A 53,359-nucleotide genomic window follows, 5' to 3' on the forward strand; every position below is an offset into this window, starting at 1 on the left:
CGCGTCCTCGAGCACCTTGAGGTGTCGCGAGATCGCCGGCTGCGACACGGTGAATGGCGCCGCGATCTCGGCGACCGACGCTTCCCCCTGCGTGAGCCGCTCGAGGATCGCCCGTCGTGTGGGGTCCGCGAGGGCTCCGAACACCACATCTAGCTGATCCACCGGCATATATAACACTCACTTTATAGAATAAGACGGTTATAGAGCCTCGGGAGCGCTCCTGTCAAGCCTTAGGAAGGCGCCTCGAGCTCGGCGATGCGGGCAGCGACCAACGTTCGTACGAGCGTCTCGGGCAGCAGGGCGTCGGGCTGGAAGCGGATCGACCCCTTGCCGAGTTGGTAGCCCCGGAGCTCCTCGAGGTGTGCGTCCATGACGCCGGTGCTCATCAGGTAGAAGGCGCAGTGCGCCTTGCCGGCGCCGTAGCTCACGAGCGGACGGCCGCGCAGCTTGAACGCGGGTACGCCGTAGCTGATCGCCTCGGTCGCAGCCGGTGCGGCATTCGCGATCGTCCTTCGCAGGTGCTCGAGTGCGACCCGTTGATCCTCGGGGAGGTTCGCGAGGTACACGTCGATCGCCCGGTCGTCATCGTCGCTCATGATCATCTCCTCGAGTGGCAGCGGTGCGGGTCACTCTGTGATCGGCTGCAGCACAACGACGGGGATCCGTCGCTCGGTGCGGCGTTGGTACCGCTCGTACTCGGGCCAGATCCCGACCATCGTGGCCCACGATCGCGTGCGGGTCCGGCCGGTCGCGATCGACGCCATCGCCCGGAATCGTTCGGCGCCCACCTGCAGGTAGACCTCCGGTTCGTCGACGAGGTTCAAGAACCACCACGGACGGGTGGCCTTGCCGCCCGCCGACGCGACGACGACCAACCGGTCGTAAATCAGCGCGGTCCGGCGCAAAGTCCCGGTGCGACGGCCGCGCGGGTGGTGAGCAGCAGGGTGTCGACGCCGTGCCAGCGGTGACCCCGTTTTCCCGTCCGACTCGACGTAGCCGCCCACATGGCGCGCGACCCAGCCGGTCGGGCTGTCGTGGACGTCGTCCCGCTCGCGCGACGTCATCGTGGTGACCTCGACACGGAGAGCAGCTCGAACGCATCCGTGGGCTCCGACTTGCCCTTGAGGTCCGCGGCGCCCAGCGGCCGGACGTTGATCACGACGCCGGGCTCGTCGTTGACCTCGTCGAGGGTGCGCCCACCGATCGTGATGTGCCCCGGCATCGAGAGCGACTGCAGACGAGCGGCGACGTTCGTTGTGTCGCCGATCGCGGCGAACGAGCGTTGCGTTCCGGCTCCCACGTTGCCGATGGCCACGACGCCCGTGTTCACGCCCACGCGGAAGCGAGGCCAGTCGTGACCTGCCCTGACGCGATCGGATCGGTCGCGGACCGCGATCGCCGCCCGCACCGCTCTGGTGGCGTGGTCGGGCTGATCGCCGAGCGCGTTGAAGATCGTGAGGATCGCATCGCCGGCGAATCGCTCGATGTAGCCGCCCTCGTCGTCGACGACGCGGGGGACGACCGCTCCCCAGTAGGCGTTCAGCATCTCGATCACCTCACCTGCGGGTCTTCCTTCGGAGAAAGCGGTGAATCCTGCGAGGTCGGCGAAGAGAACGGTCACGTCACGCTCGTGACCTCCCAGGCGAGCCAGGCTCGGGTCGGTATCGAGACGCTCTGCAAGCTGCGGACCGACGTATCGACGCAGCAATCCGTCGACGCGCGCCAACTCATGGGCGGCGTCGATCATCACCGAGATCTCGTGAGCGGTGAACCCCTGCTCCCGGAGTGCCCGGGTTGTCTCGGTCGTCGTGCCGGTCGCCTCGGCGCGGACGAGGTCGATCATCGCGGCCGACTGCCGGCGATCGAGCCGCTCGAGGGTGCGATCGAGGTAGATGCCGCCGAACGTGCCCGCCGTCGAACGGCCCAGGCGGTACTCGCGCCGGACGGCCACCACGACCGTGGCGAACGCGACCGCCATCAGCACGTGCCATTCCCACCACGAGGCTCGCCATGCCCGGCCGAACGCCATCGCGACCAGGGCCTCGGCGAGCAATACGAAGGCCACGGCCACCGCGAGCGGCAGGGGCTGCCCGCGTCGACGGAAGATGCCGACGTACCGCCACGCCGCGAACGCGTACGCGGCCACGCCGAGCGGCAACAAGGCCAGCAGCCACGGAGCCCGCTCCGACTCAATCACCTGCGAGAGCGGAGGCACCTCGGCGATCGATGCACCCGCCCAGGCCAGGAGCACCGCAGCCAGCCCGACCCGCATCGGCGTCTGCCAACGGCGCAGGGCCGCCTCGGTACGGTCGTCCATCTCGATCGACGACGCGGCGGCGAACCCCGACGCCAGGAGCAACCCGACCGGCGTGGCGAGCACGAAGCCCCCGTTCGGCCCGGCAAGCACGACCCCCGGTGTGGCCACGGCGTGCAGCGCCAGGAACCCCGCGCTCGCCAGCAGCACCATCGACACGAGGAAGAGCCGCTCGTCGCCGCTGCGGCGGGCGACCTCGCTGACGATCAGGCCCAGCCCGACGTTCACCACCGCGATCCCGACGACGAGCCAGAAGTGCGACGGGTGGTGCTCCCAGTGGACGTCGAGCGCCGGGATGCCAAGCAGCAGCGCGAGCCCGACGAGAGGGATCGCGAGGGCTAGCGCGAGGAACCACCCCGGGGGCCCCACGGCGCGAGTTCGCTCGGCCATCCTCCGCATCATGCGTTCAGGGATCGGATCGGCTCAAGTCGCCAGAACGACCTCGTGCACAGGACCGTCGGTGCGATGGGGGCCCGGAACGCGTTGGGTACTCGACGCCCTCGAGATGCCTGGTTGGGAGACCAACGTTTATCTCCCTCGGCCGTGACGGTCGCCCTTCGCGGTCCCCCAACGTCAGCCCGGTGGGGCTCCGAAGGCCCGGAAGGGCTCCGGCTCGTACGTCGCGAGGGACTCGGTCCAATCGGGAAGCACCCCGGCGATCGCGGGATCGTCGACGACGAGCCAGGCCAGATGGCGGAACGCGTGTTCGATCACCTGCGTGACGCCGATATCGTCGGGAGGAGCGAGCGCGTCGCCCCGGGCGAGATCGCTTCGGGCGACCGGTTCCTCGATCAGGTATTCGCTCGGGTCGTCGGGAGCATGGACCACCGCGAGGTAGGTGAGTACGAGCCGGTCCTGCTCGTGGCGCCACGACGTGGAGTGCACCACGATCGGCTCGAGCCCGTACCGTCGCGCGGCCTCCAGCACGACCGCGCCGGGCTCGTTCCCGGGGCCCCATCCGAGCCGCAGGCTCGGGGCGTGCACCGGGCGGAGGTTCATGATCCGGACGCCGTGTCGGCAGACGAACAGCGCCTCGAGCGACTGCGCCACGATCGAGGGCGACCACACCACGTCGGTGAGCGGCGGCGCGAGCCCCACGAGCGGTTCGAGGTCGCGATCGCCGACCACCTACGTGACCTCCACGGCGATGGCCAGGATCTCCTCCCTGGTCGACTCGGTGCCGTGGGCCTCACGCCCGTGGGCCTGCACCTGCGCTACGACCTCGTCGTCGGTGCCCCGGCACTGCCATCCGCACATGCACGTGACTTCCTTCACGCTCATCTCCCCCTCGCGCCAAGCCTCGCACGGGCGGGGCGGCAGGGTCCACCGAGGGCGATCGAGCTCGAAGGAAGGTGGGTCAGACGTGCCACATCGAGGCGTCGTCGAGCTGGTCGTCGTCGGCGGGGGCGGTGCGACCCGATGACATGATCCACGCGCCGGTCCATCCGATGATCGCGCCGCCGGTCGCGAGTCCGATCGCTGCGACGACCGATGTCGTCCAACCGTCGGATCCTGTCCGGTGCACCATCACGGCGAACGCGAACCCGGCGGACATGACCAACATCAGGGCGCCGACCACCCAGAGCAGCACAGCCAGCGAGATGGTGAGGAGGCGGCGTCCCATGAGCGCAACGTTGCCTCACCGACGGTGCGCCGAAACTCGGCCGAACGGCGGTACTTCCTCGGCCGGAAGTCTCGTTCCCCCGCTCCCTAGCTGTCCGGGATCGTCAGCAGCGGAGTTGGCCGTCCTCTCGTCTGATCGTCAGGCCTTCCTCGGGAACGGGTCGTTCGGAGCCGCTCCGGGCGTTGGGGATGTCTGCGGCTCCACCCTGGAACACCGGCCAGGTTCGCGCAAACCTCATGTCGGACTCGCAGCCTGTCAGGCGGGGCCGGGCGGTCAGGCGGATGCCGCATGATCCGGAGAGCTGCATCGATCGAGTCTGTGAGGAGGGTGGACTAGGCTCGACCTTCAGTGTCAAGGTCCGAAGGTTCTCGTCGCCCCATCGCGGGTTCCGCCAAGGCCCAAGCCGCGATCGTCGTCTCCGGTTGCTTCGTTCTGCTGCTGACGGGACTGCTCGCGCGGGGCGGCGTGAGCGAGGCCGAACGGGTGGTCTTCCAAGCGGTGAACGAGTTGCCCGAGAGCCTCCACCCGTTCATCTGGCCGTTGATGCAGTACGGCACGTTCATCACGATCCCGGTGTTGGCGGTGGTGGCGTTCTGCTTCCGACGCTTCCGTCTGGGGATCGCGCTCTTGCTCGCCGGCGTCGGTGTGTACCTGATCGCTTTGCTCGTGAAGGCCACCGTCGAGCGGCAGCGCCCGGGCAGCCTGCTGGACGGGGTCGAGGCCCGCGAGTCGTTCGCTCCCGAGAGCCTGGGCTACCCCTCGGGCCATGCGTCGGTGGCGGCGGCGCTCACCGTGGTGGCTACGGCCTACCTCCCTCGGCGATGGGCGGTGGCGGCGGCGGGAGTGGCCGTCGTCGTGATGTTCGGCCGGATGTACATGGGCGCCCACCTGCCCCTGGACCTGATCGGCGGTGCGGCTCTGGGCGCGATCGCCGGCGGTGTCGTCAACCTCGTGATCTCGCCCGACCGGCCGTCGAAGGCCCCGCTCGAGCGAACAGCAAGGTGATCGATCCGTCGGTCGGACCCGTCTGCCGGGTGTATCCGAAGGCGGCATCCGATGCCTCGGCCGCAGCCTCCAGTTCGGAGGAGACGAACGGGCTCGGGGAGGCCCCGCGCCCACGGGCCCACGAGTCCGACCGCGATCATCTCGCCCAGCAACCGGAAGAACGTCTCGTCGTCGGCCTCGGGTTGCCACGCCTCGGGTGGCGCCTCCGTGCGCATGAACGCGTGGGCGCCCAGCCCGTGCTCGACGACGATCTTCACTGAGGGCAGCCTACGAGGGCGCCTCGACGCTGCATCTACAGCGCCATGCCTCGGGGGTCCGTCGTCTCGGGCCTGGTCTCGCGGGCACCGGAGAACGGATGGGGATCGTCCTGAGCGTACGTGACGGCGAAGTGGTCGGTCAGCCATCCGAGGATCGCGAAGAGTCCGCCGACGTGCAGGTTCCGGGGGTAGTCGAATCCGAGTGCCCGCGCCGAGATCGCCCCGAAGAAGAAGTAGATCAGGGGGAACGCGATGGCGTTGGGTACGAAGTGACGGATCGTATGCGTGAGCGGAGGGAGGCGGTCGTCCTTGCGCAGCAGACTGATGCCCTCGGGCAGGAAGAACAGAGGCAGCGTGGTGATCACCCAGTCGGGCCAGAACGGCAACAGGAACGCCAGCGCGAGGAGCGAGATGGAGGTCACCCCCCACATCAGGAGCCAGAGCCTGCTCCACGCCTCGGGGACTCGGGTGGTGAATCCGCCGGCCGACATGGCATCTCCCTTCGGGGTTCGGTCCTCGAAGCGAGGGTAAGGGAGGCCACCTACTCGCGCTCGACGTCCGTCATCAGCCGGTCGACGAACGTGACCTGACCTCGGAGCAGCTTGCGCCGAGCGGTGTCCGGGTCGAACCACTCCGCCCGGTCGACCTCGGGGAACTCGGCGGTCCGGCCCGAGCGGGGCGGCCACTCCATCGTGAAGGTGTTGCTCGCGACGCCGGCGACGTCGAGGTCACCCTCGAGCGCCCAGGCGCTCACCTGCTTCCCGCCGGGCTGGCGCAGCTCGCCGAGGAAGGTCGCCCCGCTCGTATCGGGCGGATCGGTCCCGAGCTCCTCGCCGAACTCGCGGAGCGCGTGCTCGAACGGATCGTCGCCCTCGTCGTACTCGCCCTTGGGAACCGACCAGGCGCCCTCGTCCTTCTTCGCCCAGTACGGGCCGCCGGGGTGCACGAGCAGGACCTCGACGGCACCGCCTTGGCGGCGATACAAGAGCAACCCAGCGCTGCGTTTCGGCATCCCACCCCCCCGTCGGCTGGCCCGACGTCTACCGTCCTACCACGGGGGCCGTCCACCGTGGAGGTTCGGGCGCGCCCGGTGCTGGGTAACCCACGCACGAGGGCCGCCGGCCCTGTGGGGGTGATGGTCCATGGCGAGTAGGAAGCAGGTCAGCGCAGCGAAGCGGAACATCGGGAAGGCCACTGCTGCGGCGAAGCGCAAGCGGACGATCTCCAAGCTCCCGAAGTCGGTGCGCAGGGACCTCGGTCGCAATGCGGCCGCCGCGCGTGGACGTGGCGGCGAGCCCGGGCACCGTCTCGAGGACCGGACCCGCGCCCAACTCTACGAACGAGCCAAGGAACGGAACATCGAGGGTCGTTCGAAGATGGGGAAGCGCGAGCTGATCGACGCCCTCCGCTCCTGACCGGGATCACGTCCCGGAACGGTCAGCCCATCGGGCTCATCAGCTGGAAGAAGTTGCCATCGGGGTCCGCGAACGTGCAGATCGAGCCCTCCATGTCCTCGCCGCCGGCGGTGTACGGCTCTGCCACCACCGTCGCCCCGGCGGCGACGAACCGATCGAACTCGGCCTTCACGTCGGGAGTCTCGATGTTCCAGATCATCCGGCCCGGTTCGGCGTTCGAGCCGTGCACCTGGTCGTGCGGCCCGACCGTCATCCAGCCCGCGCCGATCTGCCAACCTGTGTACCCGCCGTCGTCCCAGCCCGGGTCGCCGAAGAGCTTCGTGTAGTACTCCGCGAGGCGCTTCGGATCCTCCGACCCGATCAGGATGCTGTTCAGGTTCATGTCCTTCTCCTTCCGTCGTGCCGTCGGACTGTCGACGACGGCCGGGGTCGGAAACTCATCGCTGCTCGCGAGCTTCGGACTCCTTCACGTGTTGCCACCCTAGATCACATCGTGGATGAGGAGGTCGTGTCGAGGCGCCGTGTATCGTTCTCGGTGCTCGCCCTCGACGATCGCTATCGCGTTCGTGCGCGGCGTCGTCGCCATTGGCCTGGCGCCGCTCCTCACGCTCGACGGTTCCGGCCGTGTGGACGTCGCCTCGATCTGCGCGCGATGGAGTGACGCTTGACCGGGTCGGCCCCCGGGTGTAGGCAGGAGCGTTGCCCCCGTGGTGCTTCGTCGCGAGGAGGGGGTTCGGCGATGCCGGAGTTCATGGACGTCCATCGGGGTATGGAGGGCATCACGCCCGAGGGACTGGCGGAAGCCCACAGGGCGGATCTCGCGATCCAGGAAGACGAAGCGGTGGACTTCAAGCACGCGTGGGCCGATCCCCAGACCGGTCTCGTGTGGTGCCTCTCCGAGGCGCCCAGCAAGGAAGCGGTGATGAAGATCCACGAGCGGGCCGGTCACCCGACCGACGAGGTGTACCCCGTTCCGGTCCAGGCTTAGTCGCCGCTCGCTCGCCGTTTCCGCGAGCCTGGTTCCTGCTGAAGTGCGATCTCCTTCCGGGGAAGCGCCCGTACGATCGGTGCATGAGGAACGCGACTTCGTCGGACGACCGTGACGATGCCAACCGACGTCGACGCCGTCAGTATGCCGAGGAGGCGGCGACCTACGATCGCGACGCCGACCGAAGCGAGCGCTGGCTGCTCGGGACCGATCATCGTCCATGGGCATGCTCACGGACGACTGGCCGCACCCTCGAGGTCGCGATCGGCACCGGCCTGAACCTGCCCCATTACCCGCCCGGCGTGCGCGTCACCGGCATCGATCTCACGCCGGAGATGCTCGCGGTCGCCCGGCGCCGGTCGGCCGATCTCGGTCGGTCGGTCGACCTCACCGAGGGAGATGCGCAGGCACTCCCGTTCGCCGATTCCACGTTCGACACGGTGATCTGCACGTACGCGATGTGCAGCGTGCCCGACGAACGCGCGACGGTGCTGGAGATGCAGCGGGTGCTCAAGCCGGGAGGCCGGCTAATCCTCCTCGATCACATCCGGAGCAGCGTGGCGCCCCTGTACTGGCTGCAGCGCCTGATGGAGTTGGCGCCGTCTCGGAACCGGGACGAGCTCACCCGTCGCCCGCGTGAGCACGTCGAAGCCGCAGGCTTCACGATCGAGGAGAGCGACCGTCTCCGCGCGGGCGTGGTCGAACGGCTCGTCGCTCGCAAGCGGTGATCCTCGCGAACTCGGTGCGGCTCACGTGCCGAGGAGCTCGTCGAGGCGTATCAATACCGGCCACGCTCCGTCGGTCCAGTTCGCGATGACCGTGTGGGTGATCGACCGGGTCGGGTCGTGCGTGCTGCAGAACGACACGCCGGCGTCGTATCCCTCGAGCCACACGACGTCGGTCGACTCGTGCAGGTGGAAGCCGAGTCCGTAACGCCTCGACTCCTCCGGCCAATCGCTCCGAGGGCGCACCATCTCGGCCACGCGGTCGCTCGAGACGATCCGCCCGGCGAACAACGCAGCCCAGAAGGCGCTGAGATCGGCCGCGGTCGAGTAGATGCCGCCGTCGCCGGTACCGAGCACGGGCAGGTGGAAGATGTTCGTCCTCGGTCCGTCGGCCGTCAGGTACCCGAGCGCGGCGTCGCTCGGAAGCTCGTCGGATCGCAAGAACCCCGTGTCGGTCATCCCGGCCGGCTCGCAGACCCGACGCCGCACGAGCTCGTGGAACGGCACCCGGCTCGCACGTTCGGCGATCAGCGCGAGCACCACGTACCCACCGTTGTTGTAGGCGAACCGCTCGTTCGGCGCGGACACGGTCTCGTGCCCGTCGAGGACCACGAGGAACTGCTCGGTCATGGCGAGTTCATGTACCGAGACCGGCATCACGTAGTCCGTGACGTTCACGGTGCTCTCGTCGAAGTAGTCGCCGATGCCGGAGCGATGCGCGAGCAGGTGTTCCACGGTCACGGCATCGTCGATCAGCGGGAGGTCGTCGCCGAGCAGCGAACGTGCCGTCGTGTCGAGCGCGAGTGAACCCTCCTCGATCAGGCTCATAATCGTCAGCGCCGTGAAACCCTTCGTGCCGCTCGCGATCGCGAACCCAGTGTCAACCGTGTTGTCGATCGCGTGAGCTCGATCTGCGAACCCGTACGCCCTCACGAACTCGGTGGCGCCCGCCCGGTCCACACGTACGACGCCGGAGAACCCGGCATCCCGGACAACCGAGTCGATCGCGTCCTCGAGCGGTTGCATCGATCGAACCTATCAACCGCGACGAGACCGTCGGAGCGAACGCTCGTAGACGAGCTCGTCGGTGATCGGCGTCCCGTCGTCGCCCTCGAGCGGGATCGCCGGCTTGATCCGTCGGCTCCTCGTCACCGCGCCCTCGCGTACGCCGACGAGCTCGAAGCCGAGCGACGCGTAGAACGCCTGCGCCACGCGGTTCTCGTTCGTCGTCACGGCGCGACACCGTGCGCATCCGCGCGAGCGTGCCGCTCCTTCGAGGGCATCGACGAGCGCCGTCCCGATGCCTTCCCTCGGCCGGATCCCGTCGATCACCCCGATCTCCGCGATGTCGCCGACCACCCGGAGCGCTGCGTAGCCGACGCGCTCGTCGTCGATCGTCGCGATGAACCCGGGGAGTTCCGCCGGACGGTACGATTCGCCGTCCACGACCTGTTCTTGACCGCCCCATCGCTCATCGAGCAGGGCACGGATCCACGGCAGGTCCTCCGGACCGGCGTCACGCACCAGCATCCGAGCGTCACCTCGTGCCGGTCACGCGGTAGCGCAGGTAGACCATGTCGTTGCCGAACCGGCGTTCGTCCAGCAGCTCGAGACCCAGGTGCACGCCGTCGGGGAGCGATCGCGTGCCGCCTCCCACGACGACGGGTGCGAGGAAGAGGTGACACTCGTCGACCAATCCGGCCGTCAACGCCTGGGCGGCGAGCTCCGGACCGCCCACCGAGAGGTCACGCTCGGCCGATGCCTTCATCCGCCGAACACCGTCGGGGTCGAAGGCTCGCTCGATGTGCGTGTGGGCGGTGGAGATGTCGTCGAGGGTCGTCGAGTACACGACCTTGCCGGCGGCCCGCCAGATCGCCGCGAACTCACGGATGGACGGCGGCTGCCCAGCGAGATCCATCGTCTCCCAGGCGGTCATCACCTCGTACATGCGTCGCCCGTAGAGGTAGGTGCCGACCGACCGCTCGAGGTCGTTGATGAACCCGTGCACCTCCTCGTCGGGCACACCCCAGTCGAAGTTGCCGTGCTCGTCGGCGACGTAGCCGTCGAGCGACATGATCGTCAGGTAGGTCAGCGCGGCCATGGATCCCTCCGAGATACCTATCGACGTTCGAGCGTGATGACGAACTTGCCGAGGTCGACGTGCGCGGTCTGGACGATCGCCTGCATCGGTCGCTCCTGCCTGTGCGCGGCCTAGCGTTCGCGTCGATGATATGAGGTGCGCCCGGAGCGGGCGCGACCCTCCGCCATCGACGTCAGGCGGGCTCGTGATCGAGCATGACCACACCGCCCGAGAACATCGTCGATTCGGCCAGACGAAGCGAGACGGGTTCCCTCGTCGGGGCGAAGAGCGGGATGCCCTCGCCGAGCGCCACCGGCGCGACGAGTGTGCGGTAGTGGTCGATCACGCCGAGTTCCGCCAGACGCGAGCGCAGTGCGGGCCCGCAGATCAGGAGCAGATCGCTGCCGGGCCTGTTCTTCAGTCGGACGAGCGCCCCGGCGAGGTCGTCGGCGATCACGGTCGTGCGCCCGGACCCGCTCTCATCGAGCGTCGTCGAGACGACGATGCGCTCCATGCGCGCGAAGATCCCGGCGAACTCGCGCGTCGGCTCGGTCGCGGCCGGATCGACCTCGTCGAGCCGGTCCCAGTACGTCACGAACGCCTCGTACACGGTGCGACCGAAGACGATGCCGTCCATCGATCCGAAGTAGGTGTTGGCGAAGCGCATCAACTCGTCGTCCATGGGCACCCAGTCCAGCCCTCCGTCGCGGTCGGCGATGAACCCGTCGAGCGACGTGAACATGTGCGAGATCAACCTTCGCGTCACGCTTCCCTCCGTCGAGTCGTCCGTCACACCATCTGACGACCCTCGCGACCGGGACTCATCGGCGAGTCGACGACCCAACCCAGGATCGTCAGCCCACGACGCCCTCCGAGCCTCCTCTGGCTAGTCTGACGTCATGGGCATCACGCAGTTCTACACGGCCACGAGCATCGACGGGTTCATCGCCGACGAGGCGAACTCCCTCGAGTGGCTCTTCCAGGTGCCGGCGGGCGACGACGATGTGGGCCACGAGACGCGGTTCGCAGCGTTCTTCGAGCGGGTCGGCGCGATGGTGATGGGCTCGACGACCTACGAGTGGGTGTTGGCGAACGATCAGCTGCTCGAACAGCCCGAGAAGTGGCGCGGCTACTACGGCGCGACGCCCTGCTGGGTGTTCACGACCCGCGAGCTGCCTGCGATCGACGGGGCCGACCTGCGGTTCGTGCAGGGCGACGTAGGCCCGATCCACGCCGACATGGTCGAGGCCGCCGGCGGCGGAAACGTCTGGATCGTCGGCGGGGGCGACCTGGCCGGCCAGTTCGCCGACGCGGACCTGCTCGACGAGATCCAGCTCAGCATCGCGCCGGTCACGCTCGGTGGGGGCGCCCCGCTGCTGCCCAGGCGCCTGCTTGCCTCGGACCTCTCGCTCGTTAGCCTCGAGCGTCAGGGGCAGTTCGTGTCTGCCACGTACCGCGTCACCCGAGCCGAGGGCCAGGAGTCGGGCCAGCTCACCCCTTGACCGTTCCTCGACGGAGGCTGGAGGGTAGGACGTCGAGCAGCTGATGGACGGAAAGGGGAGACGTTATGCGCAAGGTCGTGCACTTCGAGATCCCGGTCGATGACGTCGAGCGCGCGAAATCGTTCTACGGGTCGGTCTTCGACTGGGACCTGAACACGATGCCGGTCGGAGAGGGTGAGTACACGATCGCGACGACCACCCCTGTCGACGACTCGATGATGCCGACCGAACGAGGGGCGATCAACGGCGGCTTGATGGAGCGTTCGGACCACACCCCGTCGCCGGTCATCACGATCGAGGTCGACGACATCGAGCAGTCGTTGAAGGAGGTCGAGGCGGAGGGCGGCAGCACGGTGACACCGAGGACCGCGATCCCCGGGATGGGCGCGTTCGGCTACTTCAAGGACCCGGAGGGCAACGTCATGGGTCTGTGGGAAACGAGCGCCTGACGCCGGCCCCGGTCAGATCGGCCGGATGCTCGACGCGCCCGACACCGTGGACCGTTCCACGGTCGGAGTGCCCGCGTATCGCACCGTCGATGCGCCTGACGCCCCAGCGGACAGCCGGCCGGAGACCGTCACGTCGGCGGTGGAGGCTCCCGACGCGTCGATCGTGAGGTCCCCGACCGAGAGTTCGTCGGCGTACAGGTGGCTCGCACCGCTCACGGTGACCTCGAGCGTGCCGGCGGCTCCCGAGAGCGTCGCCGTCGACGTTCCCGAGAGCTCGAGGTGCCCTCGTCCGACCTCCAGATCGGCGGTGAGCTCGCTCGAGCCGGACAGCGTGAGCTCGACGCGCTCGGCCTCGTCCCGGCCCTCCACACGGACCTGTGAGGCGCCGGACGCCGTCACGCGATCGAGGGTCGGTACGATGACGTCGACCTCGAGCGTCGCGTGGGTCACTGCGGTGCCGAACCGCAGCCCGACGCGCAGTGTGCCCTCGTGCACGCCCACATCGACGGCATCGAGCAGGTTGTCGTCGACGCGCAGCGTCGCCGACTCGGGCGACCCGATCACGACCCGTGCGGTGAAGTGGTCCGAGGCCTCGATCGCGCTGAACGGCGTGACCTCGATCGGTGCCGACGTGACGGCGCCGGATCCCTTCTTCCTCATCGTGCTCCCTCCTCGTCAGGCCTGCAGCGTCTGCTCGAGCATCGTGCAGGGGGACGCACGTCCACGTCCAGCCGACGAGGAACGCACGAGCCGGGATGAGATCAGGCCCCCATGGCGCCGGACTCAGGCGAACATCTGAGGGGCGTCGCTCGGCATGACGGTCTGCCCGAACGGCCAGAGGGCGAGCAGGCTCAGCTTGAACGACTGCACGCCGAACGGGATGCCGATGATCGTGATGCACAGCACGAGTCCGGCGATCGAGTAGCCGATCGCGAGCCAGATGCCTGCGAGCACGAACCACAGGATGTTCCCGATCATCTTCACGAGCGCATCGTGTCAGGAACGGCCGAGCGCCGCCTCGACGTCGTCGAGGTGCTCGCCGCGGTGCGACGCGCGCACGGCGTAGAGCGGACTGTCGGGGTCCTGCGGCCAGAGCCGGTCGAGCGGAAGCGTCGCCACCCGCGCGTCGGTGTCCTCGGCGATCTGCAGCGCCAGCCGCGCCAGCTCACCCGGCGGCACCGCGTGGATCAGCGCCCGGGAGGCATCGTTGATCCAGTCGACGTCCTCCGGGTCGGTGTCGGAGGCCGCGAACGGCACGCCGCGGTCGAGCTTGTCGCAGAGCGCGAGCATCCGGGCGTCCCAGAACGCGATGTGGCCGAGCACGCCGGCGACGGTCCAGTACTCGTTGACCGGCCGTCGCAGCTCGTCCTCACTCAGGTCGTCGACGAGCGAGCGCATGCGCTCGAGCTCGCGCGCGTTCTCTTCGATGTATGAGCGGTCCTGGGACATCGTTCGTGACGATACCCTCTCGGATCCCCGGAGAAGCGTCTGGCATCGCGTACGGCGTTCCATCTACGCTTCGCCGCGATGACCACGACGCCCGATGCAGCGGTCGGCACCCCCGAGGACCAACGACGTTTCTACGAGACGCTCGTCGAGGCGAGTCCGACGGCCATCGTCACGTGCGACCCGACGTTCAACGTCACCGAGTGGAACCCGGCCGCGGAGCGCTTGTTCGGGTGGACGCATGCGGAAGCGCTGGGTCGCCACATCGACGAGTTGGTGGGTCAGCACGATGCGATCAGCAACGAAGCCGCCTCGCTGAACGGCCGGGTCCTCGATGGTCGCGTCGAGCTCGTGACCCGCCGAAGCAAGAAGGACGGGACCCTCGTCGACGTTGCGATCCGCTCCGTGCCGATCACGATCGACGACCGGCTCGTCGGTGCGTTCGCCCTCTACGAGGACGTCGGCGAGCTCGTGCGTCCGCGGCGCTTCTGCGAAGAGCTCGTCGAGACGAGCCCTACAGCGATCATCAAGGTGGACAGGAACTTCGACGTGACCCTTTGGAATCCGGCCGCTGAGACGCTCTTCGGCGACTCGACCGACGAGGCGGTCGGCACGCAACTCGACGACATGGTCGCAACGACCCCCGAGCTTCATGCCGAGGCGACGTCATGGACCCATGAGGCATGGGGACGTACGTCGTTCCGCCGGATCGGTCGGCGAACCCGCAGGGACGGGTCGTTGGTCGACGTCGAGATCCTCGCGATCCGAGAGGAGCAGGAGGACGAACCGAGCGGCTTCTACATCCTGTATCACGACGTGACCGAGCTCGAGCAGACACGGCGTCGTGGTCGACCCTCCACCGGTCGCGTTGGAGCTCGCAACTTGGGCTGTGGCACGCTTCGAGGTCGCCGGTCTCGAGCTGCCGCCGACCGAGGTGCACTTCCACGAAGGGAACGAGGGGTGCCGAGGCTTCCTCGGCTACGCGCAGGCCGGCCGCGTCGACCTGTGCGTGGCGCCTCGAGATGGAAGCCGGCCCGCAGCGCCTCGTGCTGCACGAGTTCGCCCACGCGTGGGAGGAGGCCACCCTCGACGATCCGTGCCGCGAGCGGTTCCTGCGGATCCGGGGCCTCGAAGCGTGGGCCGATGACGACGTCGAGTGGAAGCAGCGTGGCATCGAGCAGATCGCCGAGATCGTGGCCTGGAGCCTCGCCGAGGGCGCGATGGCGCCGATGATCGGCGGCGACCGCGACCCTCGGGTCCTTACCGAGGCATTCGACCTCGTGCGGAGCGCCTGCGGACCGTGACGCCGTTCAGTCGCCAGCCGGAGCGTTCAACAGCAGCAGAGTTCCGGCGACCGCGATCGCCACGCACACGATCTGCGCCCAGAAACCGACCCCCATCGGGAACGCGTCGAAGCCGAAGATGTTCAGCGCGGAGCCGATCGTGATGGTCGCCCAGGTGGCGACTGCTGCGACGAGCCCATGCAGAGCGGCACCACGGCGTCGGTCCATGAGCAGCATGAGATCCAGGATCACGATGAGCAGCGGCGGACCGAAGGTCATCAGGATGCCGCCTGCGACGGTCAGACCTGACGCCGTTCCTTGTCCCGTCAGCAGGTCGAAGTACGTGAGGCCCAGCTCCGTCGGGCCGGTCTGCTCACCGTAGAAGTCGAGTGTGACCGTCGAGGCTGCATACCCGACCATCGCGCCGAGCACGAGCGCGTGTCCGAGCTTCCTCATGGAGGCATCCTTCCGCTGGGCATGCTGCCAGGCAAGAGCGTTAGCTCGGACCCTGACATCAGGTTCCGCTTGGCGCCTGGCGTGACTCGACGGCCGCGGGTCCCGGAGGTCCCGCGCCGACCGGGCCCGACGCTCCTGTCGACCGCTGCCCCGCCTTGGCAGGGTGGAGGTGGCTGCCGGGCACGCCGCCCTTGCGGTGCTCGGCGACGGAAGGGAGGGCATGATGGTCTCCTCACGTACCCGTACCACGATCGAACCTGCACGCTCCGAGGTCGTCGCTCTCGACCGGAGGATCGGGGAGATCCTCAACCGATGGCCGGCCGTCGGTCTGGCCGTCGGCGTGGTGAGCGACGGCTCGCTCACGTCGTTCTCCGCGAACGGCGTCGCCGACATCGCCGCTCGCACGCCGATCACCGAGGACACCGTCTTCCGGATCGCCTCGATCACCAAGACGGTGACGGCGGTCGCCGTGCTGCAGCTATGGGAGCAGGGCCTGGTCGACATCGACGCGCCCGCGAACGAGTACCTGCGCGCCTATCGACTCGTTCCCGCCGATCCTGCCTGGCGACCGGCGACCCTGCGGCATCTGCTCACGCACACCGCCGGCATCCCCGAGGTGGTGCCCGCTCGAAGGGCTTTCCGCCCCGACTTCGGTGAGAGCGTGAAGGTCGGCGACCGGCTGCCCTCGCTCGCGGAGCACTACCGCGGCCGACTGCGCCTCGTGGCCGAGCCCGGGACCAGGTTCCGCTACGGCAACCACGGGTTCGCCACCCTCGGACAGATCGTCGAGGACGTGAGCGGGGAACCGCTCGACCGCTACGTCCGCCGGCACGTTTTCGACCCACTCGGCATGGATCACACCGACCTGCTTCGGTCCGAGCGCGTCACGCCATGGCTCGCGACCGGGTACGAGATGGGTCGCGCCGGCCCGAAGGCCGTTTCTCCACGGGAGGCCGTGACCGCCGGCGCCGCGTCCGTCTACTCGACGCCGAGCGACATGGCTCGCTACCTGGCGGCGCTGCTCGGCGGTGGTGCCAATGACCACGGCTCGATGCTCGAGCCGGCGACGGTCGCGATGATGTTCGAGCCGCAGTACCGGCCCGACCCCCGCATCCCGGGCATCGGGCTCGCGTTCTGGCGTGTCGACCTGGGTGATGGCCACCCGGCCGTCGAGCACCAGGGCACCCTGCCGGGATTCCACTCGCAGGTCTTCCTCGCCCCCGACGACGGGGTGGCGGTGATGGCGTTCACGAACGGCTCGTGGCGCCCGGACTTCTGGCTGCCTTTCGAGACCTCGAGCGTGCTCAGGCAGATCGTGGGCGTGCCCGAGGACGCGATCCAAACCGACGTGCCGCGCCGACCCGAGACGTGGGGCGAGCTGTGCGGCTGGTACGCCCTCGAGGGACCGCTCAGCGACGTGCGCATGCGCGGCATGTTCGGGGCGGGCGCCGAGGTCTTCGTGCGGCGAGGCGAGCTGACGATCCGAACCCTGACCCCGATTCCGACGCTGTACCGGGGCTACCCGCTGTATCCGGACGACCCGGAGGACCCGCTCGTGTTCCGGCTCGATCTCGCACGGGTCGGGCTCGGGTCGATGCGGGTGGTGTTCGCTCGTGACGACGGGAAGGTCTCGCGCGTGCACCTCGAGGTCATGCCGCTGACGCTCATCAAGCGACCGTGGCCTCGGACCCTGCGATGGGCACGACGATGACGGGTGCAGGCGCGACGCGGCGGCTGAGCTCGTTCGACCTGATGTTCCTACGGCTCGAGACGCCCGAGTGGCCGTGCCACTTCGGCGGTCTCACCGTCATGGAGGGCCAAGCCCTGCTGGACGTCGAGGGCCGTCTGCGGATGTCGGAGATCACCGACCGGGTTGAGCGTCGTCTCCCGCTCGTGCCTCAGTTGCGTCGGCGCCTGCACGTTCCCGGGCTGCTCGGCGGACGGCCGCTGTGGGTCGACGATCCCGCGTTCGCGCTCGAACGGCATGTGCACCAGGCGTCCGTGCCCGCTCCCGGGGGCGACCGGGAAGTCCTCGAGACGGCGGCTCAGGTCTCCATGCGACGGCTGGACCGCCGCCGTCCGCTCTGGGAGTTGTGGTTCTTCACCGGCCTGCGGGAGGGTCGGGTCGCCGCGATGCTGAAGCTGCACCACTCGGTCGCCGACGGCATGGCGGCCGTCACGATCATGGGCTCGCTCTTCGACCTCGAGCCCGATGTGCCCGATCCCGCGCCGGCCACATGGGTCCCCGAACCGGTGCCGTCCGAGCGTGCCCTTCGCGCCGAAAACCTCGCCGCCAAGACCGATGCCGTCCGCAGGCTCGTCGCCGACGCGGCGCGGCCGGGCTCAGGGTCGCGGATGCTGGCATCGGCCGGAAGGGCCCTCCGCATCGCCCGCTCGTACGCCGGTGCGAACCCGAAGCTGCACGCGCCGTCCACCTCGCTCAACCGGGTCGTCGGCGCCGGTCGGAGGATCGGGGTCGTCAGGCTGGACCTGGCCGCCGTGAAGGACGCGGCGCACGCGCACGGCGCCAAGGTGAACGACGTGGTGCTCGATCTGTGGTCCGGCGGGCTCCGCCGTCTGTTGGCGACGCGCGGCGAGGCCACGGACGTCGAGTTGATCACCAGCATCCCGGTGTCGCTGCGTTCGGATGCCGAGCCGCGGACCGTCGACAACCGCTCCGGGTGGGTCGCGTTCGCGCTGCCGACGCCGGACGTGGACCCGAGCCGCCGGCTCGACGAGATCGCCAGAAGGACGCGGAGGGTGAAGGCGACCCAGCCACCGGCGGCGATCGCCGGCTTCATGGCCGCGTTGGCCGCCACCCCGCTCGCTCGTGCGTACACGACGCACCAGCGCACGGGCAACGTGGTCGTCACCAACGTGCCGGGGCCGCCGGTGCCGATGTACATGCTCGGCGCCCGTGTCGAGGAGATCCTGCCGATCGTCGAGCTCGTGGGCAACGTCGGCCTGGTCCTCTGCGCCTTCTCCTACGCGGGACAGCTCGGCCTGGTCGTCACCGCGGACGCCAGCGGCTTCCCTGACCTCGACGTGCTCGTCGACGGGATGGAACGTGACTGGGATGCCCTGGTGACCCGACGGGCCGCTGAGAGCGTGCGCTGATGCGGAAGGGTACCGCGATACCCTCGCAAGGCCGTGCCGTATGCCACCAACCCCGTGGACGACGTTCCGATCTACTTCGAGGACCGCGGAGGTTCCGGAGCTCCCGTCGTCGTCTACACCGGGTTCCTCGATCCCATCGAGGTCGCACAGACATCAGGTGTGGCGATGGCACTCGGCGACGAGTTCCGGCTGATCTTCGCCGATCACCGAGGGCACGGGCGTTCGGGTGCGCCGCACGAGCCGGAGGCGTACGCGCTGCCCACGCGGGTCGCCGACCACGTCGCCGTCCTCGACGAGCTCGGTCTCGATCGTGCCCACGTGCTCGGCTTCTCGTGGGGCGCTCGCCTCGGCTTCGCGATCGGCGAACTCACACCCGAGCGGGTGCGTGCGCTGGTGCTCTGCGGCAATCAGCCGTACGAGTGGGATCTGACGACTCCGATCGCCCAGGCGGTCGCCGCAGCTGCGGAAGCCGCCCGCAGCCGCGGCATGGAGGGCTTCGTCGAGACGTTCGAGGCAGGCGTCGGTGTTCGCTTCCCCGAGCCGGCACGCACGCTCGAACTGCAGAACGATCCGGACGCGATCCTCGCCGCATGGGAGTCGGTCTTCGCCGAAGGGTCCATCGCCGACCATCTCTCCCGATGGCGGGTGCCGTGCTTGATCTACGTCGGAGAAGCCGACGAGATGCGCGACGCGGCCCGTTGTGCAGCCGAGGAGATCCGGACTGCCACGTTCCTCTCGCTGCCCGGCCACACCCACCTCTCGTCCGAAGGCGAGATCGAGCCGGTGCTCGAACCGATCCGTCGGCTCCTGCGGTCCCATTGACCCGGATACGTTAGGTCGCGTGCCCGCCGACCGGTTCGAGAGGCTGCGCTCGTTGCTCGAGGGTCTTGTGGCCGAGTCAGCCTGTCGCGACGCCGCCGATGATGTCTGCGAGCTCCTTCGGGCGTGACCACATCGGCCAGTGGCTCGTCGGCAGGTCGACCCAGGTGAGGTTGCGCACCTCGTTCAGACCCGCGAGCCAGGCATAGCCTTCCTTGGCGGCGTCCATGTACTGCTCGGAGGTGTATCCCGTGCAGATCAGCGTGCTCTGCACGTCGAGGCGGGCGTCGTTCGTGAGCTCGACCGCTTCGCGGATCACCCCGCCCGGCTCGGGCACGGCGCGACGCCGGAACGTCTCGAGCTGCTCCTCGGTGAGGTCGTCGAGGTTCTCCTCCTCCGCGAGCTCCTCCCACTGCAGGGGCTTCTCCGGGGCTTCGAAGTCGGGGTCCAACGCGCCCTTGCCCGGCGCCGTGTCGACGTAGACCATCGTCGAGATCAGCTCCGGGACGCGGTCGCTCGCGGCGTAGCCGGAGAACCCCGTGCCGCTGTGCACGGCGAGCACGACCGGCTCTCCGGCCGCCCGCACCGCGTCGCAGATCGCCTCCACGTGGTCGGACAGCGTGATCGACGATCGGTCGTCGTCGGCCGACCCGAGGCCGGGCAGCGTCAGCGCGGTGACGTCGTGGCCGTCTGCCCGCAGCAGTCCGGCGACCTCGTCCCACGCCCACGCGCCGAGCCAGAAGCCGGGAACCAAGATGATCGGTGTGTTCGACATGCTTCGACCCTAGGGGCCGTCACCGACAACCGTCCAGCGGCCCTGAGCTCGTCAGACGAGCCGCCGACGGATCCACCAGACGGTCGCCGCCGCCAGCACCAGCGCGAGCCCGAGGAAGATCGCGGTCTCGATCGCCTGGAAGGTCCAGAAGCGGCTCGCGGGATGGAACAGCTCCAGGTTGTACGCGTCGCGACCGACGTCGGCGTAACAGGCGGGGTCCGGCACGGGGCAGATACGCTGCCCGCCCGCGGCCCGTTCGCCGTTCGCCCTGATCACGACCCCGACCCCGGGACCGCCGCCTCCGTACAGCCAGTCGCCGAGCAGGCGGTTGGGGACCCGCTCGGTCACCACGGGGTACGTGCGTCCGAGCCCTCCATGAAGCGTGGGCGCCAGAGGACGGCCACCCCGAAGCGCACGACGACGAAGACGACCGCGGAGAGCGCCATCGCCCGCACGGTCCGCCCCGAGACGGCTCCGACGAAGGCGGCGAGGAGCGTCGCGAACACCGCGTATCCGATCGGTACCAACCCCTGCTGGTCGTAGATCAACCATTGGAAGCGGTCGCCGGTGGCCGCGTTCAGCGGGCCGTACCACCACGTCGCGACCCACGTGAGCACGCACATCGACACCGCGGCGACGAGCGCGACGAACGCCAGTTGCGTCCACGCCCAGCGCCGCCGGCTCACGCCCTGGGTCCAGACCAGCGAGACCGTGTCGTCCTCGAGCTCGCGCGCGATCGCGGGCGCTCCCCAGAACATGCCGACGATCAACGGCACGAACGTGAACAGCGCGAGGCCCAGCAAGCGCATCGGGAAGAAGCGGGCCGCGAACGCCTGCGCCTCGTCCTGGCAGCCGCCGGCAGCCGGCACCCATCGAGCCCCGTCGAGGTCCGCGATGCACGCGGCCAGCCCGCCGTCGTGGAACGTGCCCCACATCGAGCGCCCCGTGAGGAACAGCAGCGCCGACGCCACGAGCAGCGCGACCCCCGTCGCGATCACCGCGCCACGTCGGCGCCGCCACGCGAGCCAGATCACGCCGGTCCTTCCGGCCCCGGGAGCGTCCCCGCCCCGGGTTCGCTGAGGTAGGCGAGCACCAGTTCCTCGAGCGAGATCGGTTCGGCCGACCATCCCGGCGCGTGCACCGGTCCGGCCGAGCGCACGACGAGCGTGCGCTGGCGGTCGGAGCGCCGTGAGGAGACGATCGTGGCGTCGGGCTGGGGGGCGTCGGCCGGTCCGACGATGACCGCGTGCGTCGCGAGCAGGTCGTCGACGTCGCCGAGCACCTGCACCCGCGAGTCGGACAAGATGACGAGGTAGTCGCAGCGGTTCTCCAGGTCGGCGATCAGGTGCGAGGAGAGCAGCACGGTGAGCTCGCGTGTGGCGACCTCGCCCATCAGCTCCGAAAGGAACGTCCGCCGCGCGAGCGGGTCGAGGCTCGCGACAGGCTCGTCGAGCACGAGCAGGTCCGGGCGTTTCGCGAGGGCGATCGTGAGCGCGACCTGGGCCTGCTGGCCACCCGACAGCTCGCCGACGCGGCGATCGAGTGGGATCGAGAGCTTGCCGAGTCGCGCCGTGGCCGACGGTTGATCCCAGGCGTCGCCGTTGAGGCGCCGGCCCATCTCGAGGTGGTCCGCGACAGAGAGGTCGCGATACAGAGGCGTCTCCTGCGCGACGAACCCGACGCGGGCCAGCGACGCGGAGTCGTCACGCGGTACGTGACCGAACACCGTGACGGAACCGCGGGTCGGCCGTCGCAGCCCGACGGCGAGGCGCATCAGCGTGGTCTTGCCGGCGCCGTTCGGTCCCACCACCGCGGCCACGCGCGCGCTCGGCACCGCGAGCGTGCAGTCGCGCAGCGCCCAGGTACGGCCGTAGCGCTTCGTGAGGCCGGTCGTCTCCAGGGCCGTCGTCACGCGGCACCCTCGGTCTCGAACGCGTGCAGCGTGGTGCCGAACAGGGCCTCGATGTCCTCGGGCTCCAGCCCCGCGGCCCGAGCCTTCTGCAGCCAGGCGCGCAGCTCACGGCGGAGCAGGGCGTGGCTGGCGAGCGAAGGCCCGGCGAGCGACCCCACCACGAACGTCCCCTGGCCGGGTCGTCCCTCCACGAGACCCTCGTGCTCGAGTTGTCGATAGGCCTTGAGCACCGTATTCGGGTTGATGGACACAGACTCGGCAACCTCGCGCACGGCGGGGAGCCGATCGCCCGGTTCCAGGAGCCCCGTACGGAGCGCCCGCCTGACCTGCTCCACGAGCTGCAGGTACGGGACGACGTTGGAACGACCGTCGAGCCTGAGATCGATCACGCGAACCCTCCGGTATCTCTATTGTCCTAGCATCATAAGACAACTAGGCCGGTCGGGCGGTGGGTGGTGAGTTTCAGGATCGCAGCTTGAGGCGCTCGATGCCGTCGAGCATCAGGTCGAGGGCGAACTCGAACTCGAACTGGTCGTCGCATCCCGCTCCCACGACCGACCTGTCGTCGTGGGAGATCGTCGTGAAGATCTCGTGGATGAAGGGGTACGTGCCTGCCACCGCCTCCCACATCGCCGCCTCGGCCTCGGGGTCGACGTCGGTGGTGTCGTTGAACAGCTCCTGGGTGAACCCGAAGGTCCGACTGCCCATCGCGTGCAGCACGTGGTGGGTGAGATCGAGCGAGAAACCCCCGGTGCGGAGCATCCCGATCATCGAGTCCATGTAGGCGAGCACGACCGGCGTGGGCTTCGTGCGCGACTCCATCACCTTCGACGCCCACGGGTGACGCATGAGCGCGCGGCGAGCCGAAAGGATCCGTACCCGCATCGCCGTCTTCCAGTCGGCTCCATCGAGCGGCGGATCGATCTCGCCGATCACGACGTCGACCAGACCACTCAACAGCTCGTCCTTGTTGGCAACGTGCCGGTACAGCGCCATCGGCACGACGTCGAGGGCCTGCGCGAGCTTCCGCATGCTCAACGCCTCGACGCCGCCCTGATCGGCCAGGGCCACGGCGGTGTCCAGCACCCGTTCCCTCGTCAGCGGCGCCCGGGTCCGGGCGCCGGCCTGGATCTCGGTGCTCATCGCGCCCTCACCTCCCACGGGGTCCGACTTGACAAGTGTACGCCGTACACGTACGCTGCGCACCCGGTCAGTGTACGGCGTACACACACACAGGATGGTCAGCGGAGGGGATCTAGATGAAGGGGATCACGCAGGATACGTACGGTTCGACCGACGTGCTGGAGTTCAGGGACGTCGCCGAGCCCCGGGTGGGGGAGCGCGACGTGCTGGTCCAGGTGAAAGCGGCCGGCGTCGAGATCGGCGCGTGGCACGTCATGGCAGGGAAGCCGTACCTGCTCCGCCTGATGGGATTCGGACTGCGCAAGCCCAAGGTCCCAGTGCGGGGCCGCGACGTCGCCGGCGTCGTCGAGGCCGTCGGGTCGAGCGTCACTCGCTTCCAGCCGGGCGACGAGGTGTTCGGCACCGCCGACGGCTCCTTCGCGGAGTACGCGTCGGTGCCCGAGGCACGGCTCGCGCCGAAGCCGGCGAACCTCACGTTCGAGCAGGCGGCGGTCGTCCCGATCTCGGGCGGCACCGCGCTCCAGGCCCTGCGCAAGGGCAACGTTCAGGCGGGGCAGAAGGTGTTGGTCGTCGGCGCGTCCGGCGGCGTGGGGTCGTTCGCCGTCCAACTCGCGAAGGCGTTCGGCGCCAAGGTCACCGGCGTGGCGAGCACGGCGAAGATGGACTTCGTGCGGTCGCTCGGCGCCGACGACGTGATCGACTACACACATGAGGACTTCGCAGACGGAACGCGCCACTGGGACCTGATCCTCGACATGGGGGGTCTCCGTTCACTGTCCGATCTGCGACGCGCGCTCACACCCAACGGCACGCTGGTGATCGTGGGCGGCGAGGGGGGTGGGAAGTGGCTCGGTGGATTCGGGCGCAGCCTCCGCTCGGGCTTCGTGTCGATGTTCGTCTCGCAGCGCCTGACGATGTTGGCGTCGAAGGAGCGCGGCGAGGACTTCGACGCGCTTCGCGAGCTGATCGAGGCCGGGAGGGTCACTCCGATCATCGACCGCACCTTCCCGCTGGCCGACGCCCCCGAGGCGATCCAGTACGTCGTGGAAGGTCGTGGCCGCGGCAAGGTGGCGATCACGGTATGAAGGCGCTCGTGCAGGATCGCTACGGCTCGGCGGACGTGCTGGAGTTCAGAGACATCGAGGAACCCGTGGTCGGCGACGACGACGTGCTCGTGCGGGTGCACGCCGCAGGGTGTGGTCCCGACGTGTGGCACGTGATGACCGGCATGCCGTACATGGCCCGCGTCGCGATCGGGGTCCGCCGACCGAGGGTCGCCGTCCGAGGCTGGGACGTCGCGGGCACGGTCGAGGCGGTCGGCGCGAACGTCACCCGCTTCGAGCCCGGCGACGACGTGATGGGCACCGCCGAGCAGGGCTCGTTCGCCGAGTTCGCGGCCACCCGGGCGGACAAGCTCGTCCTGAAGCCGGCCGGGCTCAGCTTCGAGCAGGCAGCGGCCCTTCCGATCTCCGGCATCACCGCCCTTCGGGCCGTGCGTGACGAGGGGAAGGTGCAACCCGGCCAGACCGTGCTGGTGATCGGCGCCTCCGGTGGCGTGGGATCGCTCGCCGTGCAGATCGCCAGGTCGCTCGATGCGCAGGTCACCGGCGTGTGCACCACCTCGAAGGTAGACCTAGTCCGCTCGATCGGGGCGGACGACGTGATCGACTACACCCACGAGGACTTCGCAGACGGGTCGCGGCGCTGGGACGTGATCATCGATACCGCCGGCCGACGCCCGCTGTTGCAGCTGCGCCGCGCCCTCACCCCGAAGGGCGCCCTCGTGATCGTAGGCGGCGACGGGGGCGGACCGTGGACCGGAGGCTTCTTCCGCGGGATGCTCCGCGCCCCCGTGGTGTCACTGTTCGTGGGGCAGCGGCTCCGCGGCCTGGCCACGCAGATCGAGCAGGAGGATCTCGTCACCCTCGCCGAGCTCGTCGAAGCCGGCTCGGTCGTGCCGGTGATCGACCGGACCTACCCGCTGATCGAGGCTCCCGACGCGATCCGCCACCTGGCGCAGGGTCACGCCGCCGGCAAGATCGTGATCATCGTGTAGCGACATCCGTGTGCGAGCATGGTGGCGTCACGCGCCGCAGCTTCTGCGGGTTCACGACGGCCTGGATCGCGGCGACCTTCCCGTCGACGATCTCGAGGATCATCGTGCTCACGACCGGGCCGCCAGGCACGTAGGCGACGGCCCCCGGCTGTCCGTTCACCCAAGTGAGCGCGACCTCGATTCCCTGCCGCTGGGCAGTGCGTCCGAGGCCCAGCAGGAAGCGCGCGACGCGCAGCGGTCCCTCGACCGGCGTTCGCACGGCGCCGGCGCCACCGCCGTCGCCGACCATGACGACGTCGTCGGACAGCATCTGCAGCAGGCCGTCGAGGTCGCCGTCGCCCACGGCGGTGAAGAACCGTTCCGTGAGCTCCCGCTTTCGCTCCGGCGACGGATCGAAACGCGGACGCCGCGCTTCGGTGTGCTTGCGCGCCCGCACGGCGATCTGCCGCGTGTTCGCGGGCGACTTCCCGACGAAGGCCGCGACCTCCTCGAAGTCGAACCCGAACACGTCGTGCAGCAGGAAGACCGCGCGCTCGACCGGCGACAGCGTCTCGAGCACGACGAGGAACGCGATCGACAGCGACTCCAGGTCCTCGGCGCGCTCTTCGAGGGAGGGCTCGTCGGCGACCAGCGGCTCGGGAAGCCACGTTCCCACGTAGCGCTCCCGGCGCACGCGGGCCGAGCGCAGGTGGTCGATCGAGAGCCGCGTCGCCACTTCGGCCAGGAACGCCTTCGGCTCCCGGATCTCGCCTCCGTCCGCCAGCAGTCGGTGCGCGCGCAGGAACGTCTCCTGCACGATGTCCTCGGCGTCGCCGACCTCGCTCACCATCCGGTAGGCGATCGAGAACAGCAGCGGTCGGTACCGCTCCAGCTCCTCGACGTCGATCGGTGCTCCGTTCATCGCCTTCCCAGACGTGATGGCGCCCTCCCATGTGACACGTAGTGGTGCTCGGCTGTCACACGATCGATCCATACCCCGTCTCCACGGGTGACAGACACCGAACAGGCTCGGAGGAGGAGCGTCATGAGGGTATTCGTCGCGGGAGCATCCGGGGCGATCGGCAGCCGGCTCGTCCCGGCACTCGTGAGGAGCGGCCACCAGGTCGTCGGCACGACGCGCACGCCGGCGAAGACCGAGCGGCTCCGACAGCTCGGCGCTCACCCCGTCGTCGTCGATGCGCTCGACGAGGTCGCGGTGAAGGACGCGGTCGCCAAGGCAGCACCCGACGTCGTCGTGCACGAGCTGACGGCGATCCCCGACGCGGTCGATCCTCGGAAGCTCGACCAACAGTTCGCTCTCACCAACCGGCTTCGCACCGAGGGTACGGACCACCTGCTCGAGGCCGCCCGCTCGGTGGGCGTGCGTCGGTTCGTCGCGCAGAGCTTCGCCTCGTGGGTCTACGCGCGAACCGGCGGTCCGGTCAAGGTCGAGTCGGACCCGATCGAGACCGATCCGCCGGCGAGCGTGCGGCAGACGCTTGCCGGCATCCTGCACGTCGAGCGCACGCTCGCCGAGGCGACCGACCTCGAGGGCGTCGCGCTGCGATACGGGGGCTTCTACGGGCCGGGGACGTCCCTCGGCGAGGGCGGCCCGGTGCTGGACATGGTGCGCAAGCGGCGCTTCCCCATCGTGGGCAGCGGCAGCGGCGTCTGGTCGTTCGTGCACATCGACGACGCGGCCGCCGCGACGGCCGCCGCGATCGAGCGCGGCGCTCCGGGCATCTACAACGTGACCGACGACGATCCCGCGTCGGTGGCGACGTGGCTGCCGGAGCTCGCCGACGCGATCGGCGCGCCGGCGCCGCGCCGGGTTCCGACATGGCTGGCGAGGTTGCTCGTCGGCCCCACGGGCGTGGCGATGATGACCGACCTGCGCGGCGCGTCGAACGCAAAGGCGAAGCGCGAGCTCGGGTGGCAGCCGCAGTACGCGTCGTGGCGGGAAGGGTTCCGTACCGGGTTGGAGTGACCTGCTGAGGGGCGTCTTCCTCGTGTCAGGTGTCGCTGTCGTGCCTGGCCTTGAGCTCCTCGGCCAGGTGGTCGGCGAGGCGGTCGAAGAAGATCAGCGATCCTCGCATCGCGCGGGAGTACTCGTCGGCCGGCATGGTGCCGCGCTGCGTGAACGTCATCTCGGTGCGGCCGTCGAGGTCGCGGAACTCGGCCCGCAGCACCTCAGGGGGACCCTCCACGGCCTCGCCGGCGACTTCGAGCACGAGCTCGACGACCTCGGGTTCCACCACCTCGCGGAACGTGCCTGAGAACGGGATCTCGATGCGCTCGGGGCCGTGGATCATCATGGCGCTCCACGCGCCGCCCGGCCGTGGATCCATCGAGGCGGTCTCGAGCGGGATCGACGACCCGTGCTCGCCGAACCATGTCGCGAACCGTGCCGGCTCGGTCCAGGCCTTGAAGACCAGCTCACGCGGGGCATCGAAGACCCGGACGATCACGATGCCGTCGGCGTCGCTCTTCGCCGAGACCACGCCTTCGGGAGGGGTCGGTTCAGTCATCTCGCGCTCCTTCCTGATCGCGGGCGTTCCGCAAGTGCTCGTCGAGGCGGTCGAAGCTCTCGTCCCAGAAGCGCCGGTCCTGGACCCAATCGATGACCTGCCCGAGCGGTTCGCGCCGCAGACGGCACGGCCGCCATTGCGCCGAGTGGGTCCGCGAGATCAGTCCTGCCCGCTCGAGCACCTTGAGGTGCTTCGAGACCGCCTGCAAGGAGATCGGGAACGGCTCGGCCAACTCGCCGACGCTCGCCTCCCCGTCGGCCAGGCGCTCCAGGATCGCGCGCCGCGTGGGATCCGCGAGGGCGGACAACGTGGCGCTGAGCTGATCGACCGGCATCGTGGCTTCTCAAGGTATTCAACCGAGTGGTTGAATATAACGGCCCACGAACGCGCACGTCAACCCCAGAGCTCTCACGCTGCTGCAGCGCTCGAGCCTTCACGCCCGCGTGTATTGCTCGTGTGGCTGCCCCTCTGCGAAACTCCGGCGACGCCCCGGTCCCTCACGGAAGGTCTCTTCAGGTCCGGCGGCGTCCGAAGGAGGGGCCGATGCAGGTCGAGCGAGCGCTCGTCGTGGACGACGATCCGTTGAATCGACGTGTCCTGGCGCGCAGTCTGAACGAGCCGGCTTCGAAGCTACCGGTGTCGAGGATGGGGAGTCGGCGCTCGCCGCGATGGTCGAGGATCCACCCGACGTCGTGCTCGTTCCAGCTCTCGGGAACCCCGCCGCTCACGAGGACACGGCCGCGGAGAACTGGGAGCAATCCGGCGGCGACGTCGACGTCTTCTGCGAGTTTGCCGGCACCGGCGGCACGTTCGCCGGCATGGCCCGGTTCCTCAAGGCTCAGGATCCTTCGATCGCCTGCTACATCGTCGAGCCCGCGGGGGCCGCGGTGCTGGCCGGCGAGCCGCTCACCGAGCCGGGTCACCGCATCCAGGGCGGCGGCTACTCGATGCCAGCCTGCCGCTGCTCGACCCTGCGCTGGTCGACGGGTTCCTCCAGGTTCCCGACACCGACGCGATCGACGCCGCTCGACGACTTGCGCGGGCAGAGGGCATCTTCGCCGGCTTGTCGTCGGGCGCGGTCGTGAGCGCGGCGGAGCGGTTACTCGCCGGCGCCCACCCGGGAGCGACGATCGCCGTCGTCCTCGCCGACTCCGGCATGAAGTACCTCAGCACCGATCTGTGGGACTGAGCTGTGGAGGCTGCCGTCACGATGCCTACCGTTTCGCAGGCAGCGTCCGGGCGTATCCTGCGCCGACCCGTACCCACTTCTCGAGCTGGCGCTTCGTGCGGACGGCCTCGTCGTCCACGCGCAGCCAGCCCTGCATCTGCCGACCGCGCATCTCCATGGGTCGGACGCCCGTCGACGTGAGCAGGCCATCGGAGGTCGCCGGGTCTGCACGGACCAACAGGCCGCCTTGGCCGCTCGCGGCGACGGCCATGTTGCCGCCGATCAGGAAGGCCAGGCCACCGAACATCTTCTTCTCGGTCAGGTCGGCTTCACCCCCGAGCAGAGCTCGGATGCGGGCGGCGAGGTGCTCGTCGTACGCCATGAACCCGATGCTACCTCCACCTGCTATGGCCTCGGATCGTCAGCTCGAGCACCGTCTCCGCCTCCTCGACCTCACACTGATCGAGTAGCACGATGATCGAGAGCCCGAGCACGATCGAAATCAGGGCGCGAGCTTCCGTCTCCGGCGCCCCTCCATCGGTCAGCTGCTGCGAGAGGAAGGCGTGCAGCCCTCGCTCCGCCTCGAAGAACTCCTCACCGCGCAGCCGAGCATCGGTCACTGCCGCCGCGGCGAACGAGTGGTACAGGCTCAGCGTCGTGTGGTGCGTGGCGATCGGCGTCGTGGGCTACATCTGGGCGATGAAGCTCTACGAGCGCGGTCCCGCCCGGTCAGCTGCGTGAGGATCGGTGGCACAGGGTCGACGAGGGTTAGCCGGCCTCGGTGCTCGCCTGGAACGCCGCCATGCCGTAGAAGTCGCCGACCGAGACGTCGAGGACGCGCGCCGAGGCATCGCCGATCGAGTATTCGACGATCTGACGGCGTCCAGCGAGCTGTCCTCCCGTGAGGTAGACGGTGTCGCCCGACGGCGCCCAATCGAGGAACACGTAGGGCGTCGGCACGATCGCCTCGTCCACGAGATCGGTCCGGCCCGTGGCCAGATCGATCAGCGCGAGCTGACGCTCGGCGTCCTCCCCGTCCCCCAGGCGGACGGCGACCGCGAGGCTGGTCCCGTCCGGCGAGAACACCCCATGGAGTGCTTCGAAGCCGGTGGCGTCGGCCGGAGGCTGGACGGTCCTCGTTCCGCCCGAGCGTAGATCTTTCACGAGCAGCGAGCGGCATGCGCCGTCGCACCACGCGAAGAGTGCTCCGTCCCATGCGACGGGGAGCTGACCCGGTAACCGATCGACCTCCCGGCCGGTCCACGGGTCCCACACGACCAGCTCGCCTCGTTCCTGGAACACGAGGTTCCCGTCGACGGCGGCGACGGGCCAGGCGCCGTCGGGGGGACGCGTGTCCGGTACGGTCACCCGACCGTCGATCGCCACCTCGCGGACCGCGGTCAACCTGCCGTCGTCCTGCGACCCCTCGACGATACCGACCCAGACGCGGTCGGGCGCGGACGACGGGATGAAGAACAACGAATCGCGCACGAGCACGTCGAAGCCCGGGTCGGCGCCGGGGTGCAGGACGAGCGTTCGGTACGCCCACGCGACCAGGGCGTCGTCCCGTCGCACGATGCGGTGGGGCGCGTCGCCCGGTGGCAACTCCGGCATCGGCAGGTGCTGCACCGTCTCCTTGGTGGGATCGACCACCCAGGCCTCCCCGTCACCCGCGAGGAACAGCCGGTCTCCGAGCGTGTCCGGGGCGGGCGAGGCGGCGATCGTGGCGCGATCCCCCTCGCGATCGGCCGCCACCCACGCGCCGACGATCACGAAGACGGCCACGGTGATGCCGAGCACGCCGGCGCCGACCCTGCGACGACGTGCCCGCGTGTCGGCCCGTGCCCGCACTTCGTCGATGGGCGCGGGCGCCGGCTCGAGGTCGTCGAGGTCGCGGTGCATCCGCTCGATCAGATCATCCATCGTCGCTCTCCTCCGGGATCAGCCGTGCGCGAAGCTCCCGCCGGGCTCGATGCACCCGGCTGCGCACCGACACCGGCGTGATGTGCAGGATGCGCGCCGCTTCGTCGGAGCTCATCCCGAGCCAGTCGACGAGCATGAACGCCTCGCGTAGTCGGACCGAGAGCGCCGAGATCGCGTCGGCGAGGTCCCGGCGGGCGGGATCGATCTCCTCATCGCGCATGGCTGCGCCGAGCGTGCGCAACCGTCTGGCTCGCACGGCGAGCGACCGGAGCCGGTGGCGGTTGAGGTTCGTCGCCGCCCGGTAGAGGTAGCCGCCCGGCGACGCCATCGCCGACACCCGGTCCCAGCGCTCGTACACCCTGACCATCGCCTCCTGCGCGAGCTCCTGCGCCTCGTCGACGTCCGGCACGAGCAGGAACATCGCCCGCACCAGGCTCGGGAACTCCGCTCGATAGAAGTCCTCGAAGTCCGGCGGCGCCTCGACGTCGTCGCGTCGCTCCGCTCTCACCTTCGTCACATGAAACCAACCCCCGGGACGGGGCGAACGTTGCATGCGCTCCTGCAACGAGAGCGCACGACGGGTGACTTCGGCGCGTACCTGAGTCAGAGGCACGAGCGTTCGCGGACCACGATCGAGGACATGAAGCTCTCCAAGGAGCTTCGCGAGGTGCGCTCTCACTCAACGCTTGAGCTGGCGCTTCGTGCGGACGCGCTATCCGTTCGCGCTCGCTAGCATCGACGCATGGTCTCCCAGATCTCGCACACGACGTTCGATTGCCTCGACGCCTTCGCGCTGTCGACGTTCTGGAAGGAGGTGTTGGGGTTCGCAGATGTGCCAGGCGATCCGAACGAGCCTGGAGACGAGGAGTGCATGATCGTCGGGACCGGAGGAGGGCCCAGGCTCTTGTTCGTCGAGGTCCCCGAGGGCAAGGGATCGAAGAACCGTGTGCACTTCGACCTGGAACCGACCGACCGGGACCGCGATGACGAGATCGAGCGGGTCGTCGCCCTCGGTGCGACACCGCTGCACGACCTCCGGAAGGAGGATGGGAGCGGCTGGCTGGTCCTCGCCGATCCCGAAGGCAACGAGTTCTGCATCCTCCGTAGTCGAGCTGAGCGCGAACGGGCTTGAAGCGACCGGTGGATCAACCGTCGCAGAGGCCTGGGCTCGAGGACCCCGGCTCGAGGAGGTGTCGGCGGCTCAGCTCGCGTCGGCCACCCAGTACAGCGGGTCGCCCGCACCGAGGTCGGTGATCCCGGCGTCGATCAGCGCCCCCGCAACGAGCGTGCGGCGGTGGGCGGCGAACGTCAGTACGTGGGCGATCATGCCGCCATATGTCATGACCACAACGGGCTCGCACAGAGCGTCGACGAACGTCTCGTCGAGACGTCCGTGCTCGACGGTCTCGCCGACCGTCTCGAGGAAGGCCGTGCCCTCAATCGCGAGCCGTGCGCGCATCGACTCGATCGACTCGCCGCGCTCGACGTCGAAGTCGTAGGGGCGGGCGTCGATCGTCGCGTTCCACATCGCCATCTGCCCGACGAGGCGGGAGAGCAGCGACCGCATCGTCGGATCGTCGTCGACGCCCTCGACCGAGATCGTGATCGGCGCGTCGAGACGCTCGTCGCTCAGCGTGGCGGCCCGGTCGATCATCTCGCCGACCAGCCAGACGTGATGCCGCACCATCGTCTGCAACAGATCCATCGTTCCCACCTTCCCGCGTGCCGGGAACCTCAGGCGTCCCGGCGGATGGAAGTGCACGTCGCTCGGAGCGTCGAGCTGGAACCGCATCGGATGCCGCCGCCACACGGTGGGAGACGTCCCGTAGGCACGGGCGAACGCCCGGGTGAACGCCTCATGCGAGGAGTACCCGGCCTCCACCGCGACGTCGAGCACGGTCCGGTCGGTCGTCACGAGCCGGTAGGCCGCGCGTTCGAGGAGCACGCGTCGGCGGAGCGCGGCCGGGGGCTCGCCGGCCGCGGCGGAAATCATCCGGTCGAAATGGAACCGGGACAGATGCAGCCGGGCGGCGAGCTCATCGCCCGAGGCATCGTGGTCGTCGAGGCTCTCCGCGAGCACGTCGATGAACGCAGCGAATGTGTCGGTGAGCAAGGTGCTCATGCCAGGTTCGGCGGTCCAGCCTCGAGTCGGTCCCGTACTTGTGTCAGACGCTCCAGCGCGTGGTGCGGCATCTCCCATCGCGTCTCGAGCCACCACGTGCATCCGGCATCAGCCCATGGAGCCACGATGTCCTTCGCTTCGCGAGGGTCGCCGGCCGGTGTCTCACCCTCCCCGATCACGTCGAAGTCCTCGGACACGCCGCGTTCCGTGAGCCACGCGCGCAGGTCGCGGATGTCGCTCGGCGACGTCTCGCCCTCTTCGAGGTCGAATTGCGGCACGATGCCGTCACAGCGGACTACCCGCGCCATCGACCTCTCACGCGGCCAGAGCCCCACCACCCATATCGGGATGCGTTGCTGAACCGGCCGAGCGACGCGCATCTGCTCGTCACGACCGAGCTCAAACGCGTACCAGCGACCCCGGTAGCTCGTGCCGCCGTCCAACAGCGTACGGATCAGGTCGATGCCCTCGTCGAGCCGCCCGGCCCGCTCACGCAGATCGGTCGGTTCGCCCGTTGAGGGTAGGTCGGGCGCTACCGCACCGAGCCCGACGGTGAGGAGGGACCGGCCCTCGGAGAGCTGGTCGAGCGTGGCGACCTGGCTTGCCACCTTCCAGGGCCGTCGCCAGGGCAGCGGGGTGAGGAGGGTTCCGAGCCGTATCCGCGAGGTTCGGGTCGCGATCGCCGAGAGGAGCCCCCACGCGTCGACGCCGTAGGCGGCCTCCCAGACGAAGACTCCGTCCCAGCCCGCCTCTTCGGCGACCTGCGCGAGGTCGAGCTGCTCTCTCGCAGTGCCGCCCGGAAGGATCACGCCCATCCGCATGGTCGCCATGATGCCGCAGCCGGTTCGGTCGTGACTTGATCGCGTTTGCGGTCTTCGGCACCGAGGATCTACCGACTTCTTCAACCGCGGTGTCGCAGATCCGCGTTCGGCCGCAGCATGCCGCTGCACGTACCGTCGCGCGTGGCCGCGATCCGACCTAGAGGGCCACATGCCGTAGCACGAGGTCCAGTGGCCCCGGCACGTCCGCGAGGTCGAGCGCCTCGACGAGGTAGGTGGCGTACGCTTCCTTCCGCCCGCTCCTCGTCCCCATGAAACGCCGGAGCTGCGCCTCGATCGGACGACCTCGCTGGGCTGGCTGGCGCTGCAACGTGCGAAACGTCGAGAGATCCCCGCGGGCCTCCAGGATCGCCTCGACACTCGTCGCACCGAGGGCGCGGATCAGCTCGTCCTCGAGGTCCGCCTCGCAGACGAAGAAGCCGAGGCGCTCGAGATCGGCTCGCGTCGGGCCGAGAGTAAGCCCGGCCCGCTCGAGGGCGCGCCGGTAGTCGTCCTCCTCTGGCGCGTCCACGAGCCCCGCCAGCCGAAGGTCGAGCCCGGCCGGGCCGAACCGGTCGACCGCGTACCGCACGTTCTTCGATCCCCCCATCGCGACGATCGCGACGCCCTCTGAGGCCAGATCGCGGCCGCGTCTCGCGGCGAGGGTTTCGAGGGCGCGGCGGTCGCTCACGCCTTCGACGAGCACGATCGTGCGTGCGGACGCATCGATCGCGGCGAACCTCCAGGCGTGCATCTGGACCACGCTACCCACGGTGCGAGCGCGCGACGCACTGAGCCGCGCGATGGGCCCCCGCCGAGGACGGGGTCACCGTGCACTGACGAGATACCAGGTCTCCATCTCGCCTTTGCCCTTGACCTCGATCGTTCCCCGTCGTCGGCAGACGAACGCATCCCCCAACAGCTCGTACGTGGCACGTGTGATCTGGATCTCGCCGGGGGTGCCGTTGGACTCCATGCGGCTCGCCGTGTTCACGGCATCCCCCCACAGGTCGTAGAGGAAGCGCTTCGTGCCGATCACGCCGGCCGTGACCGGTCCGGTGTTGATGCCGATCCGCAACTCGAGCCCGTCGTGGCCGGCGGTCGCCGACCCCGCGACCGAGTCCCGCATGTCCAGCGCCAGCAGGGCGGCCCGGCGCGCATGATCGGCGCAAGGATCCGGTACGCCCGCCGCGGCCATGTACGCATCGCCGATCGTCTTGATCTTCTCGAGCCCGTGTCGTTCAACGAGCGTGTCGAATCGCGAGAACAGCTGATCGAGGGTGCCCACGACCTCGGCCGGTGTCAGGCGCTGCGACAGGGGCGTGAAGTCCACGACGTCGGCGAAGACGATCGTGGCTGACTCGACGTGATCGGCGATCGACCCTGCGCCGGCTTTCAGGCGCTCCGCGATCGCGCTCGGCAACACGTTCGTGAGCAGCGCCTCGGACCGGCCCTGCTCGGCCCGCAGCGCCGTCAGCGCCGCGTTGCGTTGGGAGGCGAAGCTCGCGAGCACCGTGAACGCGACCGCGCCGGTGCCGACCACGTTGAGCGCCAGCATCGTCGTCGTGAACCACGTCGGCACGTCGATGTCGGTGAAGAACACCTCGCCCGCGACGCCCAGGAGCACGAAGGCTGCCACGAACCCCATGAACCACCAGAGGGCCCGACGCACCTCGAGGAACACGAGCGCCCCGAGGGGAGCCAGCATGCCCCACAGCCCGACCCCTCCCGAGGGCAGGAACCCGCCCGACACCATCTGTCCGAGCGTCGTCATGAGGAGCACGTCCAGGAGCTGCGTGGTGAGGAACGGTCCGAACGTCCTGGTCCTCGAGAAGACCACCAACGAGCCGAGCGAGATCGCGAAGTAGACGAATGGAAGCACCCCGACCCATGAGCCGAAGGCGAGGTACGAGGCGCCCCACACAAGGGACACGGGCAGGATCAGCACCGCGAGCAGCACGAGGAGCGCCTTCTTCTGACGCAGGTCGTCGTCGTCCCTGGGATCGGCTCCGATCCCGGCGAGCCGAGCCGTCAGCCCAGCCACCCAACCGTTACTCGGTTGGCCTCCCGATCCGGACCGGCTCTGCGGCACCTCCACCGACGCATCGTACGGAGAGGGCCTGCGGGCAGCTACGACATCGGTACCGGAAGTCGCTCGTCGACGCCATCCGCGAGGATGAAGCGGGCCGCCGCGGTCGCCTGGTAGAGGCGGTGCCTGCGGGGAGGGTGACGTCATTGCGCCCCCACTCGGCGAGTCCCTGCGCTATCGACTCGCGCGAGAAGCTCTCGATCGGTCGAGGTCGTCGCCCGCGATCTCGCTCGCCGCGGCCTCCACGTATACGGCCTGGCGGTGCTCGGGCGTCGTTCGGGAGTCATAGATCACGATCGCGACGTCGGGACGCGAGGCGATGTTCCGCGAGTGCCGGGTCGTCGCCGACGAGACCCACAGGAAGCGCCTGTGGTCGGGACTCGCGAACCACACGGGCGTCGCCCAGGGCGTTCCCACCTCGTCGGCCGTGGCCAGGGTCATGAAGCGGTTCGCGTCGATCACCGATCGCAAGATCTTGAGGCGATCCTCGTGGAGCTGATGGGGCCGGCTCATCGTGATCGGCTCCGCATGATCAGCCGGTCGCAGGACGGTAGCGCAGCCACAGGACGCCTGACCGGAACGGGGTCGACGCGACGAGCTCGAGGCGCACCGGGCCCACGCCGTCGAAGATCCTCGGGCCCTCCGCCGAGATGAACGGGTTGATCCAGAACCAGAACTCGTCGACCGTACTCTGGCGGGTCAGCGTGTGCGCGAGCTCCCCGCATCCGGACACGATCAGGTTTCCGCGGTGCTCTGCCTTCAGGGCAGGGATGGCCTCGTCGAGGCCGCCCGAGATCAGGCTGGCACTCCACTCCAGCGGCTCGGTCAGCGTCCTCGACGCGACGTACTTCGGCATCGGGTTGATCCGCTCGGCGAGGCGAGCCATCGTCGGATCGTCGGCGAGCTGCGGCCACACGGCCGCAAGGCCCTCGTATGCCGGCTAGAGCGCGACCAGCGCCGCGAGGAAGAGCCCGAACGCCACCCACGTCGCCGCGAGCTGGATCCAGTTGATCGTGAAGTACTTCCTCCGTCCGGCTTCCCAGTCCGCGGGCAACGCGTCGGGGTCCCAGGCCAGGATCACGTCGTAGAGCGGTTCCTTCCACACGTTGGAGACAACGTACACCCCGACGATCACGAGCCCGAGGCCGATCGCGGTGAGCACGAACGAGGTGGAGCTCGCATCGCCCCAGAGCATGATGAGCGCGACGATCGGCGCGACGGCCATCCCGATCGCGCAGACGTAGTTGAACCAGGCCTTCCTGCCGACCGGAAGGAAGGCCCGCATGAAGCCCAGGAAGCCCGGGCCGTCCATCGCCGCGAGCATCTTGTGCATCACCAAGGTCAACACGCCCAGGAGGCCAGACCATAGCCCCGAGAACACGACCCCTGCTGCGAGCGCCCACTCCTCACCCGTCATGCACGACCACCCCCCTTTTGTTGCGCCACAGCCTATGCGGACGACCCGGAGCTGTGAAGGCGGGGGCCGAGATGTCCTGGTCCCGGGTGGCCCTCGACGCTCTGTCGTCTGCTCGAGGGCTTTACATTGACATCCCTCGGTTTAATCGATAGACGTAGATATATGCGAAGCTCGGCTCCTTCACGAGAGCCCGACGCTCCCGTGATCGTCGTGGGCGCCGGCCAGTCGGGACTCGCGGCCGCGCGGGCGTTGCGCACGCACGGGATGCAGACTCTGGTCCTCGAAGCCGACGAACGACCGGCGGGGTCCTGGCCCCGCTACTACGACAGCCTGCGCCTCTTCTCGCCCGCGGAGTTCAGCTCGATGCCGGGCATGCCGTTCCCGGGAGAGCCGGGCCGCTACCCCACGCGCGACGAGGTGGCCGACTACCTCGAGCGGTACGCGACGGAGATCGACGTCGAGATCCGGTTCGACACCCGCGTGGAAACCGTCCACCAGGACGGCCGAGGGTTCGTCGTGCTCGCGGCCGACGGACGATCGTTCCGCGCCTCGGGCATCGTGGCGGCCAGCGGATCGTTCTCGAACCCGTACCGACCGACGTTGACCGGCGAGGAGAGCTTCACGGGGGATCTCGTGCACGTCGCCGACTACCGTAGCCCCGCCCCGTACGTCGGCCGACGGGTCGTCGTCGTCGGTGCCGGTGACTCAGCGGCGCAGGTCGCGGCCGAACTCGCAACGCTGGCGACCGTCACGCTCGCCTCGCGACATCCGGTGCGGTTCATCCCCCAGCGCCTCCGAGGCGAAGACGTGCACTACTGGCTGCGCGAGACGGGGTTCGACGCGCTCCCCGCAGTCTGGCTCAACACGATCACCGATGGGGCCGTGATCACCGACAGCGTGGGGTTCGAGCAAGCCCTGGCCGAGGACCGCCTCGATCAGCGGCCGATGTTCGTCGCCCTCGATGGAGACCAGGTGAAGTGGAGCGACGGGCAGCGCGAGCGGGTCGAGGCGATCATCCTCGCCACCGGATACCGACCCAGCGTCGACTACCTGCGCGAACTCGGCGCCCTCGACGTTGACGGAGCGCCGATCCACGTCGGCGGCATCTCCACCACGCATCCCGGTTTGGTGTACGTCGGGCTCGAGCTCCAACGCTCCTATGCCTCCAACACGCTGCGGGGTGTCAGCGACGACGCCGACGCCGTGATCGCGCCCCTGGTCGCCTGGGTGCTTGATGCACCGGCTTTGGTCGGTCTGCCGAAGAGAGGAGGTTGAGCCGATGCCTGTCAGCCTGGAGCTCACCCCGAAGGTCAAGCGTCTCCCGGGCGAGCCGACGTCGGCACCGGTCGTTTACCCGGACGTGCATCGCGAGGAGGCGGCAGCCATCGCCGAGGTCGCCAAGGCATTGAGTGATCCGGTCCGTGTGCAGCTGATCGACGTGCTGCGGAAGCACGCAGGGAAGGTGTGCGTGTGCGAACTGGTCCCCCTGTTCGACCTCTCCCAGTCCACCGTCTCCCATCACCTCAAGGTGCTGCGGCAGGCCCGCTTGGTCGGCTCGGAGCGCCAGGGACTGTGGGCCTACTATTACGTAGTCCCTGAACGGCTGCAGGAGCTGTCCACCTGGCTCGCCTGATGGCTCCGCGCGAATCGTGGTCCGTCATGTATCGGGGCGACCGACGAACGCCCGACTCGACTTAAGGCAGGAAGGCGAGCACCATCGTTCGATGGCTGACGGGTCGCTACGCGTACCCGACGGGTCGGCTGTGACCGAACCGAAGGATCGACCCCGTCTCTTCGTCGGTCGGGAGCGAGAGCTCGCCGAGCTCCGAGCCGCGCTCGCGGAAGCCGATCGGGGGCGCGGTGGTGTGTTCTTGCTCGGGGGCGAGCCCGGCATCGGGAAGAGTCGCCTCATGGAGGTCGTCGCCCACCTGGCGCAGGAGTCGGGGTGGCTCGTCCTGACCGGGCGCTGCTGGGACGGGGGCGGCGCCCCCGCGTACTGGCCGTGGGTGCAGATCGTCCGGGCGGCGGGGGGCGAGTTGGACGAGCTGGTGGTCTCGTCACCTCCTGGCAGCGCCGACCCGCTGGCTCCCGACGTTGCCCGCTTCCAACTGTTCGATGCGGTGGCCCGATTCCTCGAGGAGCGTGCCCGGACAACCCCTCTTCTCGTGCTGCTCGACGACCTGCACGCCGCGGACGAGCCGTCGCTGCACCTGCTTAGGTTCATCGCGTCGTCGGCCGACGATCGCCGTGTCGTGGTCGTCGGCGCCTATCGAGAGGGCGAATTGGGCACCCTGCAACGGGCCGAGCTGTTCGGCGAGGTCGCCCGGCTCGGCTGGCGGATCCCCTTGCGGGGCCTGTCGAAGCCCGAGGTCGCCTCGTTCCTGACCCACGTCGCCGGCGAGGAGCCCAGTGACCAGGTGGTCGAGCGGGTCCGGGCGGTGACCGGGGGGAATCCGTTCTTCCTCGGCGAGATCGGTCGGGAGCTCGCGTCGCACGGCAATCTTCACGCCGTCGACGAAGGGGCGATGCGACGGCTGCCAGAAGAGGTCCGCGCCTTCATACGGCGTCATTTCGCCGCCCTGTCTCCCGAGGCCGTGTCGACCTTGCGCGTGGCGGCTGTGCTCGGACGAGATCTCGACCTGAAGATCCTGACCGAAGCCAGCTCGCTGAACCTCGAGCGGCTCGCCAGCGTGCTCGACGAGGCGGTGCGGGTCGGGGTGCTGTCCGAGGATGCCCGCGACGCCGGACAGTATTCCTTCGCGCACGACCTAGTCCGGGAGACGCTGTACGAAGACCTGTCGCCCGCGACCCGCATGGAGCTCCACCTGCACGCCGCCCGGGTCTTCGAGCGGGTGTACCGAGAGGATCTGGGACCACATCTGACCGCGATCGCACATCACTTCGCGCAGGCAGCCCCCCTGGGCGACGTCGCTCCAGCGGTCGACTACTCGCTCCGGGCCGCGGCCCGGGCGATCGACGTGCTCGCGTATGAGGATGCGGCGGCGCTCCTCGAGCGGACGCTGCCGCTCCTGCCTCCGGAGGCCGACTCGGCGCGTCGCCGGGCCGAGATCCTGATCCGTCTGGGTGATGCGAGGACGAGGGCCGGCGACACCGAGGGTGGAAGGGCGTGCTACGAGCAGGTCGCGGTGATCGCGCGCGACCTGGGCGATCCCACGATGTTGGCGGACGCGGCGCTCGCCCACGCCTCGAGGGCGTATCCTGCCCGCCTCGGGCTCGGCACGTTGATCGTGGCGTCGATCTTCGATCCCGGAACGAGGAGCGTCGCCTTGCTGGAAGAGGCGGTGCGGGCGCTGCCGGCCGAGGATTCCTCTCTCCGCGCCAGGACGTTGGCCCGCCTCGCGACCGAGCTCTACCAGTTCCATCAGACGGAGCGCTTGGATGCACTCTCGCATCAGGCGCTGGATATGGCCCTTCGAGTCGGTGATCCGAAGGCGCTCGTCGAGGCGTTGCACGGCCGACACTGGGCGACCCTGTCGCCCGACTCCATCGTGCAGCGGCTCGCCAATGCCCAGGAGATGTTGTTGGTGGCGACGGGCGCAGCGAACGAAGAAGCGGCGTTCCTCGCTCGTCACGCGAGGGTGCACTGCCACCTCGAGCTCTGCGACATGCCGGGACTCGACGGCGAACTCTCGGCGATGGAGCAGCTGTCGGCACGGATCCAGCAGCCGTTCTACCTCTGGCACGTCGCGGCCCTGCACGGGATGCGCGCCCTGCTCCAGGGCCGAACGGTCGACGCCGAGCGGATCGTCGGGGAGGCGCTCGAGATCGGTAGGGTCCGTGAGAGCGAGTACGTCACATACATGCACGAGGATGCGCAGATCCTCGCGATCCGCTGGACGCAGGGACGCATGGAGGAGGTCCGGGACCGTGTCAGCGACCACGGGGAGCGCTATCCGGACATCCCTCGATGGCGAAACGTGCTCCTCGCGGCCGAGCTCGGCGACGACCGCGCGGCTCGAGCCGAGGTGGAGCGGCACGCTCGACACGGCTTCGCGGACCTTCCCCGGGACGGGCTGTGGCTTCTGCACATGTGTGGGCTCGCCCAGGCCGCGGCGTTGATCGGTGACGAGCGCCGTGCCGCGCTCCTGTACGACTTACTCCTTCCGTTCGTCGACCGGAACGCGATCTCCATCTCCACCCTGGCCTTCGGGCCCGTAGCGATGCGCCTCGGATCGCTCGCTTCGTCGCTCGGTCGATGGGAGCGAGCGGAACAGCATTTCGACGAAGCGGCGGAGCGGTGCGAGGCGCTGGGCGCACGTGCGGTGATGGCGATGCTCCTCGTGGAGCGGGCGCGCATGTGGCTCGCCCGAGCCGGACCCGAGGACGCCGATCGGGCTCGCGCGGCGCTCGATGCGAGTCTCTCGATCTCCGAGGACCTCGATCTTGCCGGCATCGCGGAGCGCGCTCGGGCGGCCCTGCCTGGCCCGAGCGGGTCGGTCGACCAGGATGACGCTGCTGCGCCGGAACCGACGTCGCAATTCCTCCGGGAGGGGCAGTACTGGACCATCCGTCATCGAGACGAGATGGCCAGGCTGCCGGACCGCAAGGGCATGCGATACCTCGCCGAGCTGCTCCGCGCCCCGGGACGCGAGGTGCACGTCCTCGAACTGTTGCGTCTGGCAGAGCCAGGTGCACCGAGCCGAGCGGAGGCCGGCCTCGAGTCCAGCGATGCCTTTCCCGCCGACGCGATCCTCGACCCCAGAGCCAAGCGGGAGTACCGGCAACGGCTGCTCGACCTCGAGGAGGATCTCGCGGAGGCCGAGTCGATGCACGACGTGGAGCGCGTGGGCAGGTCCAAGCTGGAGATCGACGCGATCACGCACGAGCTGGTCAGCGCCGCCGGGCTGGGAGGGCGAGACCGACGCATGCCCACTCCCGCCGAACGGGCCCGGGTCAGCGTCACGAAGGCGATCCGAGGCGCGGTCAGGGCCATCGCGGCGGACTGCCCGGAGCTCGGCAGCCACCTCGAAGCCTCGGTCCGCACGGGACGGCTGTGCTCGTACTCGCCCCCGGCCGAGGTCGCGCCGGTCTGGAAGCAGTGAACGGCCCCACGGAACGATCGTTCCGTCGCGATTCACGCCTACCCGGTAGCGGCAGTGGCAACGGCGAGGGAGGATGAGCGATGGGCTCGGTTCGATCGGTGACGCGCGAAGCGGCTGAGGAGCTCCCCGGTCTCGCCGGGCGGCTCGTCGGCCCGGAGGACGCAGGGTACGACGACGCACGCACCGTCTACAACGGCATGATCGACAAGCGGCCGGCGGTGGTCGCACGATGCGCCAGCGCCCGCGACGTCGCCGACGTCATCGCCTTCGCTCGCACGCACGACCTCCTCCTGGCCGTGCGGGGGGGTGGTCACAACGGCGCGGGCCTGGGCACGTGCGACAACGGCGTCGTGATCGATCTCTCACCGCTCAAGGGGGTCGAGGTCGACCCGGGGAAGGGCACCGTCCGGGTGGCCGGTGGCTCGACGTGGGGTGAGGTCGACGCCGCGACCGGCGAGCACGGGCTCGCCACGCCGAGCGGCATCATCTCGACGACCGGAGTCGGAGGGCTGACGCTGGGCGGTGGCCTCGGCCATCTGACGCGCAAGTGCGGACTCACGATCGACAACCTGCTGGAGGCCGAGGTCGTGTTGGCGAACGGCAAGTCGGTGCGGGCCAGCGCCGACGAGCATCCCGACCTGTACTGGGCGATCCGGGGCGGCGGCGGCAACTTCGGCGTCGTGACCTCCTTCCTCTTCCGTCTCCACGAGGTGGGCACGGTGATCGGCGGCCCGACGTTCTGGCCCGTCGAGGACGGAGCGGAGGTGCTTTCGGTGTACCGGGAGTTCCTGCCCGACGCTCCCCGAGACCTGAACGGGTTCTTCGCCTTCCACACCGTTCCTCCGGGACCGCCGTTCCCCGAGGAGATCCACCTGCGCAAGGTGTGCGGCGTGGTCTGGTGCTTCGTCGGCTCTGAGGAGGCGGCCGCGACGGCGATGGCGCCCTTGCTCGAGTCGCTTCCCGAGCCGCTCATGCACGGCGTCGCCGCGATGCCGCACGCAGCGCTCCAGGGCGCCTTCGACGCCCTGTACCCGCCGGGCGACCAGTGGTACTGGCGGGCGGACTTCGTCGACGAGATCCCCGACGAGGCCGTGAAGATCCACGCTCGGTACGGCGCCGAGATGCCGACGATGAAGTCGACGATGCACATGTACCCGATCGATGGTGCCGCTCACGACGTCGGCGCGGCCGACACCCCGTGGGGGTACCGGGACGCGACCTGGGGTTCCGTGTTCGCGGGAGTCGATCCGGACCCGTCGAACGTGGGCCAGATCTCGGACTGGAGCATCGCCTACTTCGAGGCGCTGCACCCCTACTCGGCCGGGGGAGCGTACGTGAACATGATGATGGACGAGGGGGAGGATCGCGTCCGCGCGAGCTACGGCGACAACTACGATCGGCTCGTCCAGATCAAGGCCGAGTACGACCCGGACAACGTCTTCCGCGTCAATCAGAACATCCCACCCGCCGCGTGAGGGAATCCGCGGGCCGCCGCCCAGTCCGAGAAACCGGTCGAGGACGAACACGAGGATCTGCCGCGCGGTGTTGGTCTGACGTATCGACACGATGTCCGCGCGTCCTCGAAGCTTGTTGTCGATGGGATCGGATGCAAGGGGGCAATCGCGACCACGTTCGCCTTGATCCACGGTGCGGGCGACTCGGGGTGGTACTGGCATCTCGTGGAGGAGGAGCTCCGCGCGCTCGGTCACGACACAGTCGCGCCCGATCTGCCGGTCGACGGCTCGCCGACATTGGTGGAGTGCGCCGACGCGGTGGTGCAGGCCGTCGGGAACCCGTCGGGACCCGTCGCCGTCGTCGCGCAATCGTTCGGCTCGTTCATCGGCCCGCTCGTCGCCGAGCGCCTGCCCACGCAGGTGCTGGTCCTCGTCGCCGGAATGGTGCCCGCGCCGGGGGAGCCGCCCGACGCATGGTGGGACAACACCGGTTACGCCGACGCCGTGCGCGAGCGGGCCGCGGTCGACGGAGGGCTGACGGGCAACGAGGATCCCTTCATCAGCTTCTTCCACGACGTGCCCCGCCCGCTCGCCGAGGAGGCGATGCGGCGTGAGCGCCACGGCTCCATCGTCGGTCTCGACGCGCCCTGGCCCATGGACGCCTGGCCGGCGGTGACCACGAGGTTCGTGCTGTGCTCCGAGGACCGGTTCTTCCCGCCCGCGTTCAGCCGCCGAGTCGTCGCCGAGCGGCTCGGCATCGCGCCGGACGAGATCGAGAGCGGTCACTGCGTCGCCCTCAGCCGGCCCGCCCATCTCGCGCTGATGTTGCACGGCTACGTCACCGACCGCTCGGGGATGTCATCGGCGTGACCGGAGCCCCCGACCTGAGCCTCACGATCCTGCCCGCCAACGAGGCGAGCTGGCAGGACCTGCAGGCGATCTTCGGCACGCGCGGCGATCCGCGGAGATGCTTCTGCCAACGGTACAAGATGGCCCCGCGCGAGTCGTGGGCGTCGGTCGGTGCGGAGGAGCTCGCTGCCCGGCTCCTCGAGCAGACCGAGTGCGGGCACCCGAGGTCGTCGACGACGAGCGGCCTCGTCGCCGACCTCGACGGCGAGCCCGTCGGCTGGTGCGCGGTGGAGCCGCGCACCGCCTACCCGCGCATGCTGCGCAACATGCGCGTGCCCTGGGAGGGCCGCACGGAGGACAAGGACGACGAGAGCGTGTGGGCCCTGACCTGCTTCGTCGTGCGCGCTGGCTTCCGGAAGCGGGGCATCACCCACGAGCTCGCGCGCGCCGCCGTCGACTTCGCGCGGGACCGGGGTGCCCGCGCTCTCGAGGGCTACCCGATCACCACGAAGGACGTGATCCTGTCCGAGCTCCACGTCGGCACGGTCGGGGCGTTCGAGGCTGCGGGGTTCCCCCAGGTCAGCCGACCGACCCTCCGGCGGGCCGTGATGCGCATCGACTTCTGACTCCCTATCGACGCTTGTGACCGCCGCGAGCTGTAGGACACCCTTCGGTACACTCGCTGGCATCCCTGACCTGCGGAAACGGAGTTCCTAGATGTCACGAGTGATCCTGATCGCGTGGGACGGCGCCGACTGGCGCATCCTCGACCCCCTGCTCGAGCAGGGCGCCTTGCCCAACCTGCAGGCACTGATCGACCGAGGGCAGCGCGATGTGCTGCGCAGCACGGTCCCCACGCACAGCTGGTCAGCCTGGCCGAGCTTCCTCACCGGGGTCGACCCGGTGGACCACGGCGTCTACGACATCCTCGAGACGGTGCCGGGCACGCACAAGCAGTACCCGGTGACCTACAAGTCGATCAAGGCGCGCACGTTCCTCGACGACCTGACGGCCGCGAAGAAGAAGCAGCTGCTGCTCGACGTGCCGCTCACCTTCCCGCCGCCAGCGATCGAGGGCAGCCTCGCGGCCGGCGGGGTGCTGCCCAAGGGACGCCAGTTCACGATGCCGGGCGACCTGCCAGAACAGCTGCAGAAGGCCGGGCTCGAGTGGCCGATCAACGGCATGAGCTGGACGACCTATCACAACAAGCCCGATGCCTACCTCGACGAGGCCTTCGAGGTCACGGGCAAGCGCATCAAGGCGTCGGAGTGGCTGATGGACAACACGGACTGGGACCTGATGGCGAGCGTCTGGGTCTCGATCGACCGCACGCAGCACTGCCTCAGCAACTACGTGGCGCCCGACCACCCCGACTACGCGGCGAACAAGGACACGCGCATCGGCAAGAAGGTGGCCGACATCTTCCGTCAGACCGACGATGCGATCGGCTCGTTCGTGAGTCGCGCCCGCGGCGACGACATCATCCTGTTCATCAGCGACCACGGCTTCCAGTCGTGCACGCGCGCGGTCAACATGGATCGCCTGCTGCACGAGTTCGGCTACCTCGACTTTTCCGCGAGCAATGCCGTGTTCGGTCCGATGCAGTGGGGACCCGTGCGCAAGGTCGCGCGAAAGGTCTACGACACGCTGGGCCTGCACGGGAAGGTCGCCCTGCCGCAGTCGGTGAACTGGGCGAAGACCCGGGCGTACACGACGATCCGCTCGACCGGCGAGGGGGTCTCGATCAACCTGGCCGGTCGCGACGTCGACGGCATCGTCGACCCCGGCGACTACGACGAGGTGCGCGACGAGCTGATGGACCGGCTCGGCTCCTACGTCGACCCGAAGACCGGCAAGACCCCGGTGAAGTCGATCGCGAAGCGCGAGGACGTTTTCCCGAGCGGCAAGTTCGCCGAGCAGGCGCCCGACATCATGATGGTGCCGAACGAGGGCTACTCGCTTACGCACGCGAAGAGCGCGCTCGAGGACGCCGACTGGGTGAGCGGCGACCACCGCATGGAAGGCGTGATCGTTGCGGTCGGTCCGCAGGTCAAGCCGTTCGAGCGCACGCCCAGCTTGATCGACATGGCTCCGACGCTCGTGGCGGCGTTGGATGCCCCGACCGCGGTGAAGCCGACCGGACGCGTGTTGCACGAGATCGTGGGCGCGGCGGATATCACCGAGCGCGAGGTGGCCGAGAGCGACCTCGGGTCCACGGCGCAGGGCCCGGCGATCCCCGGCATGACGATCCCCGGCATGGGGGGCGAGAGCGCGGTCAACGAGACCGAGGCCGATGAGATGGAAGAGCACCTGCGAGGGCTCGGCTACATCGAGTAGGCGCGGGGCGGTCGCGACGGATCGACTCAGCCGCGCTCGGCGGTCCAGCACCAGAACGTCGCCACCGTCTCGTAGCCCATCCGCTCGTAGACCGGCCTGCCCATCGAGCTCGCCTGCAGGTTCGCCGGCAGATCGGGCCGGAACATCGTGGCGACCCACGAGAGCGCCTCCCCGTACCCGCGTCCACGGAACTCCTGCGCCGTCGCCACCGCGTAGACGCCGACGAATCCATGGCTGACCGACGCGGCGGCGATGCTGGCCGGGTTCCCCTCGGCGCGGCCGAGCCACACCCTGAACGTGTCGCTCTGCAGCGCCGGTGTGATCAGACCTTCTGTGGCGGCCGCGGGCGTGCCGAACACGCTCAGCAGCGACGACGCCTCGGCCGCCGAGGCGTCGTCGGAGACCTCCACGATCTCGAGCTCGGGGGGTGCTGGCCTCGGCTCGCCTCCCGGGGCGCGGGTCATCATCGGCACGCTCCACGGCTCGAACCCGAACCCGCCGAGGCCGGGCGTGGGCCACAGGCTCCAGACCTGGAACGGGCCGCCGGGGGAGCCGTCGAAGAAGGCACGCATGCGCTCGACGACATCGGGGACGGCCTCATCGGTCAATGGCGTGAGCACCGACGCGTGGTTTGGCGGCAACGAGACCGGCAGCCCCAAGTCGGCCAGCACGAGGTCGTCCCAGGCGCGCCACGGGCGGCCGACCCCGGCGGCCCATGCTCGATACGCCTCGGCGCAGTTCGCCGCCGCGCCCGCGAGCGGATCGTCGCTCATGTCCGCCGAGCCTACCCGGGACGGGAGGGAGCCGAGCCCCCCCGTCCTCGCTCGGGTTCACATCACCGGGAAGGTCTCGTAGACCTCGATCTCGCCGCCACCCTGCAGCACCGGACAGTCCTTGGCGAGCGTGGTCGCCGCGTCGAGCGAGTCTGCCCGCAGGATCGAGTAGCCCGTGACGATGCCGGACGTGGGCACGTCGTCGATCGATCCGTCGCTCGCGACACGTTTCGCCGTCTCGGTGAACGGGTTGCCGCCGTCCTTGACGGCATCGCCCAGCGTGCCGAACCAGGACGTCCAGGCGTCCATGGCCTTCGTGCGGCCCTCCTCGGTCTCGGGCATGTCGCCACCGCCCCGGTACAGCAGCACGAAGTCCGCCATCGTTCCCTCCTCGTCGTCGTGCGCGGCCTCCGTTGTCCGCGCTCCACCCCCACGACGAACGGGATCCGGCGATATCGACATCGCCGCCGGCAGTACGCCTTCATCGCGCGCGCCTCGGCCAGGTCGCCGAGGTCGAGCACGACGCGCCACCCGATCCACTCCGGCAGCCACGCACTGACCGGTACCTTCGCAGCCTCGTCCTTGCCGCAGATCGGCGAGGTATGGTCCCCGCCGGCCAGCATCGAAGGGTCGCCATGACCGCGGCCGTGACGGTGTTCAGCGCCTTCAGGAGGCGCGACTCACCCGCCAGCCAGCACCTCGACGAGCCCATCGATGAATCTCGGGAGGGCGCTGCCGTCGGGGTCGTGATCGGGGTTGAGCTCGCCGATCGTCAGCGACGCCGCACCGGCGTGTGACCAGATCGTGCGCAGCGCCGCGACGGTCGCCTCGAAGGTCAAGCCTTCGTTCCGGTTGGCGTTCTCGGAGAGCGGAAGGCTGACGAAGTCGATCACGTCGACGTCGAGGTGCACGGCGAAGCGATCGACCCGTGGCGCGAACGACTCCAACGCGCGCCGTGCGGCTGCCACTGGCTCGGCCTGGACCTCCTCGACCGGTGTGCGGTCGATGCCGAGCCGAGCGATGTGCTCACGCTCGCCGTCCATGCCCGGGCCGTGCGCGAAGAGCCAGAGCTCCTCGGGGCGAAGCAAAGGCATGCGCTCGAACGCTTTCGTGAGCCTCGGATCGGCTCCGGCCACACCGAGCGCGTGGGCCATGCCCATCGAGTCCATCGCGCCCCAGGTCACCCGGTCGGGCTCGTTGAGGTCGGCGTGCAAGTCGAAGTACAGGAGCCCGACGCGATCGCCGTATCGCGTTTGCAGACCGGCGACGGTGCCGAGCTCGATCGTGCAGTCCCCGCCGAGCACGAGCGGGGTTCCCGTCGTGTTCGCGACGCGGTCGGCCGTCTCGAGCGCGACGTCGCGGACCGCCTCGACGTGTTGGGCGAGCGGGTGGTCGGTGTCGGGGACCCATCGGCGCACGTCGCCGTCGCCGAGATCGCGCACGTCGATGCCGGCGCCGCCGAGGCGCTCGATCAGGCCCCCTGCGCGCAGCGCCGACGGTGCTCGCTCCTGGCCGGGTGCGAACGCGCCCATGCTGCTGGGCACGCCCACGACGTCGATCGTTCGCGCGTGTTCGTCCATCCGGGCCATCACCATCGCCCCTCCCTTCGTCGTTACCACTGAACCTTAGACAGTGGTAGCGTTACCTGTCAAATCGATACGGTGGTTGCTGCTCGGACTCGCGGTCGCGCATACTGAGCGCGAGATGACCGCAGACCTCAGCACCGCGAGTGCGGCCCCCGGCGATCTCGAGTTCGTGCGGCGGTTCGTGAATACCCTGGACATCGAGGGCGGCACGGACGAGTTCGCGACGCCCTCGGAGGCGGCCGCGTGGCTGGACGATCGGGGATCGACACTCCGCGTCGACCGAGCCGGGCTCGAGCAGCTCGTCGAGGTCCGTGAGGCGCTCCGTGATCTCGTGTGGGCTCGCGGGACCGAGGCCGAGGGTGATGCCGTTGCGGCCGTCGACGCGATCGCTCGGCGTCACCCTGTGGTGGTGCGGCTGTCGACGCCCGCGGTGCTCGCACCCTCATCGCGATCGGGTGTGGACGCCGTCATCGAGCGGATCCTCGGGCTCGTCGCGGCGGCGAGGATCGACGGATCGTGGGATCGCATGAAGACCTGCGCGAACGACGGGTGCCGCTGGCTCTACTTCGATCACTCACGGAACCGCTCCCGAACTTGGTGCACGATGGATCTCTGCGGCAGTCGCGCCAAGATGCGCGCCTATCGCAGCCGCGGCCGCGAGGCGGCGAGCACCGTGCGACCATAGGCGTGTCGCGCGAACGGCCGGAACGCACCGTCCGCGCCTCTGTCGTCAGGGCGTGAGGTCTTCTCGTGCTGGCATGATGGGCGTGTGACCACTCCCACGCTCCAGTCGATCCTCGCCGCGCCGAAGGTGCTGCTGCACGACCACCTCGACGGGGGCCTCCGACCGGCGACGATCGTCGAGCTCGCCGACCAGACGGGCTACGAGGATCTCCCGACGTCCCACGTCGACGAGCTCACCGCCTGGATGCGTCGAGGGGCCGATCGGCACGATCTCGTGCTGTACCTCGAGACGTTCCGACACACGGTGGGGGTGATGCAGACGCCCGAGGCGCTCGCCCGGACGGCCCGCGAGTGCGCGGAGGATCTCGCCGCCGACGGCGTCGTCTACGCCGAGGTGCGATTCGCCCCTGAGCAGCATCTCGAGCGTGGCTTGACGCTCGACGAGGTGGTCGAGGCCACGCTCGACGGTTTCGAGCAGGGGTCACGGGGCCGGCCGATCACGGTACGAACGCTGCTCATCGCGATGCGCACGGCCGCACACAGCCTCGAGATCGCGGAGCTGGCCGTGCGCTGGCGCGACCGAGGGGTGGTCGGCTTCGACATCGCGGGCGCGGAGGCAGGGTTCCCGCCAACGCGTCACCTCGACGCCTTCGAGCACGTGCGCCGGCAGAACTTCCACCTCACGATCCACGCCGGGGAGGCGTTCGGACTGCCGTCGATCTGGGAGGCGCTGCAACTCTGCGGCGCGGAGCGGCTTGGCCACGGCGTTCGCATCGTCGACGACATCGACACGAGCGGCGACGCGCCGAGGCTCGGGCATCTCGCCGCGCTCGTGCGGGACAAGCGCGTGCCGCTCGAGCTCTGCCCGACGAGCAACGTGCACACGGGCGCCGCGGTATCGATCGCCGAGCATCCGATCGCGCTGCTCGCCGACCTACGGTTCCGCGTCACCGTGAACACCGACAACCGGTTGATGTCGGGCATCTCGATGTCGACGGAGATGCTCGGGCTCGTCGATGCCCTCGGTTGGGGGTGGGATCAGCTCCGCTGGGTCACGATCAACGCGATGAAGTCCGCGTTCCTGCCGTTCGACGAGCGACTCGCGATCATCGACGGCGTGATCAAGCCGGGATACGCCGCCCTTCAGCCCTCCTGGTGAGCCCCGGCTCCCAGGCATCGGCATGACCCGCATCCGTAGAATCCCTCCGTGACCGTCGTGCGCAGGACCGTCGAGGGGTTGGCCGAACCGCCGGGCTACTCGCACCTCGCTGTTGCGACGGGGGCCACGCACGTCTTCACCGCCGGGGCCGTGCCGCTCGACGAGCACGGCGGGATCGTCGGCCCCGACGATCCCGAGATGCAGACCGAGCAGGTGATCGCGAACCTCTTGTGGCAGCTCGAAGCGGGCGGTGCAGGGCCGGACGACGTCGTGAAGACGACGGTCTACGTCGCGGGCGGCTCACACGAGACGCAAGGGCGCGTCTGGCAGGTCGTGCAGCGGTCTCCGATCGCGTCGGCCCCCTCGACCCTCCTCGGCGTGGCTCTGCTCGGCTACCACGGGCAGCTGGTCGAGATCGAGGCCGTCGCCGTCATCGGCTGATCCTCGACCTCCGCCTCCGGCGGGTTGAGCCGCGCCATCGGTGGGTATGGGCCTTTCGTCCAACGAGGAAAGTCCAACGAGGAAAGGGAGGGCCCGATGCAGGGACCCAAGAAGGTCGCAGACGCCGGCAAGGAAGCCGGGAAGAAGGTGCTCGCGACCGACACGGCGCAAGGCGTCGTCGAGGCCGTGGTCGACAAGCTCGAGGAGATCGCCGTCGACAAGGCCGACGACGTCGCCGCTACCGTGAAGGATCGCGCAGCGAAGGCTGGTGGCCGTTCGCCGAAGCGCACGACCGCCAAGAAGTCCTCCGCAAAGAACTCCTCCGCCAAGAAGTCCACGGGCCGGAAGAAGTCCACGGGCCGGAAGAAGTCCACGAGGGCCAAGAAGTCGACGACGGCTAAAAAGTCGACGACGGCGAGGAGATCGCCGGCCAAGAAGTCCACGGGTCGGAAGAAGTCCACGACGGCCAAGAAGTCGACGACGGCGAGGAGATCGCCGACCAAGAAGTCGACGGGCAGGAAGTCGACCCCGAAGAAGACCCCCGCGACGAAGCGCTGACGTCTACCGAGTGGTGCGGACCGTGCGGACGAGCGGCCGCACCACTCGGTACACGGCGTACGCCGTGAGCATCAACCCGATAAACGCTTCGACCTGTTCCCGTGAGAATCGCGTGCGTCGGGCGACCGGTCGCGCGATCGCGCGCCCCGCTGCTCCCCGCCACCCGGTGAGCGCCGCCTCCCCGAACGTTGCGAGCCGTTGTCCGTTGCCGTCATGTATCGTCATGCCTCTCGTCATACCCGCTCGCCGTCGTGCCGAACCTTGACGCGCATGTCGCGCATCGCACATCTTTCCGTTCGAGGGCGCCGCCCCGTTCGAGGGCGCCGCCGCGGACAGCGCCGGCGGCACGTTCATGCATCACGTGGTCATGGCCGGGGTGCGCGGAACTCGTTCCACAGGCTCCCCTCGGGTTCGGGCAGCTTCTCGAGCTCGTGCAGCAGCGAGCCGAGCGTGGCGGCGTCGAGCGCTGTGAGCGCCGCGGGAGGCTGGGACAGGTGCTCGAGCAGTTCCCGACGGAACGCCACACCCTTCGGCGTGAGGGCGACGGTCTTCACCCGACGATCCGACGGCAGCGTGCGCCGCTCGACGAACCCGTGCTCCTCGAGTCGATCGACCAGCCACGTCACCTGCGAGGCGTCGATCGAGAGCCCTTCCGCGATCGCGCCCATCGGCCGCGGTTCATCGTCGTCGAGGAAGCCGAGCGCCTTCAGGTGGCCGGGCGTCAGTCCCTGCTCCTGCAACAGACGGAAGTGCTCGCCGCGCTGGACATGGTCGATCGTGAAGCGCGCCATGCGCCGCCAGACTTCCTCGGCCAGCGCCTGCTTCGATCGGGCCGCGGTCATGGCGCGATGATACTTGAGATCTCACAACGTTGGTGCACCCTCAATATTTGACATAGCTCAATCATCGTGGGAGGGTCAGGCGCATGAGCCGGCCGGCGATCGTCGTGGAAGGCCTCGAGAAGCGCTTCGGCGATGTGCCCGCCCTCGACGGCGTGAACCTGCAGGTCGACGAGGGCACGATCTTCGGGCTTCTCGGGCCCAAC

Annotated in this window: 69 protein-coding genes and 1 pseudogene (1 of these 70 cut by a window edge); 27 read left to right on the top strand and 43 right to left on the bottom strand. The window is 69.1% G+C overall.

Features of this window, described 5'->3' with window-relative positions; translation table 11 throughout:
• The 7 genes from VFI59_13560 to VFI59_13590 form a co-directional block, all read right to left on the bottom strand.
• Positions 1-168 (bottom strand): metalloregulator ArsR/SmtB family transcription factor (locus tag VFI59_13560; protein ID HET6714722.1); only part of this gene is annotated, 168 nt, incomplete at its 3' end.
• 62 nt (positions 169-230) lie between these two features.
• Positions 231-596 carry a DUF1801 domain-containing protein gene (locus VFI59_13565; protein ID HET6714723.1) on the bottom strand — a complete coding sequence of 122 codons (366 nt, stop codon included), beginning with the start codon at positions 594-596 and terminating at the stop codon, positions 231-233.
• Positions 597-626: 30 nt separating this feature from the next.
• Positions 627-1,064 carry a nitroreductase/quinone reductase family protein gene (locus tag VFI59_13570; GenBank protein HET6714724.1) on the bottom strand — a complete coding sequence of 146 codons (438 nt, stop codon included), beginning with the start codon at positions 1,062-1,064 and terminating at the stop codon, positions 627-629.
• Positions 1,061-2,704: an adenylate/guanylate cyclase domain-containing protein gene (locus tag VFI59_13575; GenBank protein ID HET6714725.1), complete on the bottom strand. Its 1,644-nt coding sequence runs from the start codon at positions 2,702-2,704 to the stop codon at positions 1,061-1,063. Before VFI59_13575 ends, VFI59_13570 begins: the two co-directional genes overlap by 4 nt.
• Positions 2,705-2,887: 183 nt before the next feature.
• Complete coding sequence (locus VFI59_13580; GenBank protein HET6714726.1) at positions 2,888-3,442, bottom strand: hypothetical protein; 555 nt, start codon at positions 3,440-3,442, stop codon at positions 2,888-2,890.
• A complete protein-coding gene (locus VFI59_13585) occupies positions 3,443-3,595 on the bottom strand; it encodes a DUF1059 domain-containing protein (protein ID HET6714727.1) in 153 nt (50 codons plus the stop codon).
• A gap of 76 nt (positions 3,596-3,671) precedes the next feature.
• The gene (locus VFI59_13590) at positions 3,672-3,938 is read right to left on the bottom strand and encodes a hypothetical protein (protein HET6714728.1); all 267 of its coding nucleotides are present in this window, start codon (positions 3,936-3,938) and stop codon (positions 3,672-3,674) included.
• Between the two features lie 348 nt (positions 3,939-4,286).
• On the opposite strand from VFI59_13590, the gene VFI59_13595 reads away from it, so the two are divergent.
• A complete protein-coding gene (locus VFI59_13595) occupies positions 4,287-4,943 on the top strand; it encodes a phosphatase PAP2 family protein (protein HET6714729.1) in 657 nt (218 codons plus the stop codon).
• A 292-nt stretch (positions 4,944-5,235) separates the two neighbouring features.
• Here VFI59_13595 and VFI59_13600 read toward each other — a convergent pair whose 3' ends face one another.
• Both VFI59_13600 and VFI59_13605 read right to left on the bottom strand, forming a co-directional pair.
• Positions 5,236-5,691, bottom strand: coding sequence for a hypothetical protein (locus VFI59_13600; GenBank protein HET6714730.1), 456 nt, complete (start codon positions 5,689-5,691; stop codon positions 5,236-5,238).
• Between the two features lie 50 nt (positions 5,692-5,741).
• Positions 5,742-6,212, bottom strand: a complete 471-nt coding sequence (locus tag VFI59_13605) for an NUDIX domain-containing protein (GenBank protein ID HET6714731.1) — start codon at positions 6,210-6,212, stop codon at positions 5,742-5,744.
• A gap of 130 nt (positions 6,213-6,342) precedes the next feature.
• On the opposite strand from VFI59_13605, the gene VFI59_13610 reads away from it, so the two are divergent.
• Positions 6,343-6,615, top strand: coding sequence for a Rho termination factor (locus tag VFI59_13610; protein ID HET6714732.1), 273 nt, complete (start codon positions 6,343-6,345; stop codon positions 6,613-6,615).
• A gap of 22 nt (positions 6,616-6,637) precedes the next feature.
• Here VFI59_13610 and VFI59_13615 read toward each other — a convergent pair whose 3' ends face one another.
• On the bottom strand, positions 6,638-6,997 hold the full coding sequence (locus VFI59_13615) for a VOC family protein (GenBank protein ID HET6714733.1): 360 nt from the start codon (positions 6,995-6,997) through the stop codon (positions 6,638-6,640).
• A gap of 357 nt (positions 6,998-7,354) precedes the next feature.
• On the opposite strand from VFI59_13615, the gene VFI59_13620 reads away from it, so the two are divergent.
• A complete protein-coding gene (locus tag VFI59_13620; GenBank protein HET6714734.1) occupies positions 7,355-7,603 on the top strand; it encodes an SCO4226 family nickel-binding protein in 249 nt (82 codons plus the stop codon).
• Between the two features lie 83 nt (positions 7,604-7,686).
• Entirely contained in the window at positions 7,687-8,331 is a 645-nt protein-coding gene (locus VFI59_13625; GenBank protein ID HET6714735.1) for a class I SAM-dependent methyltransferase, read from the top strand.
• 21 nt (positions 8,332-8,352) lie between these two features.
• Here VFI59_13625 and VFI59_13630 read toward each other — a convergent pair whose 3' ends face one another.
• The 4 genes from VFI59_13630 to VFI59_13645 all read right to left on the bottom strand — a co-directional run bounded on the left by VFI59_13630 (position 8,353) and on the right by VFI59_13645 (position 11,174).
• The gene (locus VFI59_13630; GenBank protein ID HET6714736.1) at positions 8,353-9,354 is read right to left on the bottom strand and encodes a serine hydrolase domain-containing protein; all 1,002 of its coding nucleotides are present in this window, start codon (positions 9,352-9,354) and stop codon (positions 8,353-8,355) included.
• 12 nt (positions 9,355-9,366) lie between these two features.
• Positions 9,367-9,858, bottom strand: coding sequence for a GNAT family N-acetyltransferase (locus VFI59_13635; GenBank protein HET6714737.1), 492 nt, complete (start codon positions 9,856-9,858; stop codon positions 9,367-9,369).
• A 7-nt stretch (positions 9,859-9,865) separates the two neighbouring features.
• Positions 9,866-10,429: a dihydrofolate reductase family protein gene (locus VFI59_13640; GenBank protein HET6714738.1), complete on the bottom strand. Its 564-nt coding sequence runs from the start codon at positions 10,427-10,429 to the stop codon at positions 9,866-9,868.
• Positions 10,430-10,601: 172 nt separating this feature from the next.
• Positions 10,602-11,174 (bottom strand): dihydrofolate reductase family protein, encoded by a 573-nt coding sequence (locus VFI59_13645; protein HET6714739.1) that lies wholly within the window; start codon positions 11,172-11,174, stop codon positions 10,602-10,604.
• Between the two features lie 133 nt (positions 11,175-11,307).
• Between VFI59_13645 and VFI59_13650 the strand changes: the two genes are divergently transcribed.
• Both VFI59_13650 and VFI59_13655 read left to right on the top strand, forming a co-directional pair.
• Positions 11,308-11,910, top strand: a complete 603-nt coding sequence (locus tag VFI59_13650) for a dihydrofolate reductase family protein (GenBank protein HET6714740.1) — start codon at positions 11,308-11,310, stop codon at positions 11,908-11,910.
• Positions 11,911-11,975: 65 nt separating this feature from the next.
• On the top strand, positions 11,976-12,359 hold the full coding sequence (locus VFI59_13655; protein ID HET6714741.1) for a VOC family protein: 384 nt from the start codon (positions 11,976-11,978) through the stop codon (positions 12,357-12,359).
• 12 nt (positions 12,360-12,371) lie between these two features.
• On the opposite strand, the gene VFI59_13660 is transcribed toward VFI59_13655, so the two are convergent.
• The 3 genes from VFI59_13660 to VFI59_13670 form a co-directional block, all read right to left on the bottom strand.
• On the bottom strand, positions 12,372-13,019 hold the full coding sequence (locus tag VFI59_13660; protein ID HET6714742.1) for a head GIN domain-containing protein: 648 nt from the start codon (positions 13,017-13,019) through the stop codon (positions 12,372-12,374).
• A gap of 123 nt (positions 13,020-13,142) precedes the next feature.
• Positions 13,143-13,337 (bottom strand): YccF domain-containing protein, encoded by a 195-nt coding sequence (locus tag VFI59_13665; protein HET6714743.1) that lies wholly within the window; start codon positions 13,335-13,337, stop codon positions 13,143-13,145.
• Between the two features lie 18 nt (positions 13,338-13,355).
• Entirely contained in the window at positions 13,356-13,808 is a 453-nt protein-coding gene (locus VFI59_13670; GenBank protein HET6714744.1) for a maleylpyruvate isomerase N-terminal domain-containing protein, read from the bottom strand.
• Positions 13,809-14,827: 1,019 nt separating this feature from the next.
• Here VFI59_13670 and VFI59_13675 point away from each other — a divergent pair.
• Positions 14,828-15,109 (top strand): hypothetical protein, encoded by a 282-nt coding sequence (locus VFI59_13675; GenBank protein ID HET6714745.1) that lies wholly within the window; start codon positions 14,828-14,830, stop codon positions 15,107-15,109.
• Positions 15,110-15,115: 6 nt separating this feature from the next.
• Here VFI59_13675 and VFI59_13680 read toward each other — a convergent pair whose 3' ends face one another.
• Entirely contained in the window at positions 15,116-15,544 is a 429-nt protein-coding gene (locus tag VFI59_13680; GenBank protein HET6714746.1) for a hypothetical protein, read from the bottom strand.
• Positions 15,545-15,713: 169 nt separating this feature from the next.
• On the opposite strand from VFI59_13680, the gene VFI59_13685 reads away from it, so the two are divergent.
• Genes VFI59_13685 through VFI59_13695 form a run of 3 tightly spaced genes read left to right on the top strand, consistent with a single transcriptional unit; the run spans position 15,714 to position 19,483 of the window.
• The gene (locus VFI59_13685; GenBank protein HET6714747.1) at positions 15,714-17,255 is read left to right on the top strand and encodes a serine hydrolase domain-containing protein; all 1,542 of its coding nucleotides are present in this window, start codon (positions 15,714-15,716) and stop codon (positions 17,253-17,255) included.
• Positions 17,252-18,661: a wax ester/triacylglycerol synthase family O-acyltransferase gene (locus tag VFI59_13690; GenBank protein ID HET6714748.1), complete on the top strand. Its 1,410-nt coding sequence runs from the start codon at positions 17,252-17,254 to the stop codon at positions 18,659-18,661. The genes VFI59_13685 and VFI59_13690 overlap by 4 nt, the downstream gene beginning before the upstream one ends.
• A 33-nt stretch (positions 18,662-18,694) precedes the next feature.
• The gene (locus VFI59_13695; protein ID HET6714749.1) at positions 18,695-19,483 is read left to right on the top strand and encodes an alpha/beta hydrolase; all 789 of its coding nucleotides are present in this window, start codon (positions 18,695-18,697) and stop codon (positions 19,481-19,483) included.
• Positions 19,484-19,559: 76 nt separating this feature from the next.
• Here the strand turns inward: VFI59_13695 and VFI59_13700 are convergent, their stop codons facing one another.
• The 6 genes from VFI59_13700 to VFI59_13725 all read right to left on the bottom strand — a co-directional run bounded on the left by VFI59_13700 (position 19,560) and on the right by VFI59_13725 (position 23,310).
• Positions 19,560-20,255, bottom strand: a complete 696-nt coding sequence (locus tag VFI59_13700; GenBank protein ID HET6714750.1) for an alpha/beta hydrolase — start codon at positions 20,253-20,255, stop codon at positions 19,560-19,562.
• A gap of 51 nt (positions 20,256-20,306) precedes the next feature.
• Positions 20,307-20,603: a hypothetical protein gene (locus VFI59_13705; GenBank protein HET6714751.1), complete on the bottom strand. Its 297-nt coding sequence runs from the start codon at positions 20,601-20,603 to the stop codon at positions 20,307-20,309.
• Positions 20,600-21,289 carry a hypothetical protein gene (locus VFI59_13710; protein HET6714752.1) on the bottom strand — a complete coding sequence of 230 codons (690 nt, stop codon included), beginning with the start codon at positions 21,287-21,289 and terminating at the stop codon, positions 20,600-20,602. The genes VFI59_13705 and VFI59_13710 overlap by 4 nt, the downstream gene beginning before the upstream one ends.
• Positions 21,286-22,167 (bottom strand): ABC transporter ATP-binding protein, encoded by an 882-nt coding sequence (locus tag VFI59_13715; protein HET6714753.1) that lies wholly within the window; start codon positions 22,165-22,167, stop codon positions 21,286-21,288. Before VFI59_13715 ends, VFI59_13710 begins: the two co-directional genes overlap by 4 nt.
• Positions 22,164-22,556 carry a GntR family transcriptional regulator gene (locus tag VFI59_13720; protein HET6714754.1) on the bottom strand — a complete coding sequence of 131 codons (393 nt, stop codon included), beginning with the start codon at positions 22,554-22,556 and terminating at the stop codon, positions 22,164-22,166. The genes VFI59_13715 and VFI59_13720 overlap by 4 nt, the downstream gene beginning before the upstream one ends.
• A gap of 73 nt (positions 22,557-22,629) precedes the next feature.
• Complete coding sequence (locus VFI59_13725; protein HET6714755.1) at positions 22,630-23,310, bottom strand: TetR/AcrR family transcriptional regulator C-terminal domain-containing protein; 681 nt, start codon at positions 23,308-23,310, stop codon at positions 22,630-22,632.
• A 116-nt stretch (positions 23,311-23,426) separates the two neighbouring features.
• Between VFI59_13725 and VFI59_13730 the strand changes: the two genes are divergently transcribed.
• Positions 23,427-24,395: an NAD(P)-dependent alcohol dehydrogenase gene (locus tag VFI59_13730; GenBank protein HET6714756.1), complete on the top strand. Its 969-nt coding sequence runs from the start codon at positions 23,427-23,429 to the stop codon at positions 24,393-24,395.
• Complete coding sequence (locus tag VFI59_13735) at positions 24,392-25,366, top strand: NAD(P)-dependent alcohol dehydrogenase (GenBank protein HET6714757.1); 975 nt, start codon at positions 24,392-24,394, stop codon at positions 25,364-25,366. Before VFI59_13730 ends, VFI59_13735 begins: the two co-directional genes overlap by 4 nt.
• Here the strand turns inward: VFI59_13735 and sigJ are convergent.
• On the bottom strand, positions 25,356-26,267 hold the full coding sequence (gene sigJ, locus VFI59_13740; GenBank protein ID HET6714758.1) for an RNA polymerase sigma factor SigJ: 912 nt from the start codon (positions 26,265-26,267) through the stop codon (positions 25,356-25,358). The genes VFI59_13735 and sigJ overlap by 11 nt on opposite strands.
• Before the next feature lie 123 nt (positions 26,268-26,390).
• Here sigJ and VFI59_13745 point away from each other — a divergent pair, with 123 nt between their 5' ends.
• On the top strand, positions 26,391-27,332 hold the full coding sequence (locus tag VFI59_13745) for an NAD(P)-dependent oxidoreductase (protein HET6714759.1): 942 nt from the start codon (positions 26,391-26,393) through the stop codon (positions 27,330-27,332).
• Between the two features lie 25 nt (positions 27,333-27,357).
• On the opposite strand, the gene VFI59_13750 is transcribed toward VFI59_13745, so the two are convergent.
• Positions 27,358-27,873: an SRPBCC domain-containing protein gene (locus VFI59_13750; GenBank protein ID HET6714760.1), complete on the bottom strand. Its 516-nt coding sequence runs from the start codon at positions 27,871-27,873 to the stop codon at positions 27,358-27,360.
• Positions 27,866-28,207: a metalloregulator ArsR/SmtB family transcription factor gene (locus VFI59_13755; GenBank protein HET6714761.1), complete on the bottom strand. Its 342-nt coding sequence runs from the start codon at positions 28,205-28,207 to the stop codon at positions 27,866-27,868. The genes VFI59_13750 and VFI59_13755 overlap by 8 nt, the downstream gene beginning before the upstream one ends.
• A 334-nt stretch (positions 28,208-28,541) precedes the next feature.
• On the opposite strand from VFI59_13755, the pseudogene VFI59_13760 reads away from it, so the two are divergent.
• Positions 28,542-29,062 (top strand): annotated as a pseudogene (locus tag VFI59_13760) (pyridoxal-phosphate dependent enzyme).
• A gap of 25 nt (positions 29,063-29,087) precedes the next feature.
• Here the strand turns inward: VFI59_13760 and VFI59_13765 are convergent.
• The 4 genes from VFI59_13765 to VFI59_13780 form a co-directional block, all read right to left on the bottom strand.
• Positions 29,088-29,423, bottom strand: a complete 336-nt coding sequence (locus tag VFI59_13765; GenBank protein ID HET6714762.1) for a TfoX/Sxy family protein — start codon at positions 29,421-29,423, stop codon at positions 29,088-29,090.
• 10 nt (positions 29,424-29,433) lie between these two features.
• Positions 29,434-29,661, bottom strand: a complete 228-nt coding sequence (locus VFI59_13770) for a hypothetical protein (GenBank protein ID HET6714763.1) — start codon at positions 29,659-29,661, stop codon at positions 29,434-29,436.
• A gap of 148 nt (positions 29,662-29,809) precedes the next feature.
• The gene (locus tag VFI59_13775; protein ID HET6714764.1) at positions 29,810-30,964 is read right to left on the bottom strand and encodes a hypothetical protein; all 1,155 of its coding nucleotides are present in this window, start codon (positions 30,962-30,964) and stop codon (positions 29,810-29,812) included.
• A complete protein-coding gene (locus tag VFI59_13780) occupies positions 30,957-31,481 on the bottom strand; it encodes a sigma-70 family RNA polymerase sigma factor (GenBank protein HET6714765.1) in 525 nt (174 codons plus the stop codon). Before VFI59_13780 ends, VFI59_13775 begins: the two co-directional genes overlap by 8 nt.
• 225 nt (positions 31,482-31,706) lie before the next feature.
• Here VFI59_13780 and VFI59_13785 point away from each other — a divergent pair, with 225 nt between their 5' ends.
• Positions 31,707-32,096: a VOC family protein gene (locus tag VFI59_13785; protein HET6714766.1), complete on the top strand. Its 390-nt coding sequence runs from the start codon at positions 31,707-31,709 to the stop codon at positions 32,094-32,096.
• A gap of 69 nt (positions 32,097-32,165) precedes the next feature.
• On the opposite strand, the gene VFI59_13790 is transcribed toward VFI59_13785, so the two are convergent.
• The 7 genes from VFI59_13790 to VFI59_13820 all read right to left on the bottom strand — a co-directional run bounded on the left by VFI59_13790 (position 32,166) and on the right by VFI59_13820 (position 37,410).
• The gene (locus VFI59_13790) at positions 32,166-33,086 is read right to left on the bottom strand and encodes an AraC family transcriptional regulator (GenBank protein ID HET6714767.1); all 921 of its coding nucleotides are present in this window, start codon (positions 33,084-33,086) and stop codon (positions 32,166-32,168) included.
• On the bottom strand, positions 33,083-33,916 hold the full coding sequence (locus tag VFI59_13795) for an LLM class flavin-dependent oxidoreductase (protein ID HET6714768.1): 834 nt from the start codon (positions 33,914-33,916) through the stop codon (positions 33,083-33,085). The genes VFI59_13790 and VFI59_13795 overlap by 4 nt, the downstream gene beginning before the upstream one ends.
• Before the next feature lie 148 nt (positions 33,917-34,064).
• Complete coding sequence (locus VFI59_13800) at positions 34,065-34,658, bottom strand: TOPRIM nucleotidyl transferase/hydrolase domain-containing protein (GenBank protein HET6714769.1); 594 nt, start codon at positions 34,656-34,658, stop codon at positions 34,065-34,067.
• Between the two features lie 72 nt (positions 34,659-34,730).
• Positions 34,731-35,948, bottom strand: a complete 1,218-nt coding sequence (locus tag VFI59_13805; protein ID HET6714770.1) for an adenylate/guanylate cyclase domain-containing protein — start codon at positions 35,946-35,948, stop codon at positions 34,731-34,733.
• Between the two features lie 219 nt (positions 35,949-36,167).
• A complete protein-coding gene (locus VFI59_13810; protein ID HET6714771.1) occupies positions 36,168-36,506 on the bottom strand; it encodes a pyridoxamine 5'-phosphate oxidase family protein in 339 nt (112 codons plus the stop codon).
• Between the two features lie 19 nt (positions 36,507-36,525).
• Complete coding sequence (locus VFI59_13815; protein HET6714772.1) at positions 36,526-36,909, bottom strand: dihydrofolate reductase family protein; 384 nt, start codon at positions 36,907-36,909, stop codon at positions 36,526-36,528.
• Between the two features lie 24 nt (positions 36,910-36,933).
• On the bottom strand, positions 36,934-37,410 hold the full coding sequence (locus VFI59_13820; protein ID HET6714773.1) for a hypothetical protein: 477 nt from the start codon (positions 37,408-37,410) through the stop codon (positions 36,934-36,936).
• A 162-nt stretch (positions 37,411-37,572) separates the two neighbouring features.
• Between VFI59_13820 and VFI59_13825 the strand changes: the two genes are divergently transcribed.
• From VFI59_13825 to VFI59_13855, 7 genes are all read left to right on the top strand, one after another.
• On the top strand, positions 37,573-38,685 hold the full coding sequence (locus VFI59_13825; protein ID HET6714774.1) for an NAD(P)/FAD-dependent oxidoreductase: 1,113 nt from the start codon (positions 37,573-37,575) through the stop codon (positions 38,683-38,685).
• A 4-nt stretch (positions 38,686-38,689) separates the two neighbouring features.
• Complete coding sequence (locus VFI59_13830; protein HET6714775.1) at positions 38,690-39,043, top strand: metalloregulator ArsR/SmtB family transcription factor; 354 nt, start codon at positions 38,690-38,692, stop codon at positions 39,041-39,043.
• 91 nt (positions 39,044-39,134) lie between these two features.
• Positions 39,135-42,473 carry an AAA family ATPase gene (locus VFI59_13835; protein HET6714776.1) on the top strand — a complete coding sequence of 1,113 codons (3,339 nt, stop codon included), beginning with the start codon at positions 39,135-39,137 and terminating at the stop codon, positions 42,471-42,473.
• Positions 42,474-42,553: 80 nt separating this feature from the next.
• Positions 42,554-43,948 (top strand): FAD-binding oxidoreductase, encoded by a 1,395-nt coding sequence (locus VFI59_13840; protein ID HET6714777.1) that lies wholly within the window; start codon positions 42,554-42,556, stop codon positions 43,946-43,948.
• 162 nt (positions 43,949-44,110) lie between these two features.
• Positions 44,111-44,797 carry an alpha/beta hydrolase gene (locus tag VFI59_13845; GenBank protein HET6714778.1) on the top strand — a complete coding sequence of 229 codons (687 nt, stop codon included), beginning with the start codon at positions 44,111-44,113 and terminating at the stop codon, positions 44,795-44,797.
• Positions 44,794-45,402 carry a GNAT family N-acetyltransferase gene (locus VFI59_13850; GenBank protein HET6714779.1) on the top strand — a complete coding sequence of 203 codons (609 nt, stop codon included), beginning with the start codon at positions 44,794-44,796 and terminating at the stop codon, positions 45,400-45,402. The genes VFI59_13845 and VFI59_13850 overlap by 4 nt, the downstream gene beginning before the upstream one ends.
• Before the next feature lie 91 nt (positions 45,403-45,493).
• On the top strand, positions 45,494-47,113 hold the full coding sequence (locus VFI59_13855; GenBank protein ID HET6714780.1) for an alkaline phosphatase family protein: 1,620 nt from the start codon (positions 45,494-45,496) through the stop codon (positions 47,111-47,113).
• A gap of 26 nt (positions 47,114-47,139) precedes the next feature.
• Here the strand turns inward: VFI59_13855 and VFI59_13860 are convergent, their stop codons facing one another.
• From VFI59_13860 to VFI59_13870, 3 genes are all read right to left on the bottom strand, one after another.
• Positions 47,140-47,886 (bottom strand): GNAT family N-acetyltransferase, encoded by a 747-nt coding sequence (locus VFI59_13860; GenBank protein ID HET6714781.1) that lies wholly within the window; start codon positions 47,884-47,886, stop codon positions 47,140-47,142.
• Positions 47,887-47,943: 57 nt separating this feature from the next.
• Positions 47,944-48,267 (bottom strand): hypothetical protein, encoded by a 324-nt coding sequence (locus VFI59_13865; GenBank protein ID HET6714782.1) that lies wholly within the window; start codon positions 48,265-48,267, stop codon positions 47,944-47,946.
• A gap of 299 nt (positions 48,268-48,566) precedes the next feature.
• Positions 48,567-49,475 (bottom strand): arginase family protein, encoded by a 909-nt coding sequence (locus VFI59_13870; protein ID HET6714783.1) that lies wholly within the window; start codon positions 49,473-49,475, stop codon positions 48,567-48,569.
• Between the two features lie 115 nt (positions 49,476-49,590).
• Here VFI59_13870 and VFI59_13875 point away from each other — a divergent pair, with 115 nt between their 5' ends.
• From VFI59_13875 to VFI59_13890, 4 genes are all read left to right on the top strand, one after another.
• A complete protein-coding gene (locus VFI59_13875; protein HET6714784.1) occupies positions 49,591-50,157 on the top strand; it encodes a CGNR zinc finger domain-containing protein in 567 nt (188 codons plus the stop codon).
• An 84-nt stretch (positions 50,158-50,241) separates the two neighbouring features.
• Entirely contained in the window at positions 50,242-51,315 is a 1,074-nt protein-coding gene (locus tag VFI59_13880; GenBank protein HET6714785.1) for an adenosine deaminase, read from the top strand.
• 48 nt (positions 51,316-51,363) lie between these two features.
• Positions 51,364-51,756, top strand: a complete 393-nt coding sequence (locus VFI59_13885; protein ID HET6714786.1) for a RidA family protein — start codon at positions 51,364-51,366, stop codon at positions 51,754-51,756.
• Positions 51,757-51,852: 96 nt separating this feature from the next.
• Positions 51,853-52,314 (top strand): hypothetical protein, encoded by a 462-nt coding sequence (locus tag VFI59_13890; protein HET6714787.1) that lies wholly within the window; start codon positions 51,853-51,855, stop codon positions 52,312-52,314.
• Positions 52,315-52,317: 3 nt separating this feature from the next.
• Here VFI59_13890 and VFI59_13895 read toward each other — a convergent pair whose 3' ends face one another.
• Both VFI59_13895 and VFI59_13900 read right to left on the bottom strand, forming a co-directional pair.
• Positions 52,318-52,539, bottom strand: a complete 222-nt coding sequence (locus VFI59_13895) for a hypothetical protein (protein ID HET6714788.1) — start codon at positions 52,537-52,539, stop codon at positions 52,318-52,320.
• A gap of 140 nt (positions 52,540-52,679) precedes the next feature.
• Positions 52,680-53,156, bottom strand: a complete 477-nt coding sequence (locus tag VFI59_13900; GenBank protein ID HET6714789.1) for a MarR family transcriptional regulator — start codon at positions 53,154-53,156, stop codon at positions 52,680-52,682.
• 83 nt (positions 53,157-53,239) lie between these two features.
• Here VFI59_13900 and VFI59_13905 point away from each other — a divergent pair, with 83 nt between their 5' ends.
• On the top strand, positions 53,240-53,359 hold the beginning of the coding sequence (locus VFI59_13905) for an ATP-binding cassette domain-containing protein (protein HET6714790.1). The gene runs 846 nt beyond the window's last position; only the first 120 of its 966 coding nucleotides appear in the window; the start codon lies at positions 53,240-53,242; its stop codon lies beyond the right edge, outside the window.

The organism is Actinomycetota bacterium (assembly GCA_035697485.1).
Taxonomy (GTDB): Bacteria; Actinomycetota; UBA4738; order UBA4738; family HRBIN12; genus JAOUEA01.

Bases quoted from the DNA above. Each gene is read 5' to 3' on its own strand.
- VFI59_13565 (HET6714723.1), bottom strand. From the start codon at position 596: ATGAGCGACGATGACGACCGGGCGATCGACGTGTACCTCGCGAACCTC.
- VFI59_13570 (HET6714724.1), bottom strand. From the start codon at position 1,064: ATGACGTCGCGCGAGCGGGACGACGTCCACGACAGCCCGACCGGCTGG.
- VFI59_13575 (HET6714725.1), bottom strand. From the start codon at position 2,704: ATGGCCGAGCGAACTCGCGCCGTGGGGCCCCCGGGGTGGTTCCTCGCG.
- VFI59_13585 (HET6714727.1), bottom strand. From the start codon at position 3,595: ATGAGCGTGAAGGAAGTCACGTGCATGTGCGGATGGCAGTGCCGGGGC.
- VFI59_13590 (HET6714728.1), bottom strand. From the start codon at position 3,938: ATGGGACGCCGCCTCCTCACCATCTCGCTGGCTGTGCTGCTCTGGGTG.
- VFI59_13600 (HET6714730.1), bottom strand. From the start codon at position 5,691: ATGTCGGCCGGCGGATTCACCACCCGAGTCCCCGAGGCGTGGAGCAGG.
- VFI59_13605 (HET6714731.1), bottom strand. From the start codon at position 6,212: ATGCCGAAACGCAGCGCTGGGTTGCTCTTGTATCGCCGCCAAGGCGGT.
- VFI59_13610 (HET6714732.1), top strand. From the start codon at position 6,343: ATGGCGAGTAGGAAGCAGGTCAGCGCAGCGAAGCGGAACATCGGGAAG.
- VFI59_13615 (HET6714733.1), bottom strand. From the start codon at position 6,997: ATGAACCTGAACAGCATCCTGATCGGGTCGGAGGATCCGAAGCGCCTC.
- VFI59_13620 (HET6714734.1), top strand. From the start codon at position 7,355: ATGCCGGAGTTCATGGACGTCCATCGGGGTATGGAGGGCATCACGCCC.
- VFI59_13625 (HET6714735.1), top strand. From the start codon at position 7,687: ATGAGGAACGCGACTTCGTCGGACGACCGTGACGATGCCAACCGACGT.
- VFI59_13630 (HET6714736.1), bottom strand. From the start codon at position 9,354: ATGCAACCGCTCGAGGACGCGATCGACTCGGTTGTCCGGGATGCCGGG.
- VFI59_13635 (HET6714737.1), bottom strand. From the start codon at position 9,858: ATGCTGGTGCGTGACGCCGGTCCGGAGGACCTGCCGTGGATCCGTGCC.
- VFI59_13640 (HET6714738.1), bottom strand. From the start codon at position 10,429: ATGGCCGCGCTGACCTACCTGACGATCATGTCGCTCGACGGCTACGTC.
- VFI59_13650 (HET6714740.1), top strand. From the start codon at position 11,308: ATGGGCATCACGCAGTTCTACACGGCCACGAGCATCGACGGGTTCATC.
- VFI59_13655 (HET6714741.1), top strand. From the start codon at position 11,976: ATGCGCAAGGTCGTGCACTTCGAGATCCCGGTCGATGACGTCGAGCGC.
- VFI59_13660 (HET6714742.1), bottom strand. From the start codon at position 13,019: ATGAGGAAGAAGGGATCCGGCGCCGTCACGTCGGCACCGATCGAGGTC.
- VFI59_13665 (HET6714743.1), bottom strand. From the start codon at position 13,337: ATGATCGGGAACATCCTGTGGTTCGTGCTCGCAGGCATCTGGCTCGCG.
- VFI59_13670 (HET6714744.1), bottom strand. From the start codon at position 13,808: ATGTCCCAGGACCGCTCATACATCGAAGAGAACGCGCGCGAGCTCGAG.
- VFI59_13675 (HET6714745.1), top strand. From the start codon at position 14,828: ATGGAAGCCGGCCCGCAGCGCCTCGTGCTGCACGAGTTCGCCCACGCG.
- VFI59_13680 (HET6714746.1), bottom strand. From the start codon at position 15,544: ATGAGGAAGCTCGGACACGCGCTCGTGCTCGGCGCGATGGTCGGGTAT.
- VFI59_13690 (HET6714748.1), top strand. From the start codon at position 17,252: ATGACGGGTGCAGGCGCGACGCGGCGGCTGAGCTCGTTCGACCTGATG.
- VFI59_13700 (HET6714750.1), bottom strand. From the start codon at position 20,255: ATGTCGAACACACCGATCATCTTGGTTCCCGGCTTCTGGCTCGGCGCG.
- VFI59_13725 (HET6714755.1), bottom strand. From the start codon at position 23,310: ATGAGCACCGAGATCCAGGCCGGCGCCCGGACCCGGGCGCCGCTGACG.
- VFI59_13730 (HET6714756.1), top strand. From the start codon at position 23,427: ATGAAGGGGATCACGCAGGATACGTACGGTTCGACCGACGTGCTGGAG.
- VFI59_13735 (HET6714757.1), top strand. From the start codon at position 24,392: ATGAAGGCGCTCGTGCAGGATCGCTACGGCTCGGCGGACGTGCTGGAG.
- sigJ (HET6714758.1), bottom strand. From the start codon at position 26,267: ATGAACGGAGCACCGATCGACGTCGAGGAGCTGGAGCGGTACCGACCG.
- VFI59_13745 (HET6714759.1), top strand. From the start codon at position 26,391: ATGAGGGTATTCGTCGCGGGAGCATCCGGGGCGATCGGCAGCCGGCTC.
- VFI59_13750 (HET6714760.1), bottom strand. From the start codon at position 27,873: ATGACTGAACCGACCCCTCCCGAAGGCGTGGTCTCGGCGAAGAGCGAC.
- VFI59_13755 (HET6714761.1), bottom strand. From the start codon at position 28,207: ATGCCGGTCGATCAGCTCAGCGCCACGTTGTCCGCCCTCGCGGATCCC.
- VFI59_13765 (HET6714762.1), bottom strand. From the start codon at position 29,423: ATGGCGTACGACGAGCACCTCGCCGCCCGCATCCGAGCTCTGCTCGGG.
- VFI59_13775 (HET6714764.1), bottom strand. From the start codon at position 30,964: ATGGATGATCTGATCGAGCGGATGCACCGCGACCTCGACGACCTCGAG.
- VFI59_13785 (HET6714766.1), top strand. From the start codon at position 31,707: ATGGTCTCCCAGATCTCGCACACGACGTTCGATTGCCTCGACGCCTTC.
- VFI59_13790 (HET6714767.1), bottom strand. From the start codon at position 33,086: ATGAGCACCTTGCTCACCGACACATTCGCTGCGTTCATCGACGTGCTC.
- VFI59_13795 (HET6714768.1), bottom strand. From the start codon at position 33,916: ATGGCGACCATGCGGATGGGCGTGATCCTTCCGGGCGGCACTGCGAGA.
- VFI59_13800 (HET6714769.1), bottom strand. From the start codon at position 34,658: ATGCACGCCTGGAGGTTCGCCGCGATCGATGCGTCCGCACGCACGATC.
- VFI59_13810 (HET6714771.1), bottom strand. From the start codon at position 36,506: ATGAGCCGGCCCCATCAGCTCCACGAGGATCGCCTCAAGATCTTGCGA.
- VFI59_13820 (HET6714773.1), bottom strand. From the start codon at position 37,410: ATGACGGGTGAGGAGTGGGCGCTCGCAGCAGGGGTCGTGTTCTCGGGG.
- VFI59_13825 (HET6714774.1), top strand. From the start codon at position 37,573: ATGCGAAGCTCGGCTCCTTCACGAGAGCCCGACGCTCCCGTGATCGTC.
- VFI59_13830 (HET6714775.1), top strand. From the start codon at position 38,690: ATGCCTGTCAGCCTGGAGCTCACCCCGAAGGTCAAGCGTCTCCCGGGC.
- VFI59_13835 (HET6714776.1), top strand. From the start codon at position 39,135: ATGGCTGACGGGTCGCTACGCGTACCCGACGGGTCGGCTGTGACCGAA.
- VFI59_13840 (HET6714777.1), top strand. From the start codon at position 42,554: ATGGGCTCGGTTCGATCGGTGACGCGCGAAGCGGCTGAGGAGCTCCCC.
- VFI59_13855 (HET6714780.1), top strand. From the start codon at position 45,494: ATGTCACGAGTGATCCTGATCGCGTGGGACGGCGCCGACTGGCGCATC.
- VFI59_13860 (HET6714781.1), bottom strand. From the start codon at position 47,886: ATGAGCGACGATCCGCTCGCGGGCGCGGCGGCGAACTGCGCCGAGGCG.
- VFI59_13865 (HET6714782.1), bottom strand. From the start codon at position 48,267: ATGGCGGACTTCGTGCTGCTGTACCGGGGCGGTGGCGACATGCCCGAG.
- VFI59_13870 (HET6714783.1), bottom strand. From the start codon at position 49,475: ATGGCCCGGATGGACGAACACGCGCGAACGATCGACGTCGTGGGCGTG.
- VFI59_13875 (HET6714784.1), top strand. From the start codon at position 49,591: ATGACCGCAGACCTCAGCACCGCGAGTGCGGCCCCCGGCGATCTCGAG.
- VFI59_13890 (HET6714787.1), top strand. From the start codon at position 51,853: ATGCAGGGACCCAAGAAGGTCGCAGACGCCGGCAAGGAAGCCGGGAAG.
- VFI59_13895 (HET6714788.1), bottom strand. From the start codon at position 52,539: ATGACGATACATGACGGCAACGGACAACGGCTCGCAACGTTCGGGGAG.
- VFI59_13900 (HET6714789.1), bottom strand. From the start codon at position 53,156: ATGACCGCGGCCCGATCGAAGCAGGCGCTGGCCGAGGAAGTCTGGCGG.